General features: G+C 72.1%; 52 protein-coding genes (2 of these 52 only partly in view). 22 read left to right on the forward strand and 30 right to left on the reverse strand.

All coding sequences use genetic code 11. The features are described from left to right. From AWQ71_RS08720 to AWQ71_RS08745, 7 genes are all read left to right on the forward strand, one after another. A protein-coding gene (locus AWQ71_RS08720) for a ribosomal RNA small subunit methyltransferase A (RefSeq protein ID WP_084258711.1) crosses the window boundary here: on the forward strand, positions 1 to 752 show its 3' portion. It extends 73 nt beyond the left edge of the window; the window shows 752 of its 825 coding nt (coding positions 74–825); its start codon lies off the left edge, out of view; the stop codon is at positions 750 to 752. Positions 753 to 1,217: 465 nt separating this feature from the next. Next, positions 1,218 to 1,766: an SHOCT domain-containing protein gene (locus AWQ71_RS43685; RefSeq protein ID WP_067129467.1), complete on the forward strand. Its 549-nt coding sequence runs from the start codon at positions 1,218 to 1,220 to the stop codon at positions 1,764 to 1,766. Between the two features lie 244 nt (positions 1,767 to 2,010). Further along, positions 2,011 to 2,361 carry a hypothetical protein gene (locus AWQ71_RS08730; protein WP_157570251.1) on the forward strand — a complete coding sequence of 117 codons (351 nt, stop codon included), beginning with the start codon at positions 2,011 to 2,013 and terminating at the stop codon, positions 2,359 to 2,361. A 400-nt stretch (positions 2,362 to 2,761) separates the two neighbouring features. Next, entirely contained in the window at positions 2,762 to 3,220 is a 459-nt protein-coding gene (locus AWQ71_RS08735) for a hypothetical protein (protein ID WP_067129470.1), read from the forward strand. A 137-nt stretch (positions 3,221 to 3,357) separates the two neighbouring features. Continuing rightward, on the forward strand, positions 3,358 to 3,489 hold the full coding sequence (locus AWQ71_RS44325) for a hypothetical protein (protein ID WP_281195726.1): 132 nt from the start codon (positions 3,358 to 3,360) through the stop codon (positions 3,487 to 3,489). A gap of 667 nt (positions 3,490 to 4,156) precedes the next feature. Continuing rightward, positions 4,157 to 5,425, forward strand: coding sequence for an FAD-dependent monooxygenase (locus tag AWQ71_RS08740; RefSeq protein WP_067129472.1), 1,269 nt, complete (start codon positions 4,157 to 4,159; stop codon positions 5,423 to 5,425). A 390-nt stretch (positions 5,426 to 5,815) separates the two neighbouring features. After that, positions 5,816 to 6,151 (forward strand): hypothetical protein, encoded by a 336-nt coding sequence (locus AWQ71_RS08745; RefSeq protein WP_067129474.1) that lies wholly within the window; start codon positions 5,816 to 5,818, stop codon positions 6,149 to 6,151. Between the two features lie 281 nt (positions 6,152 to 6,432). Here the strand turns inward: AWQ71_RS08745 and AWQ71_RS42575 are convergent, their stop codons facing one another. Beyond that, on the reverse strand, positions 6,433 to 6,711 hold the full coding sequence (locus tag AWQ71_RS42575; protein WP_067129476.1) for a transposase: 279 nt from the start codon (positions 6,709 to 6,711) through the stop codon (positions 6,433 to 6,435). Positions 6,712 to 6,922: 211 nt separating this feature from the next. Between AWQ71_RS42575 and AWQ71_RS08755 the strand changes: the two genes are divergently transcribed. Continuing rightward, positions 6,923 to 7,363, forward strand: a complete 441-nt coding sequence (locus AWQ71_RS08755) for a DUF1801 domain-containing protein (RefSeq protein WP_067129479.1) — start codon at positions 6,923 to 6,925, stop codon at positions 7,361 to 7,363. A gap of 202 nt (positions 7,364 to 7,565) precedes the next feature. Here the strand turns inward: AWQ71_RS08755 and AWQ71_RS08760 are convergent, their stop codons facing one another. Further along, positions 7,566 to 8,729 carry an acyl-CoA dehydrogenase family protein gene (locus AWQ71_RS08760; RefSeq protein WP_281195731.1) on the reverse strand — a complete coding sequence of 388 codons (1,164 nt, stop codon included), beginning with the start codon at positions 8,727 to 8,729 and terminating at the stop codon, positions 7,566 to 7,568. An 89-nt stretch (positions 8,730 to 8,818) separates the two neighbouring features. Between AWQ71_RS08760 and AWQ71_RS08765 the strand changes: the two genes are divergently transcribed. Then, complete coding sequence (locus AWQ71_RS08765; protein WP_169806529.1) at positions 8,819 to 9,505, forward strand: TetR family transcriptional regulator; 687 nt, start codon at positions 8,819 to 8,821, stop codon at positions 9,503 to 9,505. A gap of 145 nt (positions 9,506 to 9,650) precedes the next feature. After that, positions 9,651 to 10,970: a UDP-glucose dehydrogenase family protein gene (locus AWQ71_RS08770; RefSeq protein WP_067129486.1), complete on the forward strand. Its 1,320-nt coding sequence runs from the start codon at positions 9,651 to 9,653 to the stop codon at positions 10,968 to 10,970. Positions 10,971 to 11,031: 61 nt separating this feature from the next. Here the strand turns inward: AWQ71_RS08770 and purE are convergent, their stop codons facing one another. The 3 genes from purE to AWQ71_RS08785 form a co-directional block, all read right to left on the reverse strand. Continuing rightward, complete coding sequence (gene purE / locus AWQ71_RS08775) at positions 11,032 to 11,553, reverse strand: 5-(carboxyamino)imidazole ribonucleotide mutase (RefSeq protein ID WP_067129489.1); 522 nt, start codon at positions 11,551 to 11,553, stop codon at positions 11,032 to 11,034. Then, positions 11,546 to 12,715, reverse strand: a complete 1,170-nt coding sequence (locus AWQ71_RS08780; RefSeq protein WP_084258713.1) for a 5-(carboxyamino)imidazole ribonucleotide synthase — start codon at positions 12,713 to 12,715, stop codon at positions 11,546 to 11,548. Before AWQ71_RS08780 ends, purE begins: the two co-directional genes overlap by 8 nt. Before the next feature lie 65 nt (positions 12,716 to 12,780). Further along, a complete protein-coding gene (locus AWQ71_RS08785) occupies positions 12,781 to 13,734 on the reverse strand; it encodes a DUF8094 domain-containing protein (protein WP_157570253.1) in 954 nt (317 codons plus the stop codon). 323 nt (positions 13,735 to 14,057) lie between these two features. Between AWQ71_RS08785 and AWQ71_RS08790 the strand changes: the two genes are divergently transcribed. Then, positions 14,058 to 14,543 (forward strand): GtrA family protein, encoded by a 486-nt coding sequence (locus tag AWQ71_RS08790; protein ID WP_067129504.1) that lies wholly within the window; start codon positions 14,058 to 14,060, stop codon positions 14,541 to 14,543. Here the strand turns inward: AWQ71_RS08790 and AWQ71_RS08795 are convergent. The 9 genes from AWQ71_RS08795 to AWQ71_RS08835 form a co-directional block, all read right to left on the reverse strand. Beyond that, entirely contained in the window at positions 14,516 to 15,784 is a 1,269-nt protein-coding gene (locus tag AWQ71_RS08795) for an ATP-binding protein (protein ID WP_084258714.1), read from the reverse strand. The genes AWQ71_RS08790 and AWQ71_RS08795 overlap by 28 nt on opposite strands. Before the next feature lie 26 nt (positions 15,785 to 15,810). Next, positions 15,811 to 16,479, reverse strand: coding sequence for a response regulator transcription factor (locus AWQ71_RS08800; RefSeq protein WP_030451323.1), 669 nt, complete (start codon positions 16,477 to 16,479; stop codon positions 15,811 to 15,813). 264 nt (positions 16,480 to 16,743) lie between these two features. Next, complete coding sequence (gene bfr / locus AWQ71_RS08805; protein WP_067129508.1) at positions 16,744 to 17,229, reverse strand: bacterioferritin; 486 nt, start codon at positions 17,227 to 17,229, stop codon at positions 16,744 to 16,746. Positions 17,230 to 17,245: 16 nt separating this feature from the next. Then, positions 17,246 to 17,425, reverse strand: a complete 180-nt coding sequence (locus AWQ71_RS08810) for a (2Fe-2S)-binding protein (protein ID WP_067129517.1) — start codon at positions 17,423 to 17,425, stop codon at positions 17,246 to 17,248. Between the two features lie 117 nt (positions 17,426 to 17,542). Beyond that, positions 17,543 to 18,148 (reverse strand): MBL fold metallo-hydrolase, encoded by a 606-nt coding sequence (locus AWQ71_RS08815; protein WP_067129519.1) that lies wholly within the window; start codon positions 18,146 to 18,148, stop codon positions 17,543 to 17,545. Positions 18,149 to 18,197: 49 nt separating this feature from the next. After that, complete coding sequence (locus tag AWQ71_RS08820) at positions 18,198 to 19,283, reverse strand: S-(hydroxymethyl)mycothiol dehydrogenase (RefSeq protein WP_067129524.1); 1,086 nt, start codon at positions 19,281 to 19,283, stop codon at positions 18,198 to 18,200. Between the two features lie 63 nt (positions 19,284 to 19,346). Beyond that, a complete protein-coding gene (locus AWQ71_RS08825) occupies positions 19,347 to 20,366 on the reverse strand; it encodes an adenylate/guanylate cyclase domain-containing protein (protein ID WP_084258715.1) in 1,020 nt (339 codons plus the stop codon). Between the two features lie 17 nt (positions 20,367 to 20,383). Continuing rightward, positions 20,384 to 20,896 (reverse strand): PH domain-containing protein, encoded by a 513-nt coding sequence (locus AWQ71_RS08830; protein WP_067129534.1) that lies wholly within the window; start codon positions 20,894 to 20,896, stop codon positions 20,384 to 20,386. Between the two features lie 73 nt (positions 20,897 to 20,969). After that, positions 20,970 to 21,803 carry a biotin--[acetyl-CoA-carboxylase] ligase gene (locus tag AWQ71_RS08835; RefSeq protein WP_067129537.1) on the reverse strand — a complete coding sequence of 278 codons (834 nt, stop codon included), beginning with the start codon at positions 21,801 to 21,803 and terminating at the stop codon, positions 20,970 to 20,972. A gap of 167 nt (positions 21,804 to 21,970) precedes the next feature. Between AWQ71_RS08835 and fdhD the strand changes: the two genes are divergently transcribed. After that, positions 21,971 to 22,837, forward strand: a complete 867-nt coding sequence (gene fdhD / locus AWQ71_RS08840) for a formate dehydrogenase accessory sulfurtransferase FdhD (RefSeq protein WP_245658185.1) — start codon at positions 21,971 to 21,973, stop codon at positions 22,835 to 22,837. A 34-nt stretch (positions 22,838 to 22,871) separates the two neighbouring features. On the opposite strand, the gene AWQ71_RS08845 is transcribed toward fdhD, so the two are convergent. The 3 genes from AWQ71_RS08845 to AWQ71_RS08855 form a co-directional block, all read right to left on the reverse strand. Then, entirely contained in the window at positions 22,872 to 25,526 is a 2,655-nt protein-coding gene (locus AWQ71_RS08845; RefSeq protein WP_067129539.1) for a phosphoenolpyruvate carboxylase, read from the reverse strand. Positions 25,527 to 25,631: 105 nt separating this feature from the next. Continuing rightward, positions 25,632 to 27,191, reverse strand: a complete 1,560-nt coding sequence (locus tag AWQ71_RS08850; protein WP_067129541.1) for a hypothetical protein — start codon at positions 27,189 to 27,191, stop codon at positions 25,632 to 25,634. Next, a complete protein-coding gene (locus AWQ71_RS08855; protein ID WP_067129543.1) occupies positions 27,167 to 27,943 on the reverse strand; it encodes an ABC transporter ATP-binding protein in 777 nt (258 codons plus the stop codon). Before AWQ71_RS08855 ends, AWQ71_RS08850 begins: the two co-directional genes overlap by 25 nt. A gap of 139 nt (positions 27,944 to 28,082) precedes the next feature. Here AWQ71_RS08855 and AWQ71_RS08860 point away from each other — a divergent pair, with 139 nt between their 5' ends. The 5 genes from AWQ71_RS08860 (at position 28,083) to AWQ71_RS08880 (ending at position 33,969) form a co-directional block, all read left to right on the forward strand. Continuing rightward, positions 28,083 to 28,838, forward strand: a complete 756-nt coding sequence (locus tag AWQ71_RS08860) for a lytic polysaccharide monooxygenase (RefSeq protein ID WP_067129548.1) — start codon at positions 28,083 to 28,085, stop codon at positions 28,836 to 28,838. Between the two features lie 60 nt (positions 28,839 to 28,898). Further along, positions 28,899 to 30,488, forward strand: a complete 1,590-nt coding sequence (locus tag AWQ71_RS08865; protein ID WP_067129551.1) for an acyl-CoA carboxylase subunit beta — start codon at positions 28,899 to 28,901, stop codon at positions 30,486 to 30,488. A 291-nt stretch (positions 30,489 to 30,779) separates the two neighbouring features. Then, positions 30,780 to 31,721, forward strand: a complete 942-nt coding sequence (locus AWQ71_RS08870; protein ID WP_067129554.1) for an NYN domain-containing protein — start codon at positions 30,780 to 30,782, stop codon at positions 31,719 to 31,721. A gap of 176 nt (positions 31,722 to 31,897) precedes the next feature. Next, the gene (locus AWQ71_RS08875) at positions 31,898 to 33,400 is read left to right on the forward strand and encodes a DNA-3-methyladenine glycosylase 2 family protein (RefSeq protein ID WP_067129557.1); all 1,503 of its coding nucleotides are present in this window, start codon (positions 31,898 to 31,900) and stop codon (positions 33,398 to 33,400) included. 65 nt (positions 33,401 to 33,465) lie between these two features. Then, on the forward strand, positions 33,466 to 33,969 hold the full coding sequence (locus tag AWQ71_RS08880; protein WP_067129564.1) for a methylated-DNA--[protein]-cysteine S-methyltransferase: 504 nt from the start codon (positions 33,466 to 33,468) through the stop codon (positions 33,967 to 33,969). Positions 33,970 to 34,012: 43 nt separating this feature from the next. On the opposite strand, the gene AWQ71_RS08885 is transcribed toward AWQ71_RS08880, so the two are convergent. The 12 genes from AWQ71_RS08885 to AWQ71_RS08940 all read right to left on the reverse strand — a co-directional run bounded on the left by AWQ71_RS08885 (position 34,013) and on the right by AWQ71_RS08940 (position 45,305). Beyond that, positions 34,013 to 35,020, reverse strand: a complete 1,008-nt coding sequence (locus AWQ71_RS08885) for a hypothetical protein (RefSeq protein WP_067129567.1) — start codon at positions 35,018 to 35,020, stop codon at positions 34,013 to 34,015. Next, positions 35,017 to 35,706: a hypothetical protein gene (locus AWQ71_RS08890; protein ID WP_067129570.1), complete on the reverse strand. Its 690-nt coding sequence runs from the start codon at positions 35,704 to 35,706 to the stop codon at positions 35,017 to 35,019. Before AWQ71_RS08890 ends, AWQ71_RS08885 begins: the two co-directional genes overlap by 4 nt. An 80-nt stretch (positions 35,707 to 35,786) precedes the next feature. Then, positions 35,787 to 39,002 carry a BTAD domain-containing putative transcriptional regulator gene (locus tag AWQ71_RS08895; RefSeq protein ID WP_245658186.1) on the reverse strand — a complete coding sequence of 1,072 codons (3,216 nt, stop codon included), beginning with the start codon at positions 39,000 to 39,002 and terminating at the stop codon, positions 35,787 to 35,789. Next, positions 38,999 to 39,409 carry a pilus assembly protein TadG-related protein gene (locus AWQ71_RS08900; protein ID WP_067129572.1) on the reverse strand — a complete coding sequence of 137 codons (411 nt, stop codon included), beginning with the start codon at positions 39,407 to 39,409 and terminating at the stop codon, positions 38,999 to 39,001. The genes AWQ71_RS08895 and AWQ71_RS08900 overlap by 4 nt, the downstream gene beginning before the upstream one ends. A 113-nt stretch (positions 39,410 to 39,522) precedes the next feature. Continuing rightward, positions 39,523 to 39,960, reverse strand: coding sequence for a TadE/TadG family type IV pilus assembly protein (locus AWQ71_RS08905; RefSeq protein ID WP_084258717.1), 438 nt, complete (start codon positions 39,958 to 39,960; stop codon positions 39,523 to 39,525). After that, positions 39,957 to 40,388, reverse strand: coding sequence for a TadE family protein (locus AWQ71_RS08910; protein ID WP_245658187.1), 432 nt, complete (start codon positions 40,386 to 40,388; stop codon positions 39,957 to 39,959). The genes AWQ71_RS08905 and AWQ71_RS08910 overlap by 4 nt, the downstream gene beginning before the upstream one ends. After that, positions 40,385 to 40,627: a hypothetical protein gene (locus tag AWQ71_RS08915; protein WP_067129576.1), complete on the reverse strand. Its 243-nt coding sequence runs from the start codon at positions 40,625 to 40,627 to the stop codon at positions 40,385 to 40,387. Before AWQ71_RS08915 ends, AWQ71_RS08910 begins: the two co-directional genes overlap by 4 nt. Continuing rightward, positions 40,628 to 41,566, reverse strand: coding sequence for a type II secretion system protein (locus AWQ71_RS08920; RefSeq protein ID WP_067129579.1), 939 nt, complete (start codon positions 41,564 to 41,566; stop codon positions 40,628 to 40,630). After that, the gene (locus AWQ71_RS08925) at positions 41,563 to 42,516 is read right to left on the reverse strand and encodes a type II secretion system F family protein (RefSeq protein WP_067130406.1); all 954 of its coding nucleotides are present in this window, start codon (positions 42,514 to 42,516) and stop codon (positions 41,563 to 41,565) included. The genes AWQ71_RS08920 and AWQ71_RS08925 overlap by 4 nt, the downstream gene beginning before the upstream one ends. Continuing rightward, on the reverse strand, positions 42,516 to 43,835 hold the full coding sequence (locus AWQ71_RS08930; RefSeq protein WP_067129583.1) for a TadA family conjugal transfer-associated ATPase: 1,320 nt from the start codon (positions 43,833 to 43,835) through the stop codon (positions 42,516 to 42,518). The genes AWQ71_RS08925 and AWQ71_RS08930 overlap by 1 nt, the downstream gene beginning before the upstream one ends. Next, complete coding sequence (locus AWQ71_RS08935) at positions 43,832 to 44,617, reverse strand: hypothetical protein (protein ID WP_067129586.1); 786 nt, start codon at positions 44,615 to 44,617, stop codon at positions 43,832 to 43,834. The genes AWQ71_RS08930 and AWQ71_RS08935 overlap by 4 nt, the downstream gene beginning before the upstream one ends. A gap of 1 nt (position 44,618) precedes the next feature. Then, a complete protein-coding gene (locus AWQ71_RS08940; protein WP_067129588.1) occupies positions 44,619 to 45,305 on the reverse strand; it encodes a hypothetical protein in 687 nt (228 codons plus the stop codon). Between the two features lie 413 nt (positions 45,306 to 45,718). Here AWQ71_RS08940 and AWQ71_RS08945 point away from each other — a divergent pair, with 413 nt between their 5' ends. Further along, positions 45,719 to 50,554 carry a type VII secretion EssC family protein gene (locus AWQ71_RS08945; RefSeq protein WP_067129591.1) on the forward strand — a complete coding sequence of 1,612 codons (4,836 nt, stop codon included), beginning with the start codon at positions 45,719 to 45,721 and terminating at the stop codon, positions 50,552 to 50,554. Positions 50,555 to 50,651: 97 nt separating this feature from the next. On the opposite strand, the gene AWQ71_RS08950 is transcribed toward AWQ71_RS08945, so the two are convergent. Further along, positions 50,652 to 50,924 carry a WXG100 family type VII secretion target gene (locus tag AWQ71_RS08950; protein WP_067129594.1) on the reverse strand — a complete coding sequence of 91 codons (273 nt, stop codon included), beginning with the start codon at positions 50,922 to 50,924 and terminating at the stop codon, positions 50,652 to 50,654. 120 nt (positions 50,925 to 51,044) lie between these two features. Here AWQ71_RS08950 and AWQ71_RS08955 point away from each other — a divergent pair, with 120 nt between their 5' ends. From AWQ71_RS08955 to eccB, 4 genes are all read left to right on the forward strand, one after another. Next, positions 51,045 to 51,773, forward strand: coding sequence for an SDR family NAD(P)-dependent oxidoreductase (locus AWQ71_RS08955; RefSeq protein ID WP_067129597.1), 729 nt, complete (start codon positions 51,045 to 51,047; stop codon positions 51,771 to 51,773). A gap of 178 nt (positions 51,774 to 51,951) precedes the next feature. Next, positions 51,952 to 53,139 (forward strand): S8 family serine peptidase, encoded by a 1,188-nt coding sequence (locus AWQ71_RS08960; protein ID WP_067129600.1) that lies wholly within the window; start codon positions 51,952 to 51,954, stop codon positions 53,137 to 53,139. Positions 53,140 to 53,356: 217 nt separating this feature from the next. Next, positions 53,357 to 55,933, forward strand: a complete 2,577-nt coding sequence (locus AWQ71_RS08965) for a protein kinase domain-containing protein (RefSeq protein WP_067129603.1) — start codon at positions 53,357 to 53,359, stop codon at positions 55,931 to 55,933. Positions 55,934 to 56,215: 282 nt separating this feature from the next. Continuing rightward, positions 56,216 to 56,955, forward strand: partial view of a type VII secretion protein EccB gene (eccB, locus tag AWQ71_RS08970; protein ID WP_067129606.1) — the 5' portion only. 673 nt of this gene lie beyond the right edge of the window; the window shows 740 of its 1,413 coding nt (coding positions 1–740); its start codon is at positions 56,216 to 56,218; the stop codon falls past the right edge of the window.

Below are 56,955 nucleotides of genomic sequence, written 5' to 3' on the forward strand. Positions count from 1 at the left end.
GCACCCCCAGAGACAGGGCGCGGCGCACGCTTTCCCAGAACCTCCTGGCCGACACCCATGCCATCGACCTGATGATCGAGGCGGCGCGACCGCACGGGCTCGTCCTCGAACCCGGCGCCGGCGAAGGTGCGCTGACGACCGCCCTGGCCACGATGGCGGGCGTCGAGGTCGTCGGCTACGAGAACGACCCGCTGCTGGCCGCCAAGCTCAGGGCCAGGACGGGGCTGAAGATCGTCAAGGGCGACCTCACCGCCGCCACGCCGCCGCAGGAACCGTTCGCGGTGGTCGGCAACACCCCGTACTCGATCACGTCGCAGATCGTCGACTGGTGTCTCCGGGCCCCGGCGATGACCTCGGCGACCCTGCTCACCCAGTTGGCGTACGCCCGCGAGCACTCGGGCGACCTCGGTCTGTGGAGCCTGGTCACGGTCGAGAGCTGGCCGTGGTTCCACTGGGAGTTGCTCGGCCGGGTCGGCCGGGAGAGCTTCCGGCCGGCGCCCCCGGCCGACTCGGGCATCCTGCGCATCGAGCGGCGACCGGAGCCGCTGATCGATGCCGGCGGGACCTGGCGGGAGCTGGTGGAGCTCGGTTTCACCGGGGTCGGCGGCTCCCTGAGCGCCTCGCTCAAGACCCGCCACCAGGGCGCGGACGACGCACTGGCCCGGGCGGGCGTGGAGCGCGACACGGCGGTCGGCCACGTCCACCCGGACCAGTGGATCACCATCTACCGGGAGATTCATCACGATCTTTAGGCTCGGTCCACCACGTCGTCCGCCCCGTGCCCGGATGGTTCACACGCGCGTCGTGACTCCTCCGGGCGCGGGACACGAAGGCGGCGAACACGGTCACCATCACGACGGCGGCGCTGGTCAGGACAACCCGAAAAGGATCACGAAGAGGAACAGCGGCACCCGGGACCCGATCGCGCTCGTGGCCTCGGGTCGAAGCCGAACAGCACCGACGCCAGGCCGTGCTGGAAGAACACCACCAGCAGGCCGAACGCCCGGCTGCGGACAGCAGGTTGAGCGCGATCCCGACCAGCCTGAGCACCAGCGAACGGAACATCACGACCGACATCACGAAGGTCCCCACTGTCCAGGGATCTTGGCGTAAGGCCCGTTCTCGCCGAAGATGGTCATCAGACTCCTCGAAGCCGGTCCCCGGCGGAGGGCGGGCGCCGAAACCGGAGCCTTGAGCAGGATGAGACGGAGGAGAGCATGGCCGAGGGAGCACACAGGCCTGACATCCAGGCCGCGGCCGACCGTATGTCCAGCAAGTTCGGGTCCAGGCGCGAGATCCGCCATCTGGTCGACTACCTCCTTGAGGGTGAGGCCGTCGAGCAGATGGCGGGCGGTGCCTTCGGCCCCGGCATCGGGCTTGTCGTTCTCACCGACCGGCGACTGCTGTTCGTCAAGGACGGTTTGGTGGCGAAGGTCGCTGAGGACTTCATGGTGGGGATGATCTCTACGGTGCAATGGGATCCGGGCTCGTCGCACGGCACACTGACCGTGACCTCCTCCGGCGACAAGGCCAAGATCGAGAACATCCACAACGACGACGGAGCCCGCCTCGCCGATGCGATTCAGCACCGCCTGGCCGGCGCGCGATCCGCCGCCTCTCCGGCCCCGGCTCCGGCCGGGGCTCCCGTCTCCGGAGAGGACGATGTGTTCGAGGCTTTGCGGAAGCTGGGGGAGCTCCGCGACCAGGGTGTGATCACCGACGCGGAGTTCGCGGAGAAGAAGGCCGAACTGCTCGCCCGGATCTGATCCGCCACCCGTCGCGGCGCGCGGCGGGAGAAAGTCCTGCCCGGACACAGAAAACCCCGCCTCCCGAATACGGGAAGCGGGGTTTCCGCACGTCAAGGACCACTTGAGGAGCTGGCGGGCCATGACCGGGCGCTGGATCCGGTTGGTGCCCTCGTAGACCTGGGTGTTCTCCGATGCGCTCCTGGGCCACCTGCGATATCCGCTGTACGCTCACGATCACGGCTCGATTGCGACCCTGATGTCCATGCTGACTTGGGAGGATTCCATTGGTCCGCAGCATCGAGCTCCTGCCTTTCACCTTCAGTTCCGCACCGTGACCAGGGACAAGGGACGAGACGACCCCGACGACTTCTCGGGGATCGGCCTCGGCGGCCTGGCCTTGATGTTGACCTTCATAGTCCTGAGCCACCCTTGGCAGTCGCTCAAGGAACTGCTCCGGGTGGTCCGTCGACTGGGCCGCTGGGCGCTCAGGCTCGCAATGGTCCCTGTCGCACTGGTGGCCACAATTGTGCTGGTGGCCGCAATCGAGTTGTGGTGCCAAAGGGATCGACACCCCACCTTCGAGGACTACCTGCATGGCCGCGACGAGGAATGAGACCACTCGTGACCGAGATCTTCCTCCGGATCGCCTGGTACAACAACCGGCAAAGGCGCTCGGCGACCGAGAACCCACCTCAGGCCGTCTACGAAGATCGGCTTGCTAGGGCAACCGAACCGGCTGCATGAAACCGGGTGTCCACGTTCCGGGGAAAGCCCCGTGCCCCGGCCGGTGGGACACTCCCTGACTTCCTGCTTGCAAACGGAGCAGTTTCCGAGTGGCAGGGTGTGATCGTGTAAGACCTCGTTGCGGTACTTCTCTGCTGTACGCGCTGAGCACACGGCAGGGCGCCAAAACTGATCCGTATCTCGGTCCGCGGCGTATCACCTGCTGCACCCCACACGAATCGTGATAAATGCGTGTGCATCGCGATACGGCCGGATCAGATATTTACGGTGTGGACACGTGCAACGCGAGTACCTCACCCACCGCCGAAGGGCGGCTTTCCGAGCGGTTGGTCGCCGCCGGGCTCGCCGGCCTCATCCTGCCCTTCGTCCAGTTCGGCTGGCTGTTGCTCGTAGCCGCCTTGTCCGACACCTCCCACTGCGGCCACTTCGGCTGTGTCGGCCAGCTGGCCGATGCGTGGACGGTGGGGAACTGGGTGGCGGTCGCGCTCGCGTGGCCGCTGCTGCACCTCCTTCGCGTGCGCCCGGCGTGGTCCGTCGCCGTGCTGGCGCCCTTCTTCCTGGTGCCAATCTGGGAGCTCGCCGACGTGCCGATCAGCGTGGTCGCCGGATTGTTCGCCTACCCACTGGCCGCCCTGGTGAGCGCGCCGCGCCTGTCGTGGCGGCGGCGCAGCCTGGCTTTGGCCCTCTTCCTTCTGCTCTGCGCCTTCCTCGCGCTTTCTTCCGGATAGTCCTGACCTGGGCAGCCCTCGGGTCGGCCTCACTGTAGGTTCAGGCATCAGGAGTCTGGCATCTGATCCGTAGGGCGAGGCAGACGGCCTGTGGATCGCCTTCACGCCGCACTGAACAGCAGCTGTAGACGGCCGCCGTGCGGTTGGGTTCACTCACCCCGCATGACCTGGACCACTCGCCCGGCCGGGGCTGGACCATCCGGCAGATCGCCTTCCACGTCGAGGAGTCCACCTACTACGCCGACGCTGTCGGAGACTTGCCGCGCTGATCGCGCCCCACGACCACGCTCAGTACCTGATCGTTACCGACAAGGGCACAGTCGCCAGGCCGCGCGGCCATGCCACACTCAGGCATCATGCTGCCGGCGACCGCCCCTGGAGAGCCGTCGACGAGGGTCCGTTCCGCCCGCATGCGCTCTCACGGAACAGGGGCGGAACAGTGATCGTTCAGCGGTGGAATCCAGAGACGACGAGCCCCGCTCCCCACAGAAGGGAAGCGGGGTTTTCGCATGTCAGGGGTTACTGCAGGAGCTGGCGTGCCATGACCAGGCGCTCTCGCCGCCTACCTCGCCGCCGCGTGCGTGATCGGAATCGACGGCCGGTGAGACCTCGGCGCGACACCTCCCCTGACAGAACCGAGATCAGCGTGAACTGATCGCGGCGCCCTGAACGGAGTACGGCTCCCGCCCCCCACCGGGGCGGGAGCCGTACCACTGTCGGGCGAAGCGTTTCGGCCCGGCGCCGAACTCCGTACGGGAGGTCCGGATCTTCCCGGAACACATCGGGCCGGACGAGCCGCTCGTGCCGGAGTTCCGCGACCGCCAGGACGCGCACGCGCTCTGGCGGCTCGGCGCCTGGCTTGATGACCTGGGCAGACATCATCGCCTGCTACTCTATGATGCTACTTGATTACTATGAGTAGCAACGGGGGTTATTGTGAAGATCGCCTGCGTCGGCGGCGGACCCGCCAGCCTGTACTTCTCGATCCTGATGAAACGGGTGGATCCATCCCACGACATCACCGTCCACGAGCGGAACCGAGCCGGTTCGACATACGGCTGGGGCGTGACCTACTGGGACGGACTACTCAACTACCTCCACGGCGCCGACCCCGAATCCGCACGCACCATCGAGGAGAACTCAGCCCACTGGAACAGCTGGGAGATGCACGTCCACGACGGCGCCACGGTGGCGACGGTGGCAGGGGAAGACTGGGGCGAAGGCTTCGGCATCGGCCGGCATCAACTGCTCGACATCCTCACCGAACGCGCCCGCTCCCTCGGCGTGCACATCGAGTTCGAACACGAGATCACCAACCAGGACGAACTCGCCGACGCCGACCTCGTCGTCGCCGGCGACGGCGTCAACAGCCTGCTGCGCGAACGCCACACCGACCGCTTCGGCTCCGAGATCACGGTCGGACGCAACGTCTACGCCTGGCTCGGCACCACCAAGGTCTTCCACTCCTTCACCTTCACCTTCGTGGAGACCGCGCACGGCTGGATCTGGTGCTACGGCTACGGATTCAGCAAGGACCACAGCACCTGCGTCATCGAATGCTCCCCCACCACCTGGAAAGGACTCGGACTCGACCAGGCGAACAAAGCCGACAGCCTGGCCCTCCTGGAGAAACTCTTCGCCGACACCCTGGGCGGACACCCACTGATCGCCCAGGCGAACACCGAAGACGGCACATACTGGCTGAACTTCCGCACCCTGACCAACCGGACGTGGTACCACGACAACCTCGTCCTGCTCGGAGACGCCGCGCACACCACCCATTACTCCATCGGCGCCGGCACCGCCCTCGCACTGGAAGACGCCGCCTTCCTGGCCAACGCACTACACGGGGAGACGCAACTCCAGACCGCCCTCGCCCGCTACGACCGGGAACGCCAAGCCGCAATCCGCCCCTCCCTGAGAGCGGCCCGCTATAGCGCCCGATGGTACGAGGACCTCCCGCGCTACGTCGGCCTTCCACCGGAGCAACTGTTCGAACTGCTCGGCCAGCGGCGCTCCCCGCTCCTCCCACACGTCCCACCACGGCTGTACTACCGGCTCGGCCAGGCGGCCGATCAGTTTTACTACCGGCTCGACCAGGTGACCGAGCAGTTCAGGTCGCTACGCAACCGCGGACGCCGGCCGGACCCCGGACCACACGAACCAAACACACCGGGACACCCGGACGAGATGATCCCGCGCTGACCCGCCCCGGGACGAAACCGCGACCACACCCTGATCTCTTCCGCCTGATCCCGATCGTCGCGGCGTCCTGCGGACTCCGCCAGGGCGAACTGGACACCCGCGCCCGGAAGCGGCTGGCCGGAGCCACGGACACAGGAAACCCCGCCTCCCGAATACGGGAAGCGGGGTTTCCGCACGTCAAGGACCACTTGAGGGGCTGGCGGGCCATGACCAGGCGCTGGATCTGGTTGGTGCCCTCGTAGACCTGGGTGTTCTCCGATGCACTCCTGGACCACCTGCGATAGCCGCTGGATCTTACCGCTGACCTGGGGGTACGCTTTCCGGGACCTTTTATCGGTTGCCGTAGATTTCGGCTCTCCCACGGAACAGACCAAGATCAAGAGGTGTCCGGTGACGCTCCCCAAGAAGGGCTCTCGGCCCATCACTGTGAGTGATGTGGCGTACCGCTGGCGCGTCCGCAACAAGCCCACCTACTGCCAAGGAAACGGCTGGACCCGCATGACCTTCGCCGTCGAACTCGCGGAGAAGCCGGGCAGCGTCCTCCTCGTCACACTCCCCCATGCCAGGCCCGACAACTGGATCCTCGAACAATCGGCGAGCGTTCGCCCCGCCCTCGTCGCGCAGTGCATCCGTAGAGCAACCAACGAGGGATGGGCACCGCACCACTTCGGCTCCGCTCACCGGGTGGAACTCACCCGTGAAGAGGTCTCACCTCAGCAGCCGTAGCTCAGGCCGGGAGTGCAGGGGGCGGAGCCCCCTGCAATCTTGTCGGCTTAGCCATGTCACGAGGTGACCATATCTGGCGGATGCTGGCGGAATCGGGGTGCGCTTGAGTGCCCGTGCTGGGGTTTCTCAGCCTGGGGGAATGCGGTCGCCTCGTCGTAGGTCTGGCCAGTGGTCAGGCAGTGGTGGACGATGCCGAGCATGCGGTTGGACAGGTTGCGTTGCGCCGCGGCGTGGCGGTCACCGTGTTCTCGTCGGCGCCGGTAATGGGTGAGCGCGCCTGGTCAGGTGGTCAGGAGGCAGAACGCCCATTGGTAGCCGAGTGAGGCCAGGCGCTGGTTCCTGGCTCGCCGGTTGAAGACGGCGTTGCTCTTGCCTGAAGCGCGGGTCACGGGGGCGCTGCCGGCGTAGCACTTCAGAGCGCGGGCATCGGGAAACCGGGCACGGTCATCGCCGAGTTCGCCCAGCAGGCGGGCACCGAGCATGGCGCCCAGCCCGGGGAAGCTTGCGATGATCTTCGCGTCCGGGTGCTGCTCGAATGCCTCGGCTGTCGCGGCGGCCAACTCATCGCAGCTGGCGATGGCGGCGTTGAAGTGATGCAGTAGGGCCAGCGCTTGACGGCCGAGCCTGGACCTGTTCGGAGTCGGCGGGAAGCTGCCGGTGCGCGGCCGCGTCGGACTTCTTGCGAGCCATCGAGTAGCGGTCGCGGTAGCGGGCCACCGCGAGCGGGTTGCGCCCCACGAACGTTGTCGTCTGACGTGGGAGCATGACTTCATGGCGACATCGAAGCAGCCGGTGACGGTCCCGACGGACGCCAGCGTCGACGACTTCCTGGCCGCAGTCCCCGACGAACGCCGGCGGGCCGACGCGGAGCGCCTCTGCACGATTCTGCGCGAGGTGACCGGCGAGCCCGCGGTGATGTGGGGCCCGAGCATCGTCGGCTTCGGCAGCTACCGCTACACCTACGAGAGCGGGCGCACGGGCGACTGGCCTCTGGCTGCCTTCTCGCCGCGCAAGCAGCAGCTCGTCGTCTACCTGGTGGGCGGGTTCGAGGAGCGGCACGCATCGGTGCTCGCCCGGCTCGGTCCACACAAAACCGGAAAGGGATGCCTCTACCTGAAACGGCTCGACGAGGTCGACGAGAGCGTGCTGCGCGAGCTCATCGACCGCACGGTGCGGGTGCATAAGGGCGTCGACCGGGCCAGCCAACGCTGACGATAACGGGGAGCCCATAAAACGTTGCGCCCCCACATGATGTCCGGCTCCCACGACCGCGCCCGCAAGGCCATCGACGACCGGCTGTTCCGGCCGCGTGCGGTCTCTGACGGAACGGGGACGGAACAGTGATCGTTTAGAGGCCCTGTACAGGAAACCCCGCCTCCCGAGAATGGGAAGCGGGGTTTCCGTACGTCAAGGGCTACTTGAGGAGCTGGCGGGCCATGACCAGGCGCTGGATCTGGTTGGTTCCCTCGTAGATCTGGGTGATCTTCGCGTCGCGCATCATGCGCTCGACCGGGTACTCCCGCGTGTAGCCGTACCCGCCGAGAAGCTGGACGGCGTCGGTGGTGATCTCCATGGCGGCGTCGGAGGCGGCGCACTTGGCCGCGCTGGAGAAGAACGTCAGGTCCTTCACCGTGGCGCCGCGCATGGCGGCCTCGGACTTCGCGGCGGCGGCGTAGGTGAGCTGCCTGGCGGCCTCCAGCTTCATCGCCATGTCCGCGATCATGAACTGCAGGCCCTGGAACTCGGCGATCGGCTTGCCGAACTGCTTGCGCTCCTTGACGTACCCGATGGCGTAGTCGAGGGCGCCCTGCGCGATGCCGAGCGCCTGGGCGGCGATCGTGACGCGGGTGTGGTCGAGGGTGGCCAGCGCGGTCTTGAAGCCGGTGCCCGGGTCGCCGACCATGCGCCACTCGGGGATGCGCACGTTCTCCAGGATGACCTGCCGGGTGGGCGACCCCTTGATGCCGAGCTTCTTCTCCTTCGCCCCGAAGGAGACCCCCTCGTCGGACTTCTCCACCACGAACGCGGAGATGCCGCGCGCCCCGGCGGACGGGTCGGTCACCGCCATGACGGTGTAGTACTCCGACACCCCGGCGTTGGTGATCCACATCTTGGTGCCGTTGAGCACGTAGTGGTCGCCGTCCTTCACGGCCCGGGTCTTCATCGACGCGGCGTCGGAGCCCGCCTCGGGCTCGCTCAGCGCGTACGAGAACATCGCCTCGCCGCGGGCGACCGGCGGCAGGTAATGCTGCTTGATCTCCTCGGACGCGGACAGCAGCAGCGGGACGGTGCCCAGCTTGTTGACGGCGGGGATGAGCGAGGACGAGGCGCAGGCGCGGGCCACCTCCTCGATCACGATCACGGCGGCGAGCGCGTCCGCTCCGGCCCCGCCGTACTCCTCCGGAATGTGTACGGCGTGGAAGTCGGAGGCGACGAGGTCCTTGTAGACCTCCCAGGAGAACTCCTCGTTCTCGTCCGCCTCCGCGGCGCGCGGCGCGATCTTCTCATCCGAGAGGGCACGGACGGCTTCGCGGAGCATCTGGTGCTCCTCGGACGGCTGGTACGACTCCGCGTCCACGGCTTATCCTCCTTTATGGCATTTTGTGCATCACTATAGGACACTGAGTGCCACCCGAGAAGGTGCTCTTACACGAAAGGACGGGATACGTGCCGGCTCGACGCGACGTACGGCGGAGCTTGACCGCCGCCGCGCTCGACCTGTTCCTCGCCCAGGGGTTCGACGAGACGACGGTCGACCAGATCGCCGAGGCCGCGGGCGTGGCCAGGCGCACCTTCTTCCGGCACTTCAAGGTCAAGGAAGACGCGATCTTCCCGGATCACGACGCCATGCTCCGGGAGATCGTCGCCCATCTGGAGGCGGCGTCGCCGCTGGTCCCGCCGCTGACGGCGGTCACAGAGGCGGCGCTGATGGTCCTGGGCACCTACGCCGCCGATCCCGAGACCTCCGTCAAGCGCTATGAGGTGACCCGGCGCGTCCCGTCCCTGCGCGAGCACGAGATCGCCGCGACCAGCCGCTACCAGCGGGCCTTCGCCGCGTTCCTCAACGAGCGCGACGGCGCGGCCGAACCCCGGCGGCTGCGCCACGAGGTGATCGCGGCGGCCGTCGTGACCACGCACAACCACGTGCTGCGCGCCTGGCTGCGCGGCGGCGGGACCGACGACGTGCGGGACCGGCTGTCCGAGGCGCTGTACGGCATCCTGGAGGGGCTGGGGCCCTGGCTGGACGACCGCGACCGGCCCCGGGACGGCGAGGACGACGTCCTGGTCGTGGTGGCCCGCCGCGACACCCCGCTGTGGAAGATCGCCCAGGAGATCGAAGCAGCCAGAGGGTGAACGACGGATTGCCCTGTGGGGAAGGGATTTTGCACGTCAAGGGTAGCCGTCCCGGGCCCGCGTCGCTGTTTGCCGAGGTGCTGACTGGGGCAGTTGACTGGCCCGATACCATGCGCACACCCCGTACAAACAGGTAGATGGGAGCATGCCCGTGCCATACCGCCTCACAGTGCTCGGGACCGGATACCTGGGAGCCACCCATGCGGCGTGCATGGCCGAGCTGGGCTTCGAAGTGCTCGGTCTCGACGTCGATGCCGGCAAGATCGAGCGCCTGATGCGCGGCGAGCTTCCCATCCACGAGCCCGGCCTGGAGGAACTGCTCCGGCGCAATCTCGCCAGTGGCCGACTCAGGTTCACCACGTCCTACCAGGAGGCGGCCGAGTTCGGCGACGTCCACTTCGTCTGCGTCGGCACGCCGCAGAAGAAGGGCGAGTACGCCGCGGACGTCTCCTACCTCGACGCCGTCGTCGATTCCCTCGCCCCCTATCTCGACCGCGAGTGCCTGGTCGTGGGCAAGTCGACCGTGCCCGTCGGCACCGCCGAGCGGCTCGCCGAGAAGCTGGTACGGCTCGCGCCCGCCGGGTCGCAGGTCGAGCTGGCGTGGAACCCCGAGTTCCTGCGTGAGGGCTTCGCGGTCCAGGACACCCTCAAGCCCGACCGCATCGTCCTCGGTGTGACCTCGGAGCGCGCCGAGAAGGTGCTGCGTGATGTCTACGCGCCGCTCGGCGACATCCCGATGGTCGTGACCGACTATCCGACCGCCGAGCTGGTCAAGTCGGCGGCGAACGCCTTCCTGGCCACCAAGATCTCCTTCATCAACGCGATGGCCGAGGTGTGCGAGGCCTCCCACGCGGACGTCAAGCAGCTCTCCCTGGCGCTGTCGTTCGACGAACGGATCGGCGGCAAGTTCCTCAACCCCGGCCTGGGCTTCGGCGGCGGCTGCCTGCCCAAGGACATCCGCGCGTTCATGGCGCGGGCCGGTGAGCTGGGCGCCGACCAGGCGCTGACGTTCCTGCGCGAGGTGGACGCCATCAACATGCGCAGGCGGGCCCGCATGGTGGACCTGGCGCGCGGCCTGGTCGGGGGTTCCTTCCACGGCTGCACGGTCGGCGTCCTGGGCGCGGCCTTCAAGCCCAACTCCGACGACATCCGCGACTCGCCCGCCCTCGACGTGGCGGTGACGATCAGCCAGTCGGGCGGCCGGGTGACGGTCTACGACCCGGTCGCGCTGGACAACGCCCGCCGCGCCCACCCGAGCCTCGGGTACGCGGACAGTGCCACCGGCGCGGTCAGCGGCGCCGACGTGGTGCTGCTGCTGACCGAGTGGCAGGAGTTCGTGCTCCTCGACCCCGAGGAGTTGGGCCAGGCGGTGCGGACCCGCAACATCGTGGACGGCCGCAACGCCCTCGACGCCGAGACCTGGCGCGCGGCCGGCTGGAACTACCGCGCCCTCGGCCGCCCGTAGCGCGAACCCCCGCCTGCGCGGCCGGGAGGGTTCCCGGCCGCGCAGGCGGGCGGACGGCTCGCTAGGAGAGCGAGCCCAGCGTCCGCGCCTCGGCGCGCAGCCGCTCGCCCTTGGCGTACGCCTGGGACTTGAGGTCGGTCTGGAACGCCTCCATCCGGCTCCGCAGGGCCGGGTCGGCCGCGGCGAGGATGCGTACGGCGAGCAGGCCCGCGTTGCGCGCCCCGCCGACGGCCACGGTCGCGACCGGCACCCCGGCCGGCATCTGGACGATCGACAACAGCGAGTCCATGCCGTCGAGGTACTTCAGCGGAACCGGTACGCCGATCACCGGCAGCGGGGTGACCGAGGCCAGCATCCCGGGCAGGTGGGCCGCGCCGCCCGCGCCCGCGATGATCACCTTCAGCCCGCGGGAGGCGGCGCGGGTGCCGTACTCGATCATCTCGGCGGGCATCCGGTGCGCGGAGACGACGTCGGCCTCGAAGGGGACGTCGAACTCCCGCAGCGCCTCGGCGGCCTGGCGCATGACGGGCCAGTCCGAGTCGCTGCCCATCACGATCCCGACGGTGGCTCCGGTCTCAGACATCGTTCGGCCCCCTCAGGCAGTCGGCGGCGTGCCAGGCGCGGGCCCGGACCTCGTCGAGGTCGGTGCCCAGCGCGGTGACGTGCCCGATCTTCCGACCGGGCCGTACGTCCTTGCCGTAGAAGTGGATCTTCACGCCGGGGTCGTTCGCCATGACGTGCTCGTACCGGGCGAAGACGTCCGGGTCGGGCCCGCCGAGCAGGTTGACCATGACCACGACCGGGGCGGTGAGCGACGGCGAGCCGAGCGGCAGGTTGAGCACCGCCCGCAGGTGCTGCTCGAACTGGGACGTCCTGGCGCCCTCGATGGTCCAGTGGCCGCTGTTGTGCGGGCGCATGGCCAGCTCGTTGACGACCAGCCCCGACTTGGTGGCGAACATCTCGACGGCCAGCAGGCCGGTCACGCCGAGCTGCTGCGCGATGCGCAGGGCGATCCGCTGCGCCGCCGCCGCGCTCTCCGGGTCCAGGTCGGGCGCGGGCGCGATCACCTCGACGCAGATGCCGTCCTTCTGCACGGTCTCCACGACCGGATAGCTGACGCCCTGCCCGTGCGGCGACCTGGCGACCAGTACGGCCAGCTCCCGCTCGAACGGCACGAACGTCTCGGCCAGCAGCGACACACCGGAGTCGACGACCTCCCGGGCCTCGTCCGCCGACGCGCACACCCAGACGCCGCGGCCGTCGTAGCCGCCGCGCACCGCCTTCAGCACGACCGGCCAGCCGTGCTCCTCGCCGAACGCCTCGACGTCGGCGAGATCCGAGACGCGCCTCCAGGCCGGGCAGGGAGCGCCGATCTCGGTCAGCCGCTCGCGCATCACCGCCTTGTCCTGCGCGTGGACGAGCGCCTCCGCGCCGGGGTGTACGGCCACGCCGTCGTCGAGGAGGGCCTGGATGTGCGTGGTGGGCACGTGCTCGTGGTCGAAGGTGACCGCGTCGCAGCCTTTCGCGAAGTCACGCAGGTCGCTCAGGTCGCGGTAGTCGCCGATGCGGGTGTCCACGATGACACGGGCGGCGCTCTCGTCGCGGGAGTTGGCCAGGACCCGCAGCTCGACGCCGAGGGCGATCGCGGCCTGCTGGGTCATCCGGGCGAGTTGTCCCGCTCCCACGACGCCGACCACCGGGCCGACGACCGGTCGGGGGGTAGGGGGCACGTTTGGGCTGTTCACGACATGTCAGCCTACCGACCCCCCGGACCGGGAATCCTCGCCGCCGGCCATATGCGCGACGGCGGTCAGGACACCGTGACGTCGGCGAGGGCCCGGCGCATGGCGACCGTGTCGAGCACGCCCTTCGCCGACACCCGGGTGGCGAGGAAGAGCAGCTCGTGCCCGGTGACCGCGCCCCCGCCGGTCGCACCACGTCCCGTGAAGGCCCGTACGGCGGCCGCCTTGTATGCGGGACGGCCCGCGCCGGGCTTCTGGGTGACGACGATCCGCAGGGTGTGGAACACCAGCGCGCCCCCGCCGGGCAGCGGGAGCGCGTACGCGGGCCCCTCCAGCCGGGCCTCGGCGGACATCCGGTCGGGCCGGTCGGCGGCGGACCGGTCGGTCAGCTCCCGCAGCAGGTCGCGCATCGGGTCGCCGGAGCGCACCCGCACCCCGCTCACGCCCGCCGGGTCGGTGAGGAAGGCGAGCAGCCTGGTCGGCGCCAGCCCCGCCCGGACCCGCGCGTCCCGGTCCGGCTCCGGCGCGACCCGCCCCTCCTCCAGCTCGGGGAGCGCACCGACCACGGGGACGGGCCCGGCGCCGAGCCGCCACCGCCCGTCGGACCGTACGAACACGAAGTAGGCGGGCCGCGGCTTGTGGGCCAGGGCCGCGAACCAGGGCAGATCCCCGGGCTCCTCCGGCAGGTAGAACTCGGCGTCGGTGTAGCCGCCGGCGGCGGCGGGGACCGGGTTTCCCCGCCTGGCCGCCTGGCAGGCCCGGCCGGACAGGACGCTCTCCGTCCATGTCGTGAGGAACTCGATCTTCGCGCAGTCGCGCCGCTGCCAGGCGTCGGCGAGGTCGGCGAGCGCCGCGAAGGCGGCTGTGGCGTCCTCGCGGGTGGCCGTCACCGGCCGGGGCGTCGCGTCGCGGGACGGCCGGGCGGCCGCGGCGAGGCCGCGCTCGCCGCATCCGGCCAGCAGGGCGGTCCCGAGCACGGCGGCGAGGACGGCGGAGGGCCCGATCAGGGGACGGCGCGGCACGGCTGAGCCACCTTTCCAGTCACGCGTCCGGTCGTGGGCGCTCGCGGCGCCCTCCCGTGGGCGCGTGAACCGCCGCACGCCGGCGTACGCGCTCACGACCATCAGAACCGGCTCATGATCCCCGAACCAGTCGGGAGAGTAGCCCGTCCCGCCCGCCTTGACCCCACATAGCCCGATATTTCATGAAACTTTCTTCCGGTTCTGCGAAGATCAGCCCACCTTCCCAGGTGGTGAGATCGGAGCGGGGTGACGGGGACCACTGCGAGCCCGGTTACCGGTAGCCTGGATAGAACGCAGTGCAGGCCGGGAAGGATCAGCGAGTCGTGCAGCTTCTCCGAGGCGTCTACGAGCGGTTCGCCGCCATCCTCCATGAGCTGATCAAGTTCGGTCTGATCGGCGGGCTCGCGTTCGTGATCGACTTCGGCGGCACGAACCTGCTGCGCTTCGGCGTCGAGCTGGGGCCGCTGACGTCCAAGACCATCGCGACCGTCGTCGCCGCCACGTTCGCCTACTTCGGCAACCGCTACTGGACGTTCCGGCACCGCGAGCAGAGCGGCCTCGCCCGCGAGTACATCATGTTCTTCCTGCTCAACGGGGTCGGCCTGGCCATCTCGCTGGCCGTCATCTCGTTCGTCACCTACGTGCTCGGGCTGCACGACGCGGTCAGCTACAACGTCGCGCAGATCATCGGTCTGGTTCTGGGCACGCTGTTCCGCTTCTGGTCGTACAAGAAGTGGGTGTTCCTGGAAGTCCCCGACACCCCCGCCTCGGTGGTCGAGAATCAGGCCGGACCGCTCACCACCCGGTAGCGCGCGTCGTCCTCGACGTGCCGTAGGAAGATCGCGAAGGTCGCCGGCCGTCGCTTGATCAGCTCCAGCCGCCCCCCGTCCGCCGCGACGATCGACCGGGCGAGCGTCAGACCGAGCCCGGTGCCGCCGCCGCCGCTCACGTTGCGTTCGAAGACCCTGCCGCCGAGCTCCTCGGGGATGCCCGGCCCCTGGTCCGCCACCTCGATGACGATCGACTTCTCCGTGCTCGTGGTGGTCATGGTCACCGTGCCGCCGCCGTGCTGGAGCGAGTTCTCCAGGAGGGTCGCGACGGCCTGGCTCAGGCCGCCCGTCGTGGCGAGCGCCCGCAGGCCACGGCTGCCCACGAGCTTGATGGAGCGCTGCGCCCGGCGGAAGGCGGGCTCCCATTCCGTGACCTGCTGGTCGAGGACCTGATCGACGTCGATCGCCTCGGCCTGGGCATGCCGCTGCCGCCGGGCGGCGGCGAGCAGCTCGTCGATGACCGCCGTCAGCCGCTCGACCTGCACGATCGCGGCCTCACCCTCCTCGCGGACGATCGCCGGCTCCCCCGCCGCCGCGACGATCTCCTCCAGGCGCATGCTCAGCCCCGTCAGCGGCGTGCGGAGCTGGTGCGAGGCGTCGGTGGCGAACTCGCGCTCCCGGCCGAGCAGGTCCGCGATGCGGACGGCGCTGCGGTCGAGCACCTGCGCGACGCGGTCCAGCTCCGGGATGCCGTATCTGTGCCGGCTCGGCCGGGCGTCACCTGAGCCGAGCCGCTCCGCGATCCTGGCGAGGTCCTGGAGCGGCAACGTCAGGCGGAGCGAGGTCACGATGGCCAGCCCGATTGCCACACCCAGTGCCGCCAGGATGAGCGCGACAATGAGCACCAGCCGCCCCCGGACGTCCTGCTGGACCTGCGCGGCGTCCTGGCTGACCCGGACGTAGCCGTTCTCCGAACGCGCCTCTTCCGTCATCTGCCGGTGCGCGGGGGGCGCCGTACCCGCCGCGATCGGCGCGATCCCCTGCACGAACACCTGTATGTAGCGGTCGGGATAGTTCTTCTCCAGCTGCTTGGGGTCGATGGACTGCTCCTGGCTTATGGAGTATTCGACCCCGATCAGCAGCCGTGTGGCCTCCGAATGCAACTCTGTCGCGGCCTCGTCGTGGATGAGTCTGACGACGACCACGCCCAGGGGGACCCCGAGCAGCAGTACCGCGATGACCGCGACGAGCAGCATCGAGGAGAGCAGGCGCCGACGCACGTGCTAGTCCCTTCGCCCATGCGGGCCTATTCGCGCTCGAATCGGAAGCCCACTCCCCTGACAGTGGTGATGTAACGCGGCTTGGCGGCGTCGTCCCCGAGCTTGCGGCGGAGCCAGGAGATGTGCATGTCGAGGGTCTTGGTCGACCCCCACCAGTTGGTGTCCCACACCTCCCGCATGATCTGCTCGCGGGTGACCACCTTGCCGGCGTCGCGGACGAGCACGCGCAGCAGGTCGAACTCCTTGGTGGTCAGATGAAGCTCCTTGTCCCCCATCCAGGCACGGCGGGAGTCTGCGTCGATCCTGACGCCCTGAACCACAGGTGTTTCGGAGGTGCCCCTCCGAAGCAGTGCCCGGACGCGGGCGAGCAGCTCGGCCAAGCGGAACGGCTTGGTCACATAGTCGTCGGCCCCGGCATCGAGGCCGACGACGGTGTCGACTTCGTCGACACGTGCGGTGAGAATCAGCACCGGCGTGCCGTGCCCTTCGGCGCGGATCCGGCGCGCGACCTCAAGGCCGTCCATCTCGGGCAGCCCGAGGTCGAGAACAATGAGGTCGACACCTCCCGACAAAGCCCTTTCCAGGGCCTGCGGGCCATCAGGGCTCACCTCTACCTGATAGCCCTCCCGACGCAATGCGCGCGCCAGCGGCTCGGAAATCGAGGTGTCGTCCTCGGCGAGAAGTACGCAGGTCATGGTGCGATCGTAGGACCTTAAGCGGTTGTTTCCCGGCCACAGCGCGCGGTTTGACTTGTCGTTGACCCATCAATTGACGTGGGCAAACACTGATAAATGGTCATTAGCCCGCACGCAAGGGTTCCAGCTTTTCCCGGCAGATCCCTGTCCGCCGTACCCAAAAGACGGATTGCCGACACGCGGCAGCCGGTTCTTAAGCGGAACGGAAAGGGAGGCAAAAAAGAACGCCCGCCGGAATGGGCGGGCGTCAAATGTCCGGAAATTTCAGGAAGAGGACGAGGGCGGCTCGGCGTACCGCTGGAGGTAGAGCTGCTCCCCGAGGCTCTCGTAGAGGCCCAGCTCGGTCTCCAGGTAGTCGATGTGCATCTCCTCGTCCTTGAGGATGTCCTCGAAGATGTTGGCGGACGTGATGTCGCCACGCTCGCGCATGAACGCGATGCCCGGCTTCAGCCGCTTGACCACGCTGTACTCCAGCGCCAGGTCCGCCTGGAGCTGCTCCTTGACGGTCTGCCCGATGTGCAGCGTGTTCAGCTTCTGGTAGTTGGGCAGCCCGTCCAGGAAGAGGATGCGGTCGGTGAGCCGCTCGGCGTGCCTCATCTCGTCGAACGACTCGTGCCGGGTGTACTCGGCGAGTTTGGTGTAGCCCCAGTTCCCCTGCATCTTGGCGTGCAGGAAGTACTGGTTGATCGCGGTCAGTTCGCTGGTGAGCTGCTCGTTGAGCAACGCGATGATGTCCTTGTCGCCCTGCATCCCGGGCCCCCTCGGTCTATGCGCTGGTGACGAGGGCATCCGCCCTCTTCAGCATCGCACACACCTTGCGCACGCAGAGGGCACAGTCCCCTCCGGCGCCGGTCATGTCGCGCACCTGGCGGGCACTCTTCGCGCCGCCGGCGATGCAGTCGTGCACCTCGTCCTCGGTCACGGCTCGGCAGATGCACACGAACATGGGTCCTCGCTAAGGGGAAATCAGGTAAGGCATACCTAAGATAACGCACTCAGGTAAGGCTTGCCTAGGTGAGACGCCCCACATCGTCGCAGGTGGACGATGTGGGGCGCCTTCCCGCTATGCGATGTTCGGCGCCTCGGCACCGATGGTCGTGGAGTCACCGTGACCGGTGTTCACGACGGTGTCCTCTGGCAAGGTGAGCAGCCGCGTCCTGATCGACTCGACGATGGTCTCCCGCGAGGAGAAGGAGCGGCCGGTCGCCCCGGGGCCGCCCTGGAACAGGGTGTCGCCGGTGAAGACCGTGCCCAGCTCCGGGGCGTACAGGCAGACCGCGCCCGGGGCGTGGCCGGGCGTGTGCAGCACCCGGAGCTCCGGCCCGCCGGTCTCGATCACCTGACCGTCCTCCAGCGGCCGGTACGGCACCTTGTCGCCGTACTCCATCTCCCAGAGAACCTGGTCGGCGGGGTGGAGCAGGATCGGCGCGCCGGTGCGCTCGGCCAGCTCGGCCGCGGCGTTGATGTGATCGTTGTGCGCGTGGGTGCACACGATCGCCCGCAACCTGCGGGAGCCGACGGCGGCGGCGATGGCGGCGGCGTCGTGCGCCGCGTCGATCACCACGACCTCGTCGGCGGAGCCGACCAGCCAGACGTTGTTGTCGACCTCCCAGGTCCCGCCGTCCAGGGAGAACGTGCCCGACGTGATCAGGCGGGAGACAGCGCTCATCGTTGGTTCTCTTCTCGTGTCGTAGGGTTCGCCGGACGCGGAGGCGCCGTCACAGCACCACCACGGAGCGCAGCACCTCGCCGCGGTGCATCTTGGCGAACGCCTCCTCGACCTGGTCCAGCCCGATCGTCTCGGAGACGAACCCGTCCAGGTTGAGCCGGCCCTGCAGGTAGAGGTCGATCAGCATCGGGAAGTCCCGGCTCGGCAGGCAGTCGCCGTACCAGGAGGACTTGAGCGAGCCGCCCCGGCCGAAGACGTCGAGCAGCGGCAGGTCGAGCCGCATCTCGGGCGTGGGGACGCCCACCAGCACGACGGTGCCGGCGAGGTCGCGGGCGTAGAACGCCTGCTCGTAGGTCTCGGGCCGGCCGACCGCGTCGATGACGACGTCCGCGCCGTGGCCGCCGGTGAGCTCGCGGATCGCCTCGACGGCGTCGGTCTCCCGCGAGTTCACCGTGTGGGTGGCCCCGAAGTCGCGGGCCCAGGTGAGCTTGCGGTCGTCCACGTCCACCGCGATGACCTTTCCGGCCCCGGCCAGGTGCGCGCCGAGCACCGCCGCGTTGCCCACGCCGCCGCAGCCGATGACGGCGACCGAGTCGCCCCTGGTCACGCCGCCCGTGTTGATCGCCGCGCCGAGCCCGGCCATCACGCCGCAGCCGAGCAGCCCGGCGACCGCGGGCTTCGCCTCCGGGTTCACCTTGGTGCACTGCCCGGCGGCCACGAGGGTCTTCTCCGCGAACGCGCCGATGCCGAGCGCCGGGCTGAGGACCGTTCCATCAGCGAGCGTCATCTTCTGCGTCGCGTTGTGCGTGTTGAAGCAGTACCACGGACGTCCGCGCAGGCAGGCCCGGCACTGGCCGCACACCGCGCGCCAGTTGAGGATCACGTAGTCGCCCGGGGCGACGTCGGTGACGCCGGGGCCGACCGCCTCGACCACTCCCGCCGCCTCGTGCCCGAGCAGGAACGGGAACTCGTCGTTGATCCCGCCCTCGCGGTAGTGCAGGTCGGTGTGGCAGACACCGCAGGCCTGGACGTTCACCACGGCCTCACCCGGGCCGGGATCGGGCACGTGGACCGTCTCCAGCGTCACCGCCTCGCCCTTGCCCCGTGCGATCACACCCTGGACCTCATACGGCATTCTTGACACCTCATCTCGAATGGGAAACCCCCAGGATTTCCACCGTGCCGGAGTTCGTCAAGCTCACCGGCCTGTGGAAGGCGAGGTGCGACGAACGACATACGGTTGAACGAGCCCGAGGCCGCGGGCGGGACGGCGGCGGATCCGCATCACCTCGACCCCCTCGGCACCCTCCAGCCGGTGCGCCATCTCGGCGTCGGCCAGGATCGCCCCGGGCCGGGCGATGGCGGTCAGCCGGGCCGCCAGGTTGACCGTCGTGCCGAACACGTCGCCCATCACCGGGAGCACCGGCCCGTAGGAGAGCCCGATGCGCACGTCGGGCCCCTCCTCGCCGCGCCCGTTGGACCGCTTGAGCTCGTCGACCAGGTCGAGGGCGATCCGTCCCGCGGTCACCGGATCGGTGGCGGTGAACAGCACCTCGTCGCCGAGCGTCTTGACCAGCCGCCCGCCGTGCGACGCGATCACGTCGGAGGTGCGCGCCTCGAACCCCTCGACCAGGTCGGCCAGCGCGAACTCGTCCAGCTGCCGCGAGAACGCCGTGAACGACACCATGTCGGCGAAGCCCACGGCCAGCGACAGGCGCGACGTGGTGGGCAGCTCCTCGGCCATCTCGGCGATGGCGAGCAGACGGCTCGTGGTGGCGGCGAGCTGCGCCCGCCAGACGTGGAGCAGCGTCTGTTCGAAGTCCGGCAGGAACCGGGCGGCGATCTCCATCGACCGGGCCAGGTCCTCGTCGCTCGGCCGCGTCCCGGGCTCGAGGATCGCGCCCATCATGATCTCCGCCTGCCACTCCGCCAACCGCGACGTCGTACGGCCGAGTGCCCGCGCCATCCGGACGATCGCCTGCTCGTCGAGGAGGCCGGTCTCCAGCATCGCGCGGATCCGGCGCAACGCGTCGACGTCGCCGTCGTTGAACGCGACGGCGTCGTCGGCGAGCGTGGCGAAGCCGAGCGCGCGCCAGATCCGCCCGGTGAACTCCTGCGGCAGATCGGCGGCGGCGGCCACCTCGCCGCGGGTGTAGCGGGGCGGCGACCCGACGAACAGCCGCCGGATGTCGTCAGAGGTGGGACGCCGTGTGGCCACCTTCCCCTCCTGCCGGGCTACTTGCCGTCGATGGTCCCATCGGAGGCATCCTCCACCAGGCGGAACAGCTCCTGGCGCACGAGCTGGATCTTCGGGATGTCCAGGAGATCGATCTCGCCCTTCTCGGAGGCCGACTCGACCCGGAGCGTCCCGCATCCGAGGAACCGCTCAAAGAACCTCTGGTCGGAGCTGACGCTGTTGACCTTCGCCATCGGGATGTCCTCTTCCGACTTGTTCAGGACGCCGGTGCTGATGGCGAAACGGTGCGACGTCAAGGTGTACGACGTGGTCTTCCACCGCAGGTAGGGGATAAACGTCCACAGCGTCAGGGCGACGAACGCGACCACCCCCACCGCGATCCGGGCGTACGCGGCGTAGGTGTAGTCGCCGGGGATGAAGTAGATCGCCGCTCCGGCGACGGCCACGACGAGGACGAGGGCGAGGACGGGAAGCACGAGCCGCTTCCAGTGAGGGTGGAACGAGAGCACGAGGCGCTCGCCCTCGGTCAAATGGTGTTCGGGGAGACCCATGCGGCAAATCGTGGCACGTTCAGGCCCGGCGCGCGACGGTCCCCGCGGCGCGTCCGCCGATCTCCGCGGTCGTTCATGGGCTCGCGGGGCGCACGTGGACCACGTCGCCCGCGCTGAGCGCGTGCTCCTCGCCGCCCGCGCGTACGAGCAGGCAGCCGGAGCCGTCCACGCCGGTGGCGACGCCGATCAGCGCCCGGTCGCCCGGCAGCTCCACCCGGACCTCCTGCCCGATCGTCGCGCACGAGGCGAGATAGGCGGCGCGCAGGCCGCAGGCGTCCGGATCGCCGCCGGCCGAGGTCCACTCGCGGTAGTGCGTCTCGATCTCACGGAGAATCGCCCGCAGCAGCGGGTCGCGGTCGAGGCAGGCGGCCTTCTCGACGGCCAGCGAGGTCGCCCGCTCGACCGGCAGCTCCTCCGGCCGCATCGAGACGTTGAGCCCGATCCCGACGACGATGCCGCCTTCCACCCGCTCGGCGAGGATGCCGGCCAGCTTGCGCTCCCCGATCAGCAGGTCGTTGGGCCACTTCAGCCGGACGTCCACCTCGGCCAGCCGCCGTACGGCAGCGGCGGCGGCGACGCCGACCAGCAGCGGCAGCCAGCCCAGCCGGGCGGGTCGCGCCGCCGCGGCGCCGGGCCGGAACAGCATCGAGACGGCCAGTCCGGAGCGCGGCGGCGCCGACCAGACGCGGTCCAGCCGCCCGCGCCCCGCCGTCTGGGCCTCGGCGACGAGCACCGCGCCCTCGGGCGCGCCGCCCCGGGCCGCCTCGGCGAGATCGGCGTTCGTGGACCCGGCCCGTTCCACCACGGTGATCTCGGACCAGAGCGATCCGGGACGGACGAGGGCCTGACGCAGCGCCCGCTCCGACAGCGGCGGCCGATCAAGGTCGGTGAAGCGCGATTCCGGCATTCGCCCAGGCTACCGGCCGCGCCGGATTCGCCTTCGATCGGGGACGGGCCCGGCGCCGCCGCGCGCGCCCGGCGGGCGTAGCCTGAACGCACCCGGGCGTCGGGACGCGGGGCGCACCGCCCGATCATGGTTCCAGGCCCGCCCCTGTGAGCAGCGACGATGGGATCGTGACCGTGCGACCGGCCGACAGCACCGCCCCCCGCCCCGGACCGGTCACCAGGATCCGGGTCCGGCAGGTGTCGGGCTCCGGCGTACGGGACCGGCGGGACGATCTGGCCACCGAGGAGCCGCTGGAGATCCGGCTCACCGCCGGAGGCGAGAGCCGTACGGTCGCGATCACCATGCGGACGCCCGGCGCGGACTTCGAGCTGGCCGCCGGGTTCCTGCACGGCGAGGGCGTCGCCGGCGCCGGGGACATCGCGGCCATCGGCTACTGCACGGACGCGGATCTGGAACCGGAGGCCCGCTACAACACCGTGACGGTCCGGCTGGCCGCCCCGCGGCTGCCGGACATCCCGCAGCTTGAGCGGCATTTCGTGACGTCCAGCGCCTGCGGGGTGTGCGGGACGGCCAGCCTGGACGCGCTGCGCGGCCGCTGTGCGCCCCTCGCCGACACGTCCCGGCTCACCGTCTCCCCCGAGGTGCTGTACGGCCTTCCGCACCGGCTCAGGCAGGCGCAGGGGGTGTTCGGGCGGACCGGCGGCCTGCACGCGGCGGGCCTGTTCACGGCCGACGGGACCCTGGTGACCGCCCGCGAGGACGTGGGGCGGCACAACGCCGTCGACAAATTGGTCGGCTGGGCGCTGCTGAACGGCCGGCTGCCGCTCTCCGAGCACGTCCTGCTGGTCAGCGGCCGGTCCAGCTACGAGATCATGCAGAAGGCGCTGGCGGCGGGCGTCCAGCTGGTCTGCGCGGTGTCGGCGCCCTCGTCCCTCGCTGTGGACCTGGCCCGCGAGTTCGGCCTCACCCTCGTCGGCTTCCTGCGCGACGAGCGGTTCAACATCTACTCCGGGGCCGAGCGGATCACCGCCTGACCCGGCGCCGGAGCCCGGCGCCGGGTTCGGAGGCTCAGCCGGTGTTCTGCAGGCCCGCGGCGACGCCGTTCACCGAGAGGAGCAGCAGCGTGGACAGCCGGTCCCGCTCGTTCTCGGACAGGTCGCCGTCGGCCCGCAGCGCCGACAGCGCACGGAGCTGGAGGTGACTCAGCGCGTCCACATAGGGGTCGCGGAGCTGCACGGCCCGGGACAGGACGCGGCGGTTCTCCAGGAGCCGCGTGTGCCCGGTCGTCTCCAGGACGAGCTTCCTGGTCAGGTCGTACTCGGCGAGCACCTGCCCGGCGAAGTCGTCTCTGCCGCCGAGCGCGAGATAGCGCGCGGCGATCGACCGGTCGGTCTTGGCCAGCGACATCTCGACGTTGTCCAGCAGCGACGCGAACAGCGGCCACTCCCGGTAGGCCGACCGCAGCTCCGCCAGCCCGCCGCCCGAGACCACCTCGGCCAGGCCGCTGCCCAGGCCGTACCAGCCGGGGAGGTTGACCCGGGTCTGCGCCCAGGCGAACACCCACGGGATGGCGCGCAGGTCGTCCAGGGAGCGGGGCGCGCCGAGCCCGCGGCGGGCGGGACGCGAGCCGAGCCGCAACGAGCCGATCTCCTCAAGGGGGCTGACCAGGGCGAACCACTCGGGGAAGCCCGGCGCCTCGGTCAGCGCCCGGTAGGCGCGCTCCGACGCCGACGCCACCCGCTCGGCCAGCGCGCGGAACTTCGCCGCCGCGGCGGCCGTACGCGACTCGACGGTGGGCGTGGACGCGAGCAGCACGGCGTTGGTGACCTGCTCGATGTGCCGCCGGGCGATGGCGGAGTGCCCGTAGCGGGCGAAGATGACCTCGCCCTGCTCGGTGACCTTGAACCGGCCGGCGACCGAGCCCGGGGCCTGGGCGAGCACCGCCCGGTTCGCCGGGCCGCCGCCCCGGCCGAGGGCGCCGCCCCGGCCGTGGAAGAGGGTGAGCTTGACGTCGTTGTCCTTCGCCCAGGCGGTCAGCGCGGCCTGCGCGTCGTACAGGCGCAGCGTCGCGGCGGCGGGGCCGAGCTCCTTGGCCGAGTCGGAGTAGCCGAGCATGACCTCGAGGCGGCGGCCGCCCGCGGCGAGCCTGCGGCGTACCGGCTCCAGCTCCAGCATGCCGGTCAGCACGTCGGCGGAGTTGTCCAGGTCGGCGCCGGACTCGAACAGCGGCACGACGTCGAGGACCGGGGCCCGGTCGCCGAGCGCGTGCCGGGCCAGCTCGTACACGGCCGCGATGTCGTCGGCCGAACGGGTGAAGGACACGACGTACCGGGAGCAGGCGGTCACGCCGAACCGCTCCTGGATCCAGGCGATCGTCCGGATCGTGGCGAGGACCTCCTCGCCGCGCTCGGAGAGCGACCCGGCGGCGATCTCCTCCAGGGTGGCCGCGTGGACCTGGGAGTGCTGGCGCACCTCCAGCTCGGCCAGGTGGAACCCGAACGTCTCCACCTGCCAGATCAGGTGCTGCAGCTCACCGTACGCCTGGCGGACGGCTCCGGCGCCGCGCAGGGACTCCTGAGCGATCCTGAGGTCGTCGAGCAGCTCGGACGGCGAGCGGTAGGCGAGGTCGAGGTCGCGGCTGCGGGTGGCCGCGATGCGGGTGGCGACGTAGAACAGCCACTGCCGGTGCGGCTCCTGCGGCGAGCGGGTGGCCATCTCCGACACCAGGTCGGGGAAGTCACCGGTGGCGCGGCCCAGCGCCTCGCGCAGCTTCGCCGACGGGGGCGTGTCCGTGGCGCCCGCGGTCATCGTGCGCCCGATCCGGGTGGCGGCGTTCTCCAGCGCGGTGAGCACGTGATCGGCCTGGATCAGGATGGCCTCGCGGGTGACCTTGGACGTCACGTTCGGGTTGCCGTCGCGGTCGCCGCCGATCCAGCTTCCGTACCGGATGAACGCCTTGGCGAGCGGCTCGCGCGTCCCCGTGCCGGGTTCGAGCGCCGCGTCCATCGCCCGGTAGATCATCGGCACGGTGCGGAAGAGCGTCTCGTCGAAGGCCGCCATGGCGGTGCGCACCTCGTCGAGCGGGTCGAGCTTGGTCGAGCGGAGCTGGGCGGTCCGCCAGAGCAGGTCGATCTCCTCCAGCAGCCGCCGGTGGGCCTCCTCCCGCTCGCCGGCCCCTCTGCCGGGCGCGTTGTACGCGTCGAGCTGCCCGCTGATCCGCTGGATGGCGGTGACGACGGCGCGGCGCCGCGCCTCGGTCGGGTGGGCGGTGAGCACCGGACGGTATTCGAGCCCCTCGACGAGGTCGGCGGGCCGCTGGTCGCCGCCCAGCCGCTCGTCACCGCGCAGCTCCTGCACGGCCTCCGCGAGCGACTCCCTGAGCGGGACGTCGTCGCGGTCCCGCTGCCCCAGGATCCGGATGCGGTAGTGCTCCTCGGCGAGGTTGGCCAGATGGAAGTAGCAGGTGAACGCGCGCGCGATCTGGACCGCGCGGTCGAGGGGCCACTCGGCGACGAGGGCGGCGACCTCGTCGGCCGTCGTGTCGCCGCGCCGGGCGCCGATCACCGCTTTGCGCAGGCGCTCGACGTCGGCGAGGAGGTCGGGACCGCCGTGTTCGGCGATCACCTGGCCCAGGAGTCCACCCAGGAGTCGGACGTCGGCACGGAGCTCATCAGGCATCTCCGTGACGGCACTCTGTCGTTCGGCAGGAGCGATGGCGGCCATGTTTTGAAGACTAGCGAGTTCGGTCACAACGTCGGATATCGGTCTCACCAATTGGACTAGACCACTGCGCCATCGCCTCCGGCCAGCGGAAACGCCGCGCCGGCGTCAGGTCGGGCGGGACACCGCCGCGACGATCTCCGGAAGCCGGTTGTTCCCGATCATGCCGCCGAGCCTGCGGCCTCCCCACGCGGCCAGCAGCCCGTACGGCACGGCGAGCACGCTCACCCAGGTGAGGCCGAACAAGGCCGGCAGCACGACGGGAAGCGCGACCATGCCGACGCCGAGCATCCCCAGCAGGGAGCCGAGGAACGCCTCGCCGCCCTGCCCGGGGGCCGCGCCACTGAAGGCGTTGAGCCGCTCGGGAAGGGTGTAGGGCACGAGGACGCTGGTCACCGCCCCAACACCGAGGCCGACCCCGAGCACGCCCCACGCGGTGAACATCGCGGGGACGGACCAGAGCGGCTCGCCCGCGACAAGGGACGCGCCGACGGAGAGCACCAGCAGCAGCGGCACCGCGATGATCGCGGCGGCGAGCTGCCGCCCGGCGAAGTCGGCGCGTACGTCACGCTCGGTGGAGAAGGCGACCGCGTTCATCCAGAGGGAGCGACCGTCGATGCCGAAGGAGTTGGACGCCTGGACTCCGATGATCATCGCGGCCATGCAGACGGGACCGATCACGAACAGGGGGCCGTGCCAGGCCTCCGGTCCGCGCAACGAGAACATGACGATGCCGGACACCACGAGCGCCATGAACCAGGCGATCCGGCCGCGCGGCTCCCGCCGGGCGTACTTGAGCTCCTTGGCCGCGACCGCGCCGACCATGCCCTGCGGCAGGAGGCCGCCCAGGCGCGACCGGCGTACGGCGCCGCCGCTCCGGTTGGAGGAGTCGGGCGTGACCAGGGCGCGGCGCAGCGCCGCGATCCACAGCCAGGCGAGCACCGCGACCGCCACCACGAGGACCGCGAGCTCGCCGAGCCCGGCGAGGCCGCCGCCCGCGATCGCGTGGGCGGCTATGCCGGGCGGCGTCCAGCGCAGCACGGAGGCCGCCGCGTCGAGCATCGCGGCCGGGTCGGTGGACAGGCCGCCGTTGACGAGCATCCCGGGGAGCTGGAAGACCAGGAGGAGCAGCACGGCGCCGACCGCGAGCGCGTCACGCCCGCGACGGCTGCGCAGCGAGGCCGACAGCGCGGTGGTGACGGCGCGCGAGGCGACCAGGCACAGCGCGAACTGCAGCAGCACGGCCGGGATGCCGATCAGCACGCCGACCGGCCCGGACGCGAGGCCGACCACCGCGCCCGAGAGCGCGACCAGCGAGGCCAGCGGCCACGGCCCGGTCGCGGAGGCGGCCAGCAGCCCGGCCGTCATCTGCCGGGTGGTGAGCGGGAAGAGCGCCAGCCGGGACGGGTCGAGCGTCTCGTCCAGGCCGAATGCGAGCAGCGGGACGAAGATCCACCCCAGTGTGAACAGGGTGAACGCCACGATCCCGATGTTCAGCGCGATGCCGGGGTCGGCGGCCAGCCGCAGCAGGGAGAACAGGGTGAACCCCCCGGCGGCGCAGGCCAGCGCGAGCAGAGAGGTGAAGGCGAAGCCGAGCTGCTTGGCCACGTCGCCGCGCAGGTTGCCGCGGATCAGCCGCAGCTTCAGACGGACGAAGAGCCCAACCACGACAGCCCCTCCTCTCCGGTTCCGCGCGCGCCGACCAGGTCGAGGAACGCCTCGTTGAGCGTGCGGCCGTTCCGGATGACGTCGAGCGGCCCCTGGGCCACGACGCTGCCCCGGCTCATCACGGACACCCAGTCGCAGAGCCGCTCGACGAGGTCCATGACGTGGCTGGAGAAGATGACCGTGGACCCGGACGAGGTGTACCGCCGAAGGACGTCGACCAGCGTGTTCGCCGAGACCGGATCGACACCCTCGAACGGCTCGTCGAGGAAGAGCACGTCGGGGTTGTGCAGCAGCGCGGCGGCCAGGCCGATCTTCTTGCGCATGCCCGTGGAGTAGTCCACGACCAGCTTGTCCTGGGAGTCGACGAGGTCCATGACGCGCAGCAGCTCGGTGGCCCGCTGCTCGACCTCGGCGCGCGGGATGCCCCTGAGCTCGCCGTTGTACATCAGGAGCTCACGGCCGGAGAGCCGCTCGAACAGGCGCAGCCCCTCGGGGAGGACGCCGATGCGCGACTTGACCTTGACCGGGTCTCTCCACACGTTGTGCCCGTTGATCTCGACCAGGCCGGCGTCCGGCCGCAGCAGCCCGGTGATCATGCTGAGGGTGGTGGTCTTGCCCGCGCCGTTGGGGCCGACCAGTCCGGCGAAGCTGCCCCTGGGCACCACGAGGTCCACGCCCGCGACGGCGACCTGCGCGCCGAATCGTTTGACGAGTCCTTGGGTGCGTACTGCCTCGGGCTTTGCTTCAACCATGCCCTCAACTCTGCCAGATCACCGGTGGCGGACGCGTGGATGCCGGCTGCGAGCTTAATCACGCTGACAAGGAGCATTTACTGTTAGGAAACTTTCCTTTAGATTTGCCGTAATCACCCCCCAGCGAAGGAAGCACGACATGCGAAGAATGATCGCGTTCTTGGCAGGGCTGGCCGTCGCCCTCGCGACCGTGGTGGTCGTCGCCTCGCCGGCGTCGGCACACGGGTACATCTCCGACCCGCCGAGCCGCCAGGCGAACTGCGCCGAGCGCCGCGTGCCCAACTGCGGACAGATCATCTGGGAGCCGCAGAGCGTGGAAGGCCCCAAGGGCCTGCGGAACTGCAGCGGCGGCGACGCGCGGTGGGCGCCGCTCGACGACGAGACCAAGCCGTGGCCGGCCGCCAGCGTCGGCGACACGGTCACGTTCAACTGGCTGATCGAGGCCCGGCACGCCACCAGCACCTGGGAGTACTACGTCGGGGGCACCCGGATCGCAGTGTTCGACGACCACGGCAGGGAACCGGGATCGACCGTCGCGCACACGGTGAGCCTCGGCGGCAGGACCGGCCGCATCAAGGTGCTGGCCATCTGGAACATCGCCGACACCGAGAACGCCTTCTACAACTGCGTCGACCTCCAGGTCGGCCCCGGCGGCGGCGACCCGAGCCCGTCGCCCAGCCCGAGCCCGAGCCCGACCACGCGGCCCACGCCCAGCCCGTCGCCGACGTCGAGCCCGACCTCGGGTCCGGCCGGCGACTGGACCGCCGGCACCGCGTACCAGGGCGGTGACGTGGTGATCTACAACGGCGTCGCCTACCGCTGCCTCCAGGCGCACACCGCGCTGGCCGGCTGGGAGCCGCCGAACGTCCCCGCGCTCTGGCAGCGCGTGGCTTGACGCACTCCCCGGCGGGGGTCGCCCCGTGCCGGAGCGGCCCCCGCTGGTTACCCTGCGAACATGACCGCGGAACGGGCATCTGAGATCGACGTCCACACGACCGCAGGAAAGCTCGCCGACCTGGAGCGCCGCCGGGACGAGGCGGCCCACGCCGGTTCGGCGAGAGCGGTGGAGCGACAGCACGCCAAGGGCAAGATGACCGCCAGGGAGCGGGTGCGCGCCCTGCTGGACGAGGACTCGTTCGTCGAGTTCGACGCCATGGCCAGGCACCGGTCCACGAGCTTCGGCCTCGACCGGGAGCGCCCGTACGGCGACGGCGTGGTCACCGGCCACGGCACCGTGGACGGCCGCCCGGTCGCCGTGTTCGCGCAGGACTTCACGGTCTTCGGCGGCTCGCTCGGCGAGGTCTTCGGCGAGAAGATCGTCAAGGTCATGGACCACGCGCTCAAGACCGGCTGCCCGGTGGTCGGCATCAACGACTCCGGCGGCGCGCGGATCCAGGAGGGGGTCGTCTCCCTCGGCCTGTACGCCGAGATCTTCAAGCGGAACGTGCACGCGTCGGGCGTGATCCCGCAGATCTCGCTGGTCATGGGCCCGTGCGCGGGCGGCGCGGTCTACTCCCCCGCCCTGACGGACTTCGTGCTGATGGTCCGGGAGAAGTCCCACATGTTCATCACCGGCCCGGACGTCATCAGGACCGTGACCGGCGAGGAGGTGACGTTCGAGGAGCTCGGCGGCGCGCACGCGCACGGCTCCAGGTCGGGCGTGGCGCACTACGAGGCGGCGGACGAGGAGGACTGCCTGGAGTACGCGCGGGCGCTGCTGTCCTACCTGCCGTCCAACAACCTGGACGACGCCCCCGTCTACACCGCCGACACGCCGATGGAGGTCACCGGCGAGGATCTCGAACTCGACGCAGTCATCCCCGACTCGGCGAACAAGCCGTACGACATGCGCTCCGTGGTCGAGCGTGTCCTGGACGACGGCGAGTTCCTGGAGGTGCACGCGGGCTTCGCGCCGAACCTCGTGGTCGGCTTCGGCCGGGTCGACGGGCGCTCGGTCGGTGTGGTCGCGAACCAGCCGTTGAGTTTCGCCGGAACGCTCGACATCGCCGCCTCCGAGAAAGCCGCGCGTTTTGTACGGACTTGTGATGCTTTTAATATTCCGGTCTTGACATTTGTTGATGTTCCGGGATTCCTGCCAGGTACTGACCAGGAATGGAACGGAATCATCCGCCGCGGCGCGAAACTCCTCTACGCGTACGCCGAGGCGACCGTCCCCCTGGTCACGGTCATCACCCGCAAGGCGTACGGCGGGGCGTACGACGTCATGGGATCCAAACACCTCGGCGCGGACGTCAACCTCGCCTGGCCGACCGCGCAGATCGCGGTCATGGGCGCGCAGGGCGCGGTCAACATCCTCTACCGTCGCGAGCTGGCCGCGGCCGAGGACCCCGAGGCGGCCCGCGCCGGGTTCGTCCGGGAGTACGAGGACACGCTGGCCAACCCCTATCTGGCGGCCGAGCGCGGCTACGTGGACGCCGTGATCAGGCCGTCGGAGACCAGGGTCCAGATCGTCAGGGCGCTGCGCTCCCTCCGCAACAAGCGGGCGGCGCTCCCACCCAAGAAGCACGGGAACATCCCGCTCTGACCGGCCCGGAGGCGATATGCACCGGAATCGCGCGCGACGCCCCGACTCGGGAGGAACTCTCCGCACCCGTCCCGGGCGGCACTCCTGCCCCGATGTCGGGCGCAAAGAATGGGCAAACCCCGCACATGGGATGCCGAAGGGACTGCTGCGCGCTCATGGGGCTCGGCGTTCGGCCATGCTTCGGCATTAGATCAGCGGAACAGGGTGTCAACGGCCTCAAGAGTTGGGAGTATCTAGAAAAGGGGGAGATATAGTCAGCCGATCATCTAGTGACGAGTCCTGGAGGACAACATGGCCATCCCGGACCTCACCGCACACAGCATGGCTGCCAAGTACGCGGTCCTCGTAGACGTCGGTTACCTGTACGCGGCGGCCGGCGAAGTCCTACTGGGGGCGAAAGAGCGCAAAGAGTACCGAGTCGCCGCGGACGAGCTGATCCAGTCGCTGCAGAAGCACGCGCTGGAGCGCATTCCCGGCGAGCTGCTGCGCGTCTACTGGTACGACGCCGCGCGGGACCGGGTCCCGACCGTGGACCAGCGCGTGATCGCCCAGCTTCCCTGGGTGAAGGTACGGCTTGGCAACCTGAACGCGCGTGGCCAGCAGAAAGGCGTGGACGCCCAGATCCGCAGCGACCTGGAAGCCCTCGCCCGGCACCACGCCGTCAGCGACACCGTGCTGATCGCGGGCGATGAGGACATGGTTCCCGCGGTCGAGGCCGCGCAGGCATACGGCGTACGTGTTCATCTTTGGGGGGTTGAGCCGCCGTTCGGCACCAACCAGGCCGAGCGGCTGGTGTGGGAGTCCGACACCGTCGAGATATTGAGCGCCGATTTTCTCCGTCCCTACTTCAACCGCGCGCCCGTCCCCGTCCCCGTGCCCGTCACGCCCGCGCCGTCACCGGCGCAGGTGTTCGCCGGCCGTACGGTCAAGCCGGTGCCGAAGGCGCCGGTCGGGCAGATCACCAAGCTGGGGCCCGGGCGGCCGCACGTGGAGGAGGTCGGCGAGCACGTCGCGCAGAAATGGATCCTCACTCGGGGCCGCGACAACATCCGGGACCTGCTTCCCGGGCCCATCCTGCCGACCGTGATCGACACCGAGCTGCTGATCGAGGCGGAGAAGGAGCTGGGCCACTCGCTGCGCCCGTACCCGGAGGCGCGGGTGTGGCTGCGGGACGGCTTCTGGGCCAGGGTCTACCGCGAGTTCGACCTCGGGGTCGGCGTCTCAAGCAAGTGACCGCCCGGCCGCGGCAGGAGAACGCGGCCGGGAGGTGTGCGACGACCGCGGGCGGCGGGTTCCGGCGCGCCCGCGCCGGGGACGGCGGAGCGGCCGGCGCCGGGCGTGACCGGCCTCGACGGTGCGGTCCGATTTCCGCCGGTGCGTAGGGGCGGACAGGGCATAACGTCGAATACGTGAGCACCCGAGAACTTGACTTCGACTCGTGCTACGCGGCGGCCTCCGCCCGCGATTCCCGCTTCGACGGGCGTTTCTACACGGCGGTCACCTCCACGGGCATCTACTGCCGACCGATCTGCCCGGCCAGGACTCCGGCGCGGAAGAACGTCCGGTTCTACCATCACGCCGCCGGCGCCGAGGCCGCGGGCTTCCGTCCCTGCCGCCGGTGCCGCCCCGAGCTGAGTCCGGGCGCGCCCGGCTGGAACGTACGGGCCGATCTCGTCGGACGGGCGCTCCGCCTGATCAGCGACGGCGACGCCGACGACCACGGCGTCGCCGGGCTCGCGCGGCGGCTCAACGTCACCGAACGCCACCTCCACCGGCTGTTCGTCGCCGAGTTGGGCACCGGGCCGCTCGCCGTCGCCAGGACCAGGCGGCTGCTGCTGGCCAAGCAACTGCTCACCGAGACACACCTGCCGATGACCGACGTCGCGTTCGCGGCGGGCTTCGGCAGCGTCCGCCAGTTCAACGCCGCCATGAAGGAGTCGTACGGCTTCGCCCCCGGCGACCTCAGGAAGGCGAACGGGCCGATGGGCGGCGCGCCGGGATCGCGCCTGCTCCCCCACGGGCTCACGCTGCGGCTGCACTACCGTCCTCCCTACGACGCGGCGGCGCTGTTCCGCTATCTGGCCGCCCGCGCCATTCCGGGCACGGAGGCGGTCACCCAGCCGGACGAGCAGAGCGAGGGGAGCTACCTGCGGGCCGTCCCCGGCGGCTGGATCGCGCTGGCCCCCATGGCCGACCACATCCGGCTCACCGTATGTACCGGCGACACGCGGCAGCTCGCCCGGATCGTGGCCCGCTGCCGCCGCCTGCTCGACCTGGACGCCGACCCCGAGGCGATCGCCGCGGTGCTCGGCACGACGTCCGTCGGCCCGCTGGTCGAACGGCGTCCAGGGCTGCGCGTGCCGGGCGCGTTCGACGGCTTCGAGCTGGCCGTACGCGCCGTGGTGGGGCAGCAGATCTCCGTCGCCGGGGCGCGGACGCTGCTCGGCCGCATCGCGGCCCGGGCGGGCACCACCACCACCGCGCCCGGCCAGGACGGGGCGGACGGTGAACCCGCCTCGCCGGTGACGACGCTCTTCCCGACGGCCGAGCGCCTCGCCGAGGCCGACCTCGACGGCATCGGGCTCACCCGGCGCCGGGTCGCCACGCTGCGGGCGCTCGCCGAGGCGGTCGCCGAGGGCCGGATCGACCTCGACGGCGCCGAGGACGTCCCGGAGACGACGGCCAAGCTGCTCACGATCCCGGGCATCGGCCCGTGGACCGCGAGCTACGTCGCGCTGCGCGCGCTCGGCGACCCGGACGCCTGGCCGGGCGGCGACCTTGTGCTGAAGAAGACCATGCAGTGCCTCGGCATCCCGGCCGATCACGCGGAGCGGTGGCGGCCCTGGCGGGCGTACGCGGCGCTCCATCTGTGGAGCTCGACCTCCGACCCGGCCGCCGTCTGCGCCATCTGAAGAACATCGGACAAGAACGCCAGACAGGAGGGAGCGGCGGGCCGGTCCGGCCCGCCGCTATCGAAATGATCGTTGCTCAAGTGCTGTCCACCCCCGTGGGTCCGATGAGCGTGCTCGCGCGGAACGGCGTCGTCGTCGCGGCCGGGTTCTGTCCGGACCCCCGCGACCAGTTCGTCCGCCTGCCGGCCGCGCTCCAGGAGCTGCCGCTGGTCGAGGGCGACCTCGGCGACGTCGCGCAGGCCGTCCGCGCCTATCTGGACGGCGAGCTCGACGCCCTGGACCGGGTCCCGACGACACAGCCGGGAACTTCGACGCGGCAGCGTCTCTACACGGCGCTGCGCAGCGTGCCCGCCGGCACCACCGTGTCGTACGGCACGCTGGCCGAGATGGCGGGGCTGCCGAAGACGGCGGCCCGGGCCGCGGGGTCGGCGTGCGCGCAGAATTTGATCGCGCCGTTCGTCCCGTGCCACCGCGTCCTGCCCACGACGGGCGGGTTCGGCGGCTACTACTACGGCGTGCCGGTGAAGGAGTGGCTGCTCGCCCACGAAAGCCGCCGGCCCGCCTCCTGACGACAGGGCCGCCGGCCGGGGCGCGGCTACGGGCCCCCGGCCGTCAGCCGGTGACGACGGACTGGACCTCACCGACGGGGACGTCCCTGGTGACCGTGGCCCGCAGCGGCGTGTACGCGATGGGCGCACCGCCCTGGCCGACCGCGCCGGTCACCGGCCACACGGCGGTGACGGTCATGGTGTACACCTGGCGCGGCAGGTCGATCGAGGCCCTCAGGTAGCGGACGCCGCAGGTGAAGTCGCCGCCCTTGGCGTACGGGTGCCCGGTGGCGCCGCAGCTCTGGCGCACCTCGGCGCGGTCGGACGTGGTGCCCGCGTCGATCTCGATGTTCTTCAGCGTGGCGGTCACCGTCGCGCTCATCACGCCGGGCAGGGTGGCGGTCACCGAGCGGGTCACCGGTCCCGCGCCGTCCAGCCAGACCCAGGTCGGCAGGTTGACGAAGCTCCGGGCGTCCGGGCTGAGCTTGAGCTTCGGCTCGGGGACGGTCAGCGCGGCCCGCGCGATCTGCAGCAGTTCCTCCGGGGTGATGCCCGCGGGAGGGGTCTGGCCGTTCTGCACCCACACGGCCGGGGTGAGCGCGCCGGCGCAGGCCAACCCGTTCGGGTCGGCGTCGTTGTACGCGGGGCGCCACCAGCGCCCCTCCTGCCCCAGCTTGTCGCGGTAGCGCTGGAGGAGGCCGTTCGTGTCCCCGCCGGAGCCGGCGAGGTCGGGGTCGGCCCCCAGCGCGTGGCGCAGCGCCTCGTCCTGCTCGCGCACCATCTCATCGGCGTTCTTGTACGGCTCATACCAGCAGGGGCGCGGGATCCGATAGCCGTCGCCCTTCGCGCCTCCGCCGCCGAGGCCGTTGCCGGACAGCACGATGGAGGAGTTCCTCAGCCGGATCCCGGCGGTGCGGCCCTCCTGGAACCCCTCGGCGGTCGGACGGCCCGGCCCCGGAGTCGGAGCCGCCGACACGGCGGCGCGCGCGGCCGGAGACAGGGACAGGACCAGGGCGAGGGGCAGGGCCAGAACCGCGGCCAGGGGCCGGGACCGGGCGGCGGACGATCTCATCGGACGCACCTCTTCGCGGACGCGGCGGGATAGGTGGCGAGGCGGAACAGCCTGACCCGCCAGACGCCGTGCTCGTCCCGGCCGATCGACCCGGCCCACAGGTAGGTCGAAAGCGGCGGCCGGGTCCAGCCCGGCTGGTCCGCGATCGGCTGCCCGGCCAGGTCGGTCATCCGGATCCCCGACTCGTCCACGCAGCCGAGCACCAGCACGCCCATCCGGTCGCCGATCGTGACCTCGGAGTCGATCCGCAGCGCGTAGAGCCGGGCCACGCCGCGCGCGGAGCGTCCGCGATCGCGGAACGCGTTCAGGCGGGTCGCGATGTCGCCGACGGCGCTCTCCTCCACCTTCTGGAGGTAGGAGCGGTCCCGTCCGCCGCTGGTGACGGCCCGCCACATGGCGGTGTAGCTCTCGGCGTACGTGCGGAGCGCTCCGGCCACGTGGGGGTCGGTCCCCGCGGGCCACTCGATCTCGACGCGTACTCCGTCGCCGGCCGCGACCCGCTCGGTGCCCGGGCCGATCGGCGACTCCGTGGGACGGCCGGGGCCGGCGCCGGGCGACGTCCCGCCCACGGCGGTCGCGAGGGCTCCGGCCGGCTCGAACCGCGGCTCCGGGTGAGACGGGGCGCAGGCTGCGGCGATGAGACCGCCGGCCAGCACGGCGGCGGCGAACCGGACGTCACGTCGCACCGGCGGCCTCCTCACCGCGGAACGCGGGTACGGCCGGCCCGCGCCCCCGCCGATCCGCCGCCGGGGCCGTCCGGAGCTCGTCACGCGAGCCGCGGGGCGCCGAGGTCCGACGCGAGGTCGCGGCGCCAGTCGGGGAGCAGCTCATCGATCAGCGCCTCCGTTTCGGGAGCCATGCCGCCTCCGTACGGATGGGAGGCGGCCCTTCGGTGCAGGCCGTCGACCACGGCGCGCAACCGCGTGGGGTCGCCCGTGGCGTGCGCGGCCCGCAGCAGGTCGCGCCACAGGCCCTCGTCGTCGGCGGCGAGGAGCAGCCCGGCCCGGGCCGCCGCGACCGCCGACTCGGCCTCGCCGCGGGCCAGCCGCAGCTCGCCGAGGCGGTGCGCGGCGTCGGCCACGGCCGCGGTGACGTCGTACTCCAGGGAGTCGGCGGCGAGCCAGGCGTACCGGCCCGCCGGACGGCCGGCCAGCAGCGGCCCGCGCACCAGCCCCACCGCCTTCTCCAGGAGGAGGACCTCCGCCTCGGGATGCTGGTCGCGGGATCGGCGGACCAGCTCCTGGAACAGGTGCCAGTCGCTCCTGATCTCGGGGCCGAGCCGCAGCCGTCCCGAGTCGTCCCGCTCGACGTGGGGGCGGCCCTCGTCGTCGGCGCCGAGCCAGTCGACGACGCGGGCGATGGCGGCGTCGCGGACCGCCGCCTGCGCGCCGCGCGGCCACAGGACGCCGCCGAGCACGACGGGGTGGACCCCCGCCGGGTGCGCGGCCAGGTAGACGACCATCTCGTGGGCGAGCGCCGCCCTGCCCTCCTCCAGGGACGGCGCCGGGCCGATCTCGATCGGGCCGAGGATGCGGACCTCGATCGACGGGGGCGCGTCGGGCACCCGCACCTCGGGCTCGGGCAGCGGCTCGCCGTCCATCCGCTGGGCCGTACGGAACAGGTCGACGACGGCGGCGTAATGGCGGCGCGGGAGGAGCTGGGCGTCGACCTCGAAGCCGAGCGCGTCGATCCTGGCCCGGTCGTCGCCGGTGATCTCCCAGGTCCAGGTCGCGTGCGCCGTGCCGCCCGCCACGACGTAGCCGGTGGCCGTACGGGTGGCCTTGCCGAGCATGGCGAGGCGGCGCGCCTCGTCCTCGTCCGGGCGGATCGCGGAGAGCAGGTAGTGGGGCGTCCAGGCCGGGTCGGCGACCCGGGAGCGGACCCGCCCGGTGAGGACGTCTCCGCTCTCCCGCGCGGCGCGTTCCTCCAACTCGGGCAGGACCTCGGCGAGGCTGCCCGCGACGCGGATGCGGTCGGGGGCGATCAGGGTGAGCTCCTCGCCGAAGCCGACGAGGGTGAGCCGCATGTGATCCGACCAGCGGTTGGTGGCCAGCTCGACGGCGAGCGCGGACATGGCGGCCACGGTCTGCGGACCCTCCATCGCGACGACGCCCTGCGCGGCCTCCAGGTCCACGAGGACCCGGCCGCCGTCGGCGGCGCCCAGCGAGACGAGCCCCGGGTACGGAGCGGGCGCCCCGGCGACCTCCCCCTCGTCGATCCGGCGTCCCTCCTGGGCGGGGAGCCGCCAGACCTGCCCGCCGTCGCACGCCTCCCAGGGCGCGGGCGCGTCCAGGTCGGCGGGGTGGATCCACAGGTCCAGCCCCCTGCTGGACAGGTGGACCGCGTAGATCGTCGGCGGACGCCGGTCCTGCTCGGCGAGCAGCCGGCCCAGCAGACGCAGGCCGAGGTCGAGCATGCGGCTGCCCGGCGCGTCGGCCCCGAGGCGGATCGCCACCTCGGCCCGCGCGGCGTCCCCTCGCGGCGGGACCACCCGGCGGCCGAACGCCCGCCGCCAGAGCTGCTCCCTGCGCCGCCGTCCGAGCAGGGCCAGCAGCCCGGCCGCCACCAGCGACGCCGCCGCGAGGTAGTCGGCCAGGTCGAGCCCGGCGTCGTCCTCCTGGGCGTGGCGTCCGGACAGGGAAGGCTCGCCGTCCGTCCGCCTCTCCTGCGACGGGTGCAGCGAGCCGTCCGACGAGCGGGACGGCGGATGGCCGGCGGTCTCCTCGCCGCGCCACTCGGGCAGGGCGGGCGGCGGCAACCGGACCTCGTCCTTTCCCGCCCTCGCGTCGCCCTTCGCGTCCATGTCGTGGCCCAGGCCGTCGCTCAGGTCACCGTGCGTGTCGGACGGCATCCGGGGGTGGTGGTCCAGCGTGACCGGCCGGTCCTCATCTATCGGGACGATCAGGACGTTCCGCGCGTCGTCCGGCATGTCGAGGACCCATCCGGGCCGGATCAGGTCGGCCATCCGCAACCGGCTGCCGTCGGGCTGCTGCTTGTGCTGGTTGAGCCGGAAGATCTCCGGATAGCGGCGGCCCTCGCCGAGACACTTCTCGGCGATCTCCCAGAGGCTCTCGTGGTGCCGCCCGTGCGGGGGTTGCACGACGTAGACCTTCTTCACCTCGCGCGCCTGCAGCGGCGGCCGGTCCTCGGCCGTGACGACCGGCGCCGACAGCGTGGCGGCCTGCGGGCGGATCGCCGGCGGCTGGCCTCCTCCCGTCACGGGCCCGATCACCGGGCCGGCCACCGCCGCCGCGGCGAAGAGCAGCAGCACGGCTGAGACGAGCCGGTTGGCGAGCGCCTGGGTGCCGCCGGACAGGGGCACCCGCGCGGGCATGCCCACCCGGCGGATGCCCGCGTACACCTCCGCGATCACGCAGACGAACAGCTGCAGCCAGGCCAACCACACCAGCAGGACGAGGATCGCGGTGACCGTCTCGGGGCCGACGTCGCTCGTGAGCAGGTCGAGGTCGCGCAGCTCGGGCCGCAGCGGCGGCCCGGCCAGCCGGATCAGCGCGTACGGCACGCCGCCCACCAGGGCGACCAGGGCCAGCAGCGCGGTGATCCCGGCGAGGACGTCGCGGGCCGTACGGCGCGGCGGGATTCGGGCCGGGCGGCGGAGCGCGGACCGGCGGCCGGGCTGCCGGTTCGGGTGGCGGCCGGGGTGTTGGGGCGCGCCGAAGGCGGGCCGGTCGCCTTCTCGCGTGGCGGACCGGCCGGGCCGCTCGGGCCCGTCGCCGTACGGCATGGAGGAGCGCGGCCGCTCCCGGGTGGAGCGCTCCGATTCGCCGCCGTACGACCGGGTGGAGCGTCCGTCCGGCGGCGCGGGGTCGCGGGACGGCGGGAACGCGGGCGGCAGCGGCGCGCGCTGCCCGGGAGGGCGGCCGCCTCCGGGAGGGCGCCCCCCGCCCGGCGGGCGTCCCGCTCCCCTGGGCCGGCGCGGCGAGTCCGAGCCGCGCGACCACGAGTTCCCGTCATCGGTCATACGTCCCCCGCGTCCCCCGCGTCCGGCCCGGCGGTGGCGGTCGCCGCCGCCTCCGAGCCGCCGAATCCGAGCATCGACAGGAAGATGGCGTCCCATCGCACGCCGACCTCGACCGTCACCTCCGCCTGGCCCCCGCCGATCTCGCACCGCCTCATCTGTACGTTCGGGTCGTCGTGGGCCGCCGCGATCTCGCGCGCCCGGCCGCACACCGTGCCCTCGTCGGCGAGCAGCCGGACCCGGCCGTCGGCCCGCAGCGCCTCGACGTCGATCTGGTCCGCCGCCGCGCGCGCGGCCTGCTCGGCGACATCGGCCGCCCTGAGCCGGGCGTTGATGGCCGCGCCGCCGTCCACGAGCAGCCCCGCGAGCAGGAACACGGCCACGGAGAAGACGACCACGAAGACCGACATCGACCCCCGCTCTCCTCCAGGGGTGGTGGGGTGTCCGCTCGCTCGCCCCCGGTGAACGTGTAGGGACAGCGCCCTGGACGACGGGACGCGGCCGAGCCGGTCGGGTGTCGTGGTCACTCCACCCTCCGGAACTGCTCCAGCGGCGCGACGGACGTCCCCTTCATCCGCCGGGCCGCGCCGAAGCCGAGGAAGTCGAGGTTCAGCTCGCACGTCACCGCGACGTGGACGACGCCGCCTTCCTTCCACTCGGTGCCGGACAGGCCGACCTGGGGGTCGCACTCGCCGGAGAGCGCCGCCTTGGCCGTCTCGGCGGCGGCCGACTCCGCCTCGGCCCGGGTCCGCTGGACGGACGCGGCGCGGGCCGCGTCCCTGGCCGCGCCGTTGACCTCTCCCTGCGCCTCGACGACCCGCCCCGCGCCCACGAGGAACATGAGGAAGAGCAGGAGGACGGGCGCGAGCATGACCGTCTCGACCGTCATCGACCCGGCGTCCGGGGGGCGGCGGCGGGCGGTGGCGGCGCGGGCGGGCGGGCGCCGTACGGACCGGGTCACCGGCAGCCGTCCGAACCGTCGTCGGGGCGGAAGCACTCGATGGGTCCGCCGAAGTCGGACGTGACGGTGAAGGTCAGGTCGGGCAGCAGCGGCACCACTTGTACGGCGCTGCCGGTGACCTCGACGCCGCGCTGGTCGCCGCGTTCCCAGGCGCGCGCCGTCGCGTCGCGCAGGATCTTGGGCCCGATGGCGCGGACGATCTGCTCGGCCTTCGCCTCGGCGGCGGCCTGCCAGTCACCGGACGTCCCGGCGGCGCGGGCGATCCTGGCGCCTTCCCTGGCCGCGGCGTCGGCCACCTGGCGTCCGTGGAACCAGAGCGCGAGCTGTACGACGAGCAGCACCACGGCCAGCACGATCGGCATGATCATGGCCAGCTCGATGACGGTCGCCCCGCGCTCGCCGCGGCGCCCGCTCGCGGGGCGTGTCACTGATCGCCTCCGGTGAAGACGCCTCCCCCGTCACCGCCACCGCCGCCACCGCCGAAGTTGGAGGTGATGTCGGCCTCCCTCTGGGAGACGAGGTTCTTGATGAGGGTGGCCAGGCCCAGGGCGACCCCGGCGATGATCGCCGTGATGATCACCCATTCGACGGCCGAGGCCCCCTTGCTCGGCGCGTTACGGGCGCGCTCGATCCGCACGTGCAGCATCGCGATCAAATAGGTGAGCATCTACGCCCCCAACATCTTCATGGCCGCCGGGAAACTGAGAAAAATCACGAAACCGGCGCACAGCAGGAGCTGGGCCACCAGCATCGACTGGGATCGCTCCCCCGCCTTGCCCTCGACCTCCGCGAGCTCGCGCCTCCGCAGGGTGGCGGCACGCGCGCTCAGCGAGGAGCGGACCTTGGCGCCGTCGTCGGCGACCAGGCCGAGCGCGGCCGACAGGTCGCGCAGCTCGTCCACATTGATCTCGTCGCCGAGCCGTCCGAGCGCCTGCCACGGCGTGATGCCGACGATGCGGGCGTTCCCGAGCGCCTCGCGGATGCGCTCCATCGCCCAGTTGGCGCCCGCGCCGGGGGTCCCGTCCGGGCTGCCGACGGCGACCGCCATCATCAGCGCCTCCGGTACGCCGCGCCCGCCCGCGAGGTTCATCGCGACGAGGTCGAGGAACGCGCCGACCGCGTGCCGGAAGTCGCGGCGGCGTACCGCGGCGTCCCGGCGGATCTGCAGGTCGGGCAGCAGGAAGAAGGCCGTGGAGACCGCCAGCGCGGACCAGAGCGGGATGCTCAGCGACAGTCCCCACCCCATCAGTGCGAGCCAGCCCACGAGCAGCGGGAACACCAGGAGCCCGGCCGCCGCGAGCAGGACCTTCGTCGCCAGGAAGCCTTCGAAGGACTTGCCGAGCAGCGCCAGGTCGGCCCGGACGGAGCGCGCCTCCCACCCCCTGGCGGCGTAGAGGCGGGCGAGGCGCAGGCCGAGGTCGCGGCGGAACGCGCTGACGTGCTCGTCCGGCGCGATGAGCGGCGCCTTGGGCAGCTCCGCGCCCGCCTGCGCCGCGTCCAGGGCCGTCAGCCGGGCGAACAGCCCGGGCCGGGGTGGGAAGAGCGCGCGGAAGAGCAGGAAGAGCCCCAGGCCGAGTACGGCTCCCGCCAGCGCGGGCTCGGTCATCGCACACCTCCCGTCCGGAGCGGACGGCCGCCCCTTCCGTCCCCCGGGTCCTCCGCGTCGCGTCCGGCGTCGCGCGGCTCGCCGCCCGGCCCCGACGTGTACGGCGCGAGGATCCGGGCGGGCTTGTCGAAGCGGGCCAACCGGCGCATCCACGCGAACCCGGCGCCGAACAGCCCCGCCACCACGACGAGGACGGCCTGGCCGAGCAGGCTGCCGTACTCCGCGACGTACGAGCGGTTGAAGACCACCAGCGCGGCGGCGAAGGCGAGCGCCGTACCGACCACGATCTGCACGCTCTTGCGGGTGGAGCGGCGCTCGGCCTCGACCCGCCGCCGCATGTCGAGCTCCTCGCGGGCGGACACGGCGAGCGCGGACAGCACGTCGCGCAGGCCGGGGCCGCGCAGCCGCGAGTTGAGGATCAGCGCCGCCACGACGAGGTCGGCGGAGGGGTCGTCGAGCTCGTCGGCGAACATCCGCAGCGCGTCCCCCAGCGGCATACGCGAGTGCAGCCGGTCGACGAGGGCGAGCAGGTGCGGCCGGAGCATGGGCGCGGCCGCCCGGATGGAGGAGGGGATGGCCTGTTCGAGCCCGGCCGCGCCGGCGATGGTGTCGCGCAGCGACTCGGTCCACGCGGCCAGCCCTTCGAGGCGCCGCATGGCGGCCCGCTCCTCGGCCGCGCCGCCGGCCAGGCCGCGCCAGGCGAGCACGAGCAGCACGGCGCCCACACCCATGACCGGCCACCCCGTCACCAGCAGGACGACGACTCCGGTGATCACGCCGACCGCGGTGCGGGTGGAGAGGGTCCTGAGCAGCTCGCGGCGGGCCGCCTTCCGGTCCGGCGCGGCGGGCCGGGGGCGCATGCCGTACAGGGCGAGGACGAGGAGGAACAGGCCGCCGCCGGTCAGCGCACCGGCCAGCAGCACCAGCGGATCGAGCAGCCCGGCGGGCATCAGCGCCACACCTCCCGCGTGGGGTCGTAGCCGTGCGCCGCCAGCTCGTCGAGGCAGGAGATCGGGGCATGGGGGACGACGCGGTCGCCAGCGGCGGTGAAGACCTCCGAGGACAGCACCCGCCCGTCGCAGCCGGTGACCTCTCGGACGCTGGAGACGAAGCGCCGCAGCGTTCCGCCGCGGTGGTAGTCGTTGCGCTTCTCGATGAAGACGACGAAGTCGATCGCGCCCGCGATGAGCATGTGGGTCGCCTCGATGGGGAGCCGCTCCTCCGCCTGGAGCGCGTACGTCGCGATGCGGTTGAAGACCTCCATCGAGGAGTTGGCGTGGATCGTGGAGAGCGAGCCGTCGTTGCCCTGGGTCATCGCGTTGAGCATGGTGACGATCTCGTCGCCGAGGACCTCGCCGACGATGACGCGCGAGGGGTTCATGCGCAGGGACCGCCGTACCAGCTCGGCCATGGTGATCTCGCCCTGGCCCTCGGAGTTGGGCAGGCGCTGCTCGAACGCGACCACGTTGGGGTGGAGTTCGGGGAACTGGTCGAGGCCGAGTTCGAGCGCGCGCTCGACGGTGATGAGCCGCTCGCTCGACGGGATCTCGTTGGCGAGCGCCCGCAGCAGGGTCGTCTTCCCCGCGTTCGTCGACCCGGCGAGCATGATGTTCTTGCGCGCGGCGACGGCGGCGGCGAGGAACCGGCCCAGCTCGGGGGCGAGCGTGCCGTTGCCCACCAGGTCGCTGAGGAACACCTTGCCGAGCCGGGCGCGGCGGATCGACACGGCGGGCCGCACGGTGACGTCCATGACGGCCGACAGGCGGGACCCGTCCGGCAGCCGCAGGTCGAGCTGCGGGTTCGCGGTGTCGAACGGCCGGGACGACAGGCCGGAGTACGCCGCGAGGATCTGGATGAGCTCGATCAGCTCCTCGTCGGAGTCGGCGACGGGCTCGTGCGCGACCTCCTGGCCGTCGGCGTAGCTCACGAACACCCGGTCGCAGCCGTTGATGTCGATGTTCTCGACCTCGGTGTCGTCGAGGAACGGCTGGAGGCGGCCGACGCCGAACAGCGCGGCGTGGATGCCCGCGGCGAGGGCCTCCTCCTCTTCCGCGGTGGGCGGGGTGCGGCCGACGCCGATCTCGCCCCTGGCGTACTCCTCCAGGACCTGGGCGATCAGGGCGCGGGCGAACTGCCGCTCGTCCTCACCGGTCATCGGGGGGATGCCGCTCGCCTGGTCCAGCCGCCGCTGGTGGGCGAGCCGGTCGCCGACCTCCTGGCGGAAGCGCTTCACCAGCGTGTGGTCGACGCCGCCTCCCTGCCCGCTCATCGGCCCGCTCCGCCGCGCCCCGCCCCGCTGTGGTCCGGCCGCCCGGCCGGCTCACGCGGGGACAGCAGCGCGGCCAGCCGTCCGGCCAGCTCACGCGCGGTGCGGATCAGCAGGCTGCGGTCGAGCCGCCCGCCCCACTGACCGCGCAGCAGTTCGGCGCCCTTGGGGTCGTACGCGAGGCCGGCCACGAAGGCGACGTCCCAGGGCGCGACGATGCGCCGGACCTCCTCGATCGAGGCGCGGTACGACCGGGGGTCGGCGATCACGACCACGACGGGCCGCCCGTCCAGCAGGGCGAGCCGTTCGCGCAGGTGGGCGACGTGGTCGAGGCTCGGCCGGGTGAAGAGCACGACCTGGGTGGCCTCGGCGACGAAGTCGCCCATCTCGGCGTGCCCGCCGAGGCGCCCGCAGTCGGCCAGGACGTCGGCGCGCGGCAGCACGGCCAGGGACCGGCCGAGCGGCCCCCACAGCCAGGTGAGGCCGCCGGCCTGCTCGCCGTGGGTCAGGCCGGTGAGGACGTCCAGACCGCCGACGAGCTTCTGCGTGTGCTCGTAGATCTGCTCGGCGTGCAGGCCGTGCCGGGCCACCGCTCCGAGGCTGAGCAGGCCGCGTGCCGGGTTCAGCACGCCGCCGTCCTCGGCGGGCAGCCGGTAGGCGAGGTCGCCGCCGGACGGGTCGCATTCGGCCAGCAGCACCGGGCGCGGCCAGACCGCGCCGAGGGCGGTCGCCGCGGTCGTCACACCGGGCGCCCCCTTGTCGGCGGCGAGGACGATGAGGGCCACGTCACCCGGCTCCCGGCAGCACGGCCAGCGCGATCTCCCCGCTGGAGGCGTACACGGCGACGGCGGGCGAGATGGACGCGTCGACCACGATCGAGACGAGCCCGCCGCCCGACCTTCCGGGCGCGCCGATGCCGTGGACGCGGGCGGCGGGCGCGAGCACCCGCTGCTCGGCCGACCCCTTGCCGCTCGCCGGGACGTAGATGACCTGGACGACGTCGCCCTTGCCCATGCCGACCGGCGCCTGGCCGGCCTTGAGCGACAGGCCCACGATGGCCTTGCCCGGGCCGAGTTCCTCGCTCGACCGGGTGACCATGGCGTTGGTCAGCAGCGTGCCGGGGAGCAGGGTGACGGCGGCGTAGGTCTTCTCGACCTCGCCGCGGAAGCGCCAGGGGACGTAGTCGACGCCGGTGTCGGCGATCTCGACCTCCTTCATGGCGGAGGCCGGGATGAGCTGCCCCGCGCCGACCCGCTGCACAATGCCCACGGCGGAGACGCGGTCGCCGCTGCGCAGCACGAGCAGCGTGGTGGCCAGTGCCCCGCCGAGGATGAGGAGGACGGCGAGCGCGGCCAGCGCGGGCTTGCGCTCGCGCGGCGGCACGGGGAGCCCCCGCGAGGCCGGTCCGGACAGCCCGGGACGCTCGTTCGCCGGTACGCGTCCGTCGGAGGCGGGCTTCTCGCTGATCCTCATGGGTGGGGGACTCCCAAGGACGATCGCTTCCGCTACTGAAATGAGGGCCGGATTAACGGTCGCGCCTTCATCCGCAGTATTGGTCAGTTCGAATTACAGAATTGACACCATTATGGACACTCACGCGCTTCCGTGTGGCCGGAAACCGGCCTTCCATGCTTATCCGTTAGGAATACCGGTGTCAATGCCGGCCTGATCAATGCCTGTTTACCACTATCCCTTTCCAGTGGTTGAATTTCGTGATAAGAAGCACTCTGTCCGCATTGATCACATTGGTTCCGCCGGCCCGTACGCCCCCGGCCGTACGGCGGGGAAGGCCGCCCGGCGTTTCCCGGGAACCGGGAGATATCCGGGGGCGGCCCCGCTAGCTTGTCCTCGGCCGGGCCAGAGGGCGGCCCCTTGGGAGTCTGAGTATGCGGATCACGCTCACCGTGGTGGCCGAGCACGGCCACCGCGACGTGCTGGTCGAGGGCGACGAGTCCACCACGGTCGGCGCGCTGGCCGGCGCGCTCGCCGGCCCGGCCCGCCCGTCCAACGTCGTACGGCTGCCGCCCGCCAGAGCGCCGTACGACCTGGACCGGGGGCGGCGCCGCCGGGCCGAGGGCCCGAAGCTGTGGGTGGACGGGCGGCCCCTCGACCCCGGCGCCCGGGTCTTCGGGCTGATCCGCGACGGCGACCTCGTCGCGCTCGACGGCGTCGCGGCCGCGGCGACGATGGCGGAGGAGCCGGACGGCGTGATCGAGCTCCGGGTGGCCGGCGGCCCCGGAGCGGGTTCCGTCCACCGGCTCGGCCCCGGCCTGCACACCCTGGGATCCGACCCCGGGTGCGCGGTCGCCGTACCGGATCCCGCGCTGCCGCCGCACGCCGCGACGATCCGGGTCGCGCCGGACGGGGTCTCCGTCGAGCCGGCGCACCCCGCCGCCCGGCTGGAGCTGGACGGCCGGCCGGTACGCGAAGCGACCCCATGGGCCGCCCGCCGTACGCCGCCGAGCCCCGCCGAGGCGTCCGGCGGGAGCGTCCGGCGCGCCGCACGACGCCACGCCAGGAAGGCCCGCCGAGCGGGCAAGGCAGGCCGGGGAATCGATGCGGCGGGGCGCGCCGGCCGCGACGAGGCGGCGGGCCGGGGAGCCGCCCGGGACGTGCGCCGGGTCCTGCTGTCCTGCGGCGTCTCGGTGTTCTCCGTCGGCCCGGTGGAGCCGCCGGACGCCCACCTGGACGCGCTCCCCGACGGCGGGCTGGCCTACAACCGGCCCCCGCGGCTGCGCGCCCCGGACCGGCGCCCGCGCCTGGAGGTGCCCACCGAGCCCAAGCGGGCCGAGGGCGCCCGGCTCCACCTGCTCGCCGCGCTGCTGCCCGCGGTGTTCGGCGTGGGCATGGCCGTGGCGTTCCACAACGTGTACTTCCTGCTGATCGCGCTGATGAGCCCGTTGATCATGTTCGGCCAGTGGGCGAGCGACCGCAGGCACGGCAGGAAGAAGTACCGCCAGGCCGTCAAGGCGTACCGCGGGCGGCTCGCGGCGTTCGAGGCCGAGGTGGCGGAGGCGCGCGAGGAGGACGAGGCGGCCCGCGGGGAGGCCGCGCCGGACCCGGCCGAGATCCTGCTGACCGCGACCGGGCCGCGCCGCCGCCTCTGGGAGCGGCGGCTGCACGACCCGGACAGCCTGCGGCTCCGCGTCGGGCTGGCCGACCTGCCCGCGGACATCGCGTACGCGCCCGAGCGCGGAGCATCCGCCGACACCGAGCTGCCGGAGCCGCCGCTCGCGCGGCACGTGCCGGTCGCCCTGGCGATGCGCAGGCTCGGCGTGGCGGGCGTGACCGGTCCGCGGGAGGCGGCGATCGGCTCCGCCCGCTGGCTGGTCGGGCAGGCGGCGGCCCTGCACAGCCCCAGGGACCTGGCCGTCGTCGTCCTCTCCGCGCACGCGGACGCCGCCGACCAGTGGGGCTGGGTCCGCTGGCTCCCGCACTGCGCCGCGGAGGGGGGAGCCACCGGGGCCGCCTCCCTCGTGTCCGGCTCGGTCGCCCTCGTCGGCGCGGACCCGGAGGCCGCCGCCCGCCGGGTCGCCGATCTCGCCGCGCTCATCGGCGAGCGGCTCGACCCGGCCGAGACCGCCCCGTCCGGCGCCGCCTCGGGCCCGTTCGGCGGGCCGCTGTCCGGGGGCCCGGCGGGCTGGGGGGACCTCGGCCGGGCCGGGAGCTCCCGGCCCGAGGAGGCGGCCGAGCCGGCGTTCGCGGCGTACGACGAGCGGCCCTGCGACGTGCTGGTCGTCCTCGACGGCGCCCAGGTGCTGCGCGGCCTGCCGGGGATGCCGCAGGTGCTCAGGCAGGGCCCGCGCGCCGGGGTGTACACCGTCGCGATCGACGACGACGAACGGCTGCTCCCGGAGGAGTGCGCCACGGTCGTGTCCTGCGACCCGGACGGGTCGGTACGGCTCCGCGGCGGCGGGCTGGACGCGATCGGGCCGATCCGGGCCGACCAGGTGTCGGCGTCGTGGGCGGAGCGGCTGGGCCGGGCGCTGGCCCCTCTGCGCGACGTGAGCAGGGACGACCAGGCGTCGGCGCTCCCCGAGTCGGTGCGGCTCCTCGACCTGGTCGCCGCCGAGGGCATCGCGCGGCGGTGGGGGCGCTCCACCCGCGCCGTCATCGGCGTCGGCCCGGACGGGCCGTTCGAGATCGACATCAGCCGGGACGGCCCGCACGCCCTGATCGCCGGGACCACGGGCGCGGGCAAGTCCGAGCTGCTGCAGACGCTGATCTGCTCGCTGGCCGCCGCGAACCGGCCCGACGAGATGACATTCGTGCTCATCGACTACAAGGGCGGCGCCGCGTTCAAGGAGTGCGTACGGCTGCCGCACACGGTCGGGATGGTGACCGACCTGGACGGCCACCTCACCCAGCGGGCCCTGGCGTCGCTGGCGGCCGAGATCCGGCGCCGGGAGCGGCTGCTCCTCGCCGCCGGAGCCAAGGACATCGAGGACTACCAGGCGGCGCGGTTGTCCCACCGGGCGGGGAAGGCCGTGCGCGAGCTGCCGCCGCTGCCCCGGCTGGTGCTGGTCATCGACGAGTTCGCCGCGATGGTGTCCGAGCTGCCCGACTTCATGGACGGCCTGGTCGACATCGCGCGGCGCGGCCGTTCGCTCGGCATCCACCTGGTCCTCGCCACCCAGCGGCCCGGCGGCGTGGTCACCGCCGACATCCAGGCGAACACGTCGCTGCGCATCGCGCTGCGGGTGACCGACGCCAGAGAGTCCGACGACGTGATCGACACCCCCGACGCGGCCCGCATCTCCAAGGCGACCCCCGGGCGCTGCTATGTGCGTTCCGGCTCCGGCCAGCCCGTCGCCGTACAGGCGGCGCGGATCGGGGGGCGCACGCCGGACGGCGGCGACGGGGACGGAAACGGGAGCGGCGGCCCGCGGGTGATCGACCTGCCGTGGCGGGCGCTGGGACATCCGCTGCCCGCCGCGGCGCAGGCCGCGCCGACGTCCGGCACGGACCTGGCTCTATTCGTGGACGCGATCGACGCGGCGGCCAGGGGCGTCGCGCGGTGTCCGAGCCCGTGGCTGCCGCCGCTCCCGGAGACGGTGACGCTGACGCCCGAGCGCGGCGTGGACGGGCGGCCGCCGGAGCCGGGCGGCGCGCCGTCGCTGCCCTTCGGGCTGACCGACCTGCCGTGGCTCCAGGCCAGGGGCCCGCTCGGCCTCGACCTGGAGCGCGGCGGCCATCTGCTGATCGCCGGGTCGGCCCGGAGCGGGCGTTCCACGGCCCTGCGCACGATCGCGGGGTCCGTCGCCGCGTGGGCCTCCCCCGAGGACGTCCACCTGCACGTGATCGACTGCGGGTCCGGCGCGCTGCGCCCGCTGGTCGGCCTGCCCCACTGCGGGGCGGTCGTCACCCGGGACCAGCTCGACCGGGTCGAGCGGCTGCTGTCCCGGCTGCGCGAGGAGGTGGGCCGCCGCCAGCAGCTCCTCGCCGAGGCCGGGTACGCGTCGCTGGCCGAGGCCAGGGCCGCGTGCGCGCCCGGCGCGGCCCGGCTCTCCGGGCCGTCCGGGGAGCCGCCGGTCGGGCGGCTGCCGTGGCTGGTGCTGCTGCTCGACCGGTGGGAGGGCTACGTCGCCGCGTTCGAGAACTACGACTACGGGCGGCTCCTCGACGCGCTGCTGCAACTGCTGCGCGAGGGCCCCGCGGTGGGGCTGCGCGCGATCGTCACCTCCGACCGGTCGGGGCTGCTCGGCCAGATCTCGACCGTGTTCGAGGACCGCCTCGTGCTGCGCCTGGCCGACCCGGCCGACTACGGGCTGGCGGGGCTGCCGGTGAAGGACCTGCCGTCCTCCCTGCCGCCGGGGCGCGCCCTGTCCCTCGGCGAGAACGGACTGGTGGAGAGTCAGATCGCGCTGCTCGCCGACGACCCGTCCGGCCCCGCCCAGGTGGCCGCCCTGCAGGCCCTCGCCCGTACGGCCGCCGCCCGGTTCGGCGGGGACCCGGAGCGGAAGGGAGCGTGGGCGTGGCGGTCCGCGCCGCCGCTGCGCGTGGACGCGCTGCCGGTCCGCGTCACCGCCGAGACGGCGATGGAGCTGGCTCCGGCGTTCGAGCCGCCCTCGCCTCTGTGGGCGCTGCTCGGCGTGGGCGGGGACGCGCTCGAACCGCTGGGGCTGGACCTTCTCGCCCAGGGGCCGGCGGCGGTGGTCGGCGGCCCGGCCCGCTCCGGCCGGTCGTCGTGCCTGGTGACGGCGGCGCGGTCACTGGCCGGGCGGGGGACGCCGGTCCTCGTGGTCACGCCCCGCCGGAGCCCGCTGCGGGCGCTGGCGGGGGCTCCCGGCGTGCTCGCCGTACTGGACGGCGAGGCCAGGAAGGTGGCGGGAGCCGAGCCGGACGGGCCGTCGGACGCGCAGGACCCGCGCACGATCCTGGACGGCAGGCGGGAGTACGTGGTGATCGTCGACGACGCCGAGCTGATCTCTCCGGACTCGCCGCTCGGGCTGGCCCTGGAGGAGATCCTGCGCTCCGCCCGGGACGGTGAGCACGGTCTGCTGATCGCGGGGGCGACGGGCGACCTGGCGACGGCCTACCGGGGGTTCGCGGCGGAGGCGCGCAAGTCGAGGACCGGCCTGCTGCTGTCGGTGCAGAGCCCGGCCGACGGCGACCTCTTCGGCGTACGGCTGCCGCGCGGCGCGGTCGGCGGCCCGCCGGGACGGGGACTGCTGATCACCTCGGGGACCGCGACCCCGATCCAGGCCGCGCTCCCCGGATGACGGGGGCGCGGCCCGGACCGGAGCCGGGAAGCGACGGCGAGACGGCATCCGTCCCGGGCACGCCGGACGACGTGCGGCGCCGGGGGCCTGGGCCGGGCTACCGGGTGGCGGACTCGATGTTGCCGCGGTAGGTGTTGATCACGCGGGCCGCCTCGCTGAGCTCTTCGGACATGCGCTGGAAAGCCGACCGATAGCTCTGCCACGCCTCGTTGAAACGCTGCGCGCCGGGTCCCGTCCATGCGGTGCCGACCTTGGCCGCCTCACGGTCGAGACTCGCCATCGTGGCGCGAACCTGGTCGGCCTGCTGAGTGAACTGGGCCGCCATGCTCTGCATCTCCGCGGGGTCGCCGCCGAGCAGGCTGTTACTCATTCAGTGGCTCCTTCGTCGACAGTTCGGGCGCCCTCACCGTAGATCACATACCGTCTCTGTAAAGGTATTATGCCGACTGGTTATAAAGACGGGTAAAACCCTCATAAAAGCGAGTAGACCATGCGAAATGTGGTGATCACCGGCGGGGCGACCGGCATCGGTTATGCGATTGCGCGCCATTTCGCCGAGGCCGGGGAACGCGTGACCATCACCGGCAGGCGTGAACACGTGTTGAAAGACGCCGCCGCGCGACTCGGCGTCGCGTACGCCGCTTTCGACGCGACCGATCCGGACGCGGTGAGCGAGGCCGTCGAGCGGCTTCCCGCGACAATCCATGTCCTGGTGAACAACGCGGGCGGCAATACGGACCGGGCACGTCCCGCGCCCCGGGGCCTGCGGGCCGTGGCCCAGGCGTGGCGGGCCAACCTCGACCTGAACCTCATGTCCGCCGTGCTCGTGACCACCGCGCTGCTTCCCCGGCTGGGAGAGGGCGCGCGCGTGGTGAACATCGGCTCGATCGCCGCGCGCGGCACCGGCTCCGGCTCGTACGGCGCGGCGAAGGCGGCGCTCGAATCCTGGACCGCCGACCTGGCGGCGGAGCTGGGCGGCTCCGGCGGATCCGGCGGCACGGCCAACCTCGTCGCGCCCGGTCTGGTCCTGGAAACCGAGTTCTTCGGGGACGGCCTGGACGAGGAGGGCATCCGGCGGCGGGTGGCGAGCACCCGGAACGGCCGGCCCGGCACGCCGCACGACGTCGCCACGACGGTCGGTTTCCTCGCCTCGCCCGACGCCGGGCACATCACCGGCCAGGTGATCCACGTCAACGGCGGCGCGTACCTGGGCCGGTGAACCCGCGGGCTTGACCAGGCCCCCCTGTCTCGGCCCGGAACCGGCGGCCCCGGTTTCCGGGCCCGCGGTCCGGACGGAGCGGGGCCACGACCGCCCGGCCGCCGGATATGTCGGTCTTGAGACGGCGGGAGGACGTCAATAGGCTGTCCCGCTGGATCTACTGCCGTGGGGGTCGGTCATGCGAGGTCTGGTCGGGGTCATGCTCGCTGCGGCGACGGCACTGCCGATCGCGCTCGCGGCGCCGCCCGCGTACGCGCGCGCCGAGAAAGCCGCGTACACCGGGAAATCCGCGTACGCGGGGAAGAGCGACACCTGTGCGCTACCCAGGCCGGGCAGCCTCACTCTGAGCGAGCCGTGGGCGCAGCGGAGGCTCGACTTCACCTCCGTGTGGCCCCTCACCCGGGGGCGCGGTGTGACGGTCGCGATCGTGGACAGCGGGGTGGACGCCCGCCACCCGCAGATCAGGGTGGCCAAGGCGGTCGACCTGACCGGGACCGGCACCCGGGACTGCATGGGTCACGGCACGACCGTGGCCGGGATCATCGCCGGTATCGCCCGCAAGGGAAGTCCCTTCGTCGGCGTCGCCCCGGACGCCCGGCTGATCTCGATCAAGCAGACCAACGCGGAGCGCGGCGATCCGGCGCTACTCGCCCGGGCGATCGCGAAGGCGGCCGACCTCGGCGCCCAGGTGATCAACGTCTCGGTCAAGGCCACCGACCGCATGGACCTGAGGAAGGCGGTGGGGTACGCGCTGTCGAAGGACGCCGTGATCGTGGCCGCCGCCGGGAACGTGACCAAGGAGGACGGCACGCCCACGCCCGCGTACCCGGCGGCCTACCCGGGCGTCCTCGCGGTGGGATCGTCCACCCCGGACGACGAGCTGGCCGAGTTCTCCAACGTCAGCACGCCGGTCGCGGTCCTCGCCCCCGGCCAGGACCTGACCAGCACCTGGCCCGGAGGCACGTACCAGACGGATCTGAAGGGCACGAGCCAGGCGACCGCGTACGTCTCGGGGGTGGTCGCCCTGGTCCGCGCCCGCTATCCGCAGCTGGACAGCGTACGGGTGCGACGGCGCGTGGTGCTGACCGCCGACGGTACGAAGGGCACCGGGACCGGCGCGGGCATCGTCAACCCCCGGCTGGCCGTGACGATGCTCCTCCCCTCGGAGGTCGTCGCGGTCGCGCCCCAGCAGCCGGCGCCGCTGACGGAGGCGGCGGTCGCCAAGGCCCCTCCGCCGGACGAGCGCACCATCGGTATGGCGGCCATCGTGGCGGGCGGCTCGCTCGGCGCGGCGGCTCTCGTCATCGCGGCCGCCGTCCTCACCCCGCTGGGCCGCCGCCGGAGATGGCAGCCCGGCCAAAGCTGACCGGAAGCCCAACGCAAGGCAAGCGGGGGCGGAACGGGAGCCGAACGCGAGATGACATCCGGCTGCATCGTGGGCGAAATACGGACGACGTCCCACCTCAGCGGGGCGTTTCCCAAATAGACACCGAAAACCGGTGATATGGAAGGGGCACCTTTGGTTGAATGTGATCTGATCATGAATGCCCTTATTGAACTGATACAGCCCGGAAGGAAGTTCGATGGGCGAGATGCTCCCCTTATTGCCTGACGATCCAGAGCAGGTAGGCGGCTACGTCCTCTGCGGGCGGCTCGGTGAAGGGCCCCGAGGAGTCGCTTACCTGGGACGCCCCTCTCCGGAGGCTGAGGCGTCCGTCGTCAAGCTGCTCCACCCCCGGCCGTCCGCTGACGCGGAGGCCCGGGACCGGCTCCTCCAGGAGCTGACCGAGGCCAAGGGCCTCTCCGGATCGCACGCCGTGCCGCCCGTGGAGGCAGGCTGGCTGGGCGACCGGCCGTACGTGGTGCGCGGATACGTCAAGGGCGCCTCCCTCCAGGAGACCGTACGCGCCGACGGGCCGCTGGAGGCCGACGCGCTGGAGCGCCTCGCCCTCGGCACCCTCACCGCTCTCACCGCGGTCCACGCGGCCGGCCTGGTCCACCGCGGGATCACCCCCGGCAACATCCTGATCGGCGCGGACGGCCCCCGTGTGTCCGACATCGGCATGGGCGGGTCGGACGACGCCTACCGCGCCCCCGAGCAGGTGCGCGGCGAGCCCGGCGACGCACGCTCGGACCTCTTCTCCTGGGCGGCGTCCATCGCCTACGCGGCGACGGGGACGGTCCCCGGCGGCTCCGCGCGCAAGGACGCCCCCAGCGGCCCGGACGCCACCGAGAAGCCCGGCGCCTCCCCGGCCGAGGGCGGCCCGTCGGCCGATGCCACGGTGAACCTCCGCGAGGCCATCGCCGCCGCCAAGGCGGCCGCCGCGAAGGAGTCCGCCGCGAAGGAGTCCGCCGCCGAGAAGCCGAGCCCTGCCACGCCCGCTGGGCCCGACGCCCCCGTCTCCTCCGAGAAGCCGGCGTCTGACGGCTCCGCGGGGGAGGACGGTCCGTCGGCCGAAGCGACGGTGAACCTCCGCGAGGCCATCGCCGCCGCCAAGGCGGCCGGCGCGGCCGGCGTTCCCGGCCCCGCCGCGGGCTCCGGAGGCGCGCCCGCCCTGGACGCGGTCCCGCAGCCGCTGCGGCGGATCCTCCTCGCCTGCCTCTCCCCCGACCCCGTCGCCCGCCCCACCGCCAGGAACGCGATGCTGCGGCTGCTCGGGGAGGACGACGCGGCCCCGGCCCCGTCCACGGACGTCATGGTGGCGGGCGCGCCGATGCCCGGGGGCCCCATGGCCGGCGTCGTCCTGCCCGCCCAGCAGCCCTTCTCCGGACCGAACGGCGGGCAGCGCTGGGGAGCGCCTTCGATGCCCGGCACCGTGCCGCCCGCGCACGGCCCGCACCAGAACGGTCCCCACCCCAACGGCCCGTACCAGAACGGCCCGCATGGGAACCCGATGGCCGGTCCCGGCCAGGTCTGGCAGGGTTTGCCCCCACAGCGCCCCGCCGCACCGGCGTGGGGAGCGCCTCCGATGCCCCACCAGGCGCCGCCCGGCTCGCCGGCCGGTGGGCCGACGCTGCAGAACCAGGGCATGCCACAGCGCAAGGGGCCCTCTCTCGCGCTGGCCGCGTCGCTGGCCGCCGTTCTCGCGCTGTCCGTCGGCGGAGTGTGGGCGGCCGGGCACTACACCGGCACGGCGTCGTTCGACAATGCGGCTGCCGAGGGGACGGCGAAGGCCACCGACGCGGCGGCGGCTCCGGCCGATGCCATCCCCTCCGCCGAAACCACCGGCAAGAGGCGGCAGCAGCCCCAGACCCAGGTGACCGTCCCGTGGGCGAGTACCCCGGATCCGGATTCCACGGGCGTGTTCCCGCTGACCCTGCCCACCGACTGGGTGGACGAGACCCCCGCGCCCACCGTCACCGCGACGTTGCCGAACATCCCGATCACGCCGCCGGCCGTACCGACCTGGCAGCCTCAGTCGACCTGGCAGCCGCAGGCGACCTCGGCGCCGACCGCGGCCGAGACACCGACCGCGACCGCGGCCGAGACGCCGGCCGCGCGGCCGTCGCGCACCCGCCGGCCGAGGCCGAGCCCGTCTCCCACCACGGAGCCGCCGGCGCCCGCCGAGACGCCCACCGAGACGCGGGCGCCGGAGCCGGAGCCCACCACCCAGGCACCCGAGCCGACCCGGACCAGGCGACCCGAGCCGACCCGGACCGGGCGACCCGAGCACATCTGGCCCAGGCGACCCCAGCCGACCCCGACCCCGACCAGCCAGCCGGAGCCGACGAGGGAGATCATTGCGCCTCCCACCAGGAAGGCCGAGCCGGAGCCGGAGAAGACCCAGGCCCCGCCGCCTCCGGCCAAGGCCGAGGAGCCCCGCAACCCGTACTCGCCGCAGCAGGTCTGCAACTCCGGCGGTCACGGGTCCGGCTTCTACGTCCAGCGGTCGGCGAGCTTCGACGGGGGGACGGTGTACCAGCTCTACAGCGACGCCTCCGGATACAACTGCGTGGTCGCCATGAAGACGGCGAACGTCGGCAAGGCCAGCTCGATCTGGGCCAAGCTCGAAGTGCAGGGCGGCGGCAGCTCGGGCGACAGTGGGTCGTTCGAGTACTACGCCGGTCCGGTGATGCTGTCCGGGAAGGGCCACTGCGTGCGTTACTCCGGCGGCAGCGGCTCCGGCAGCGGCGGAGGTGACTGGGCGAACTGCGGGTGACCCCGGCCGGGAACGAGCCCGGGGTTCCCGACGGCGGATCCCTTCGCGGTGATCCGCCGTCGGGGACGCCCCTCGGAGCCCGTCCGGCGGATGCCGTCAGAGGCGCGGCGGCCACGACGATCGTGGCCGCCGCGCCTTCGGCCGTCCTGACCGGGTTCCCCTCCCGGGCCCACCGCCCACGGCCCGCCCGCGGTCCCGAGGGGACCGTGTTCCGCCGCGCGCCGACCTGTACGCCCGCCACCGCTCCGCACTGATCACCCCGTACCGGGAGAACGGACTGGAATGCAGACCCGAAAGGATCTCTACCAGGCGCATCGGCTGATGACGCAGCGCCTGGGCACGGCCCTGCTGCAGGCGGAGCCGGACCTGCCGGAGGCCCCGATGCGCCGGCACACCGTCGCGTCGTTCGGCGGCGTCATGCTCGCGGTCCTCGTCATGGCCGTCTTCGGGATCTGGGGACTGCTCAAGCCCGGCGGCGCGACGAGCCTGACCGATCCCGGCCAGTTGCTCGTCGAGGAGGAGAGCGGCGCCGTCTACATCTACAGCGAGGCCGGCAAGACGCTGCTCCCCGTCGCCAACTACGCGTCGGCGCGCCTGCTGCTCGGAACCCCCGACGTGACCGTGCGCAACGTGTCGGCCAGGTCGCTCGCGGAGTTCGACCGCGGCCCGCTCGTGGGCATCCCCGGCGCGCCGGCCTCGCTCCCCGCGCCGGAGAAGCTGGTCCGCGGCCCCTGGTCCGCCTGCGTGACGGAGGTGGCGGACGCCGCCGGGTCGCGCACGTCGTACGTGACCTTGGTGGGCGGCAGGGACGTCGGCGGCCGCCAGATCGGCGAGGACGCCATGGCGGTCGAGGACGGGCGGCAGGAGTGGCTGATCTGGGGCGACCAGCGGATGCGCGTCGTCGGCGACGCCGCACGCTCGCTGGTCGGGGCGAATCCCAAGAAGGTGCCCGCCGCCTGGCTGAACTCCCTCCCGGAAGGCCCCGGCTTCCGCAGTCCGGACGTCCCCGGCCGAGGCCGCAG

Origin of the sequence: Microtetraspora malaysiensis, from assembly GCF_001528665.1 — a bacterium.
Taxonomy (GTDB): Bacteria; Actinomycetota; Actinomycetes; order Streptosporangiales; family Streptosporangiaceae; genus Microtetraspora_A; species Microtetraspora_A malaysiensis.

Excerpts from the sequence above, each read along its gene's own strand:
- AWQ71_RS08730 (WP_157570251.1), top strand. The coding sequence starts at position 2,011 with ATGCTGACTTGGGAGGATTCCATTGGTCCGCAGCATCGAGCTCCTGCC.
- AWQ71_RS08965 (WP_067129603.1), top strand. The coding sequence starts at position 53,357 with ATGGGCGAGATGCTCCCCTTATTGCCTGACGATCCAGAGCAGGTAGGC.
- AWQ71_RS08950 (WP_067129594.1), bottom strand. The coding sequence starts at position 50,924 with ATGAGTAACAGCCTGCTCGGCGGCGACCCCGCGGAGATGCAGAGCATG.
- AWQ71_RS08865 (WP_067129551.1), top strand. The coding sequence starts at position 28,899 with ATGACCGCGGAACGGGCATCTGAGATCGACGTCCACACGACCGCAGGA.
- AWQ71_RS08900 (WP_067129572.1), bottom strand. The coding sequence starts at position 39,409 with ATGTCGGTCTTCGTGGTCGTCTTCTCCGTGGCCGTGTTCCTGCTCGCG.
- bfr (WP_067129508.1), bottom strand. The coding sequence starts at position 17,229 with ATGCAGGGCGACAAGGACATCATCGCGTTGCTCAACGAGCAGCTCACC.
- AWQ71_RS08930 (WP_067129583.1), bottom strand. The coding sequence starts at position 43,835 with ATGAGCGGGCAGGGAGGCGGCGTCGACCACACGCTGGTGAAGCGCTTC.
- AWQ71_RS08810 (WP_067129517.1), bottom strand. The coding sequence starts at position 17,425 with ATGTTCGTGTGCATCTGCCGAGCCGTGACCGAGGACGAGGTGCACGAC.
- AWQ71_RS08940 (WP_067129588.1), bottom strand. The coding sequence starts at position 45,305 with ATGAGGATCAGCGAGAAGCCCGCCTCCGACGGACGCGTACCGGCGAAC.
- AWQ71_RS08960 (WP_067129600.1), top strand. The coding sequence starts at position 51,952 with ATGCGAGGTCTGGTCGGGGTCATGCTCGCTGCGGCGACGGCACTGCCG.
- AWQ71_RS08880 (WP_067129564.1), top strand. The coding sequence starts at position 33,466 with ATGATCGTTGCTCAAGTGCTGTCCACCCCCGTGGGTCCGATGAGCGTG.
- AWQ71_RS08870 (WP_067129554.1), top strand. The coding sequence starts at position 30,780 with ATGGCCATCCCGGACCTCACCGCACACAGCATGGCTGCCAAGTACGCG.
- AWQ71_RS08820 (WP_067129524.1), bottom strand. The coding sequence starts at position 19,283 with ATGCCGTATGAGGTCCAGGGTGTGATCGCACGGGGCAAGGGCGAGGCG.
- AWQ71_RS08925 (WP_067130406.1), bottom strand. The coding sequence starts at position 42,516 with ATGCCCGCCGGGCTGCTCGATCCGCTGGTGCTGCTGGCCGGTGCGCTG.
- AWQ71_RS08860 (WP_067129548.1), top strand. The coding sequence starts at position 28,083 with ATGCGAAGAATGATCGCGTTCTTGGCAGGGCTGGCCGTCGCCCTCGCG.
- AWQ71_RS43685 (WP_067129467.1), top strand. The coding sequence starts at position 1,218 with ATGGCCGAGGGAGCACACAGGCCTGACATCCAGGCCGCGGCCGACCGT.
- AWQ71_RS08895 (WP_245658186.1), bottom strand. The coding sequence starts at position 39,002 with ATGACCGATGACGGGAACTCGTGGTCGCGCGGCTCGGACTCGCCGCGC.
- AWQ71_RS08835 (WP_067129537.1), bottom strand. The coding sequence starts at position 21,803 with ATGCCGGAATCGCGCTTCACCGACCTTGATCGGCCGCCGCTGTCGGAG.
- AWQ71_RS08800 (WP_030451323.1), bottom strand. The coding sequence starts at position 16,479 with ATGACCTGCGTACTTCTCGCCGAGGACGACACCTCGATTTCCGAGCCG.
- AWQ71_RS08845 (WP_067129539.1), bottom strand. The coding sequence starts at position 25,526 with ATGGCCGCCATCGCTCCTGCCGAACGACAGAGTGCCGTCACGGAGATG.
- AWQ71_RS08830 (WP_067129534.1), bottom strand. The coding sequence starts at position 20,896 with ATGGGTCTCCCCGAACACCATTTGACCGAGGGCGAGCGCCTCGTGCTC.
- AWQ71_RS08885 (WP_067129567.1), bottom strand. The coding sequence starts at position 35,020 with ATGAGATCGTCCGCCGCCCGGTCCCGGCCCCTGGCCGCGGTTCTGGCC.
- AWQ71_RS08755 (WP_067129479.1), top strand. The coding sequence starts at position 6,923 with ATGGCGACATCGAAGCAGCCGGTGACGGTCCCGACGGACGCCAGCGTC.
- AWQ71_RS08955 (WP_067129597.1), top strand. The coding sequence starts at position 51,045 with ATGCGAAATGTGGTGATCACCGGCGGGGCGACCGGCATCGGTTATGCG.
- AWQ71_RS08815 (WP_067129519.1), bottom strand. The coding sequence starts at position 18,148 with ATGAGCGCTGTCTCCCGCCTGATCACGTCGGGCACGTTCTCCCTGGAC.
- purE (WP_067129489.1), bottom strand. The coding sequence starts at position 11,553 with ATGTCTGAGACCGGAGCCACCGTCGGGATCGTGATGGGCAGCGACTCG.
- AWQ71_RS08945 (WP_067129591.1), top strand. The coding sequence starts at position 45,719 with ATGCGGATCACGCTCACCGTGGTGGCCGAGCACGGCCACCGCGACGTG.
- AWQ71_RS08770 (WP_067129486.1), top strand. The coding sequence starts at position 9,651 with ATGCCCGTGCCATACCGCCTCACAGTGCTCGGGACCGGATACCTGGGA.
- AWQ71_RS08915 (WP_067129576.1), bottom strand. The coding sequence starts at position 40,627 with ATGCTCACCTATTTGATCGCGATGCTGCACGTGCGGATCGAGCGCGCC.
- AWQ71_RS08855 (WP_067129543.1), bottom strand. The coding sequence starts at position 27,943 with ATGGTTGAAGCAAAGCCCGAGGCAGTACGCACCCAAGGACTCGTCAAA.
- AWQ71_RS08920 (WP_067129579.1), bottom strand. The coding sequence starts at position 41,566 with ATGACCGAGCCCGCGCTGGCGGGAGCCGTACTCGGCCTGGGGCTCTTC.